This is a genomic window from Shewanella sp. SM69, assembly GCF_025653985.1.
GTDB classification, from domain to species: Bacteria; Pseudomonadota; Gammaproteobacteria; order Enterobacterales; family Shewanellaceae; genus Shewanella; species Shewanella oncorhynchi.
This window is the reverse complement of sequence record NZ_JAKKRV010000009.1, coordinates 1-57,671: the sequence shown is the minus strand read 5'-3', so window position 1 is coordinate 57,671 and position 57,671 is coordinate 1. Positions and strand designations below refer to the sequence as shown.

At 45.6% G+C, this 57,671-nt stretch carries 47 protein-coding genes and 2 rRNA genes; 31 read left to right on the top strand and 18 right to left on the bottom strand.

Features of this window, described 5'->3' with window-relative positions; translation table 11 throughout:
• Positions 1-44: 44 nt before the first annotated feature.
• Genes L5M37_RS13360 through L5M37_RS13345 form a run of 4 tightly spaced genes read left to right on the top strand, consistent with a single transcriptional unit; the run spans position 45 to position 5,650 of the window.
• The gene (locus L5M37_RS13360) at positions 45-1,268 is read left to right on the top strand and encodes a metal transporter (protein WP_219251444.1); all 1,224 of its coding nucleotides are present in this window, start codon (positions 45-47) and stop codon (positions 1,266-1,268) included.
• On the top strand, positions 1,265-2,293 hold the full coding sequence (locus L5M37_RS13355; protein ID WP_263141339.1) for a membrane fusion-like protein: 1,029 nt from the start codon (positions 1,265-1,267) through the stop codon (positions 2,291-2,293). The genes L5M37_RS13360 and L5M37_RS13355 overlap by 4 nt, the downstream gene beginning before the upstream one ends.
• Position 2,294: 1 nt before the next feature.
• Complete coding sequence (locus tag L5M37_RS13350) at positions 2,295-5,348, top strand: efflux RND transporter permease subunit (protein ID WP_263141338.1); 3,054 nt, start codon at positions 2,295-2,297, stop codon at positions 5,346-5,348.
• Complete coding sequence (locus L5M37_RS13345) at positions 5,345-5,650, top strand: DUF3240 family protein (protein ID WP_105250730.1); 306 nt, start codon at positions 5,345-5,347, stop codon at positions 5,648-5,650. The genes L5M37_RS13350 and L5M37_RS13345 overlap by 4 nt, the downstream gene beginning before the upstream one ends.
• Positions 5,651-5,723: 73 nt before the next feature.
• Here the strand turns inward: L5M37_RS13345 and L5M37_RS13340 are convergent, their stop codons facing one another.
• The 3 genes from L5M37_RS13340 to L5M37_RS13330 form a co-directional block, all read right to left on the bottom strand.
• Positions 5,724-6,359: a paraquat-inducible protein A gene (locus L5M37_RS13340; protein ID WP_263185133.1), complete on the bottom strand. Its 636-nt coding sequence runs from the start codon at positions 6,357-6,359 to the stop codon at positions 5,724-5,726.
• Positions 6,360-6,472: 113 nt separating this feature from the next.
• Positions 6,473-7,663, bottom strand: coding sequence for an HD-GYP domain-containing protein (locus tag L5M37_RS13335; protein ID WP_105250731.1), 1,191 nt, complete (start codon positions 7,661-7,663; stop codon positions 6,473-6,475).
• A 306-nt stretch (positions 7,664-7,969) separates the two neighbouring features.
• Positions 7,970-9,340 carry an ATP-binding cassette domain-containing protein gene (locus tag L5M37_RS13330; protein ID WP_263200781.1) on the bottom strand — a complete coding sequence of 457 codons (1,371 nt, stop codon included), beginning with the start codon at positions 9,338-9,340 and terminating at the stop codon, positions 7,970-7,972.
• Positions 9,341-9,855: 515 nt separating this feature from the next.
• Here L5M37_RS13330 and L5M37_RS13325 point away from each other — a divergent pair.
• Positions 9,856-11,214 carry an isochorismate synthase MenF gene (locus tag L5M37_RS13325; protein WP_263200779.1) on the top strand — a complete coding sequence of 453 codons (1,359 nt, stop codon included), beginning with the start codon at positions 9,856-9,858 and terminating at the stop codon, positions 11,212-11,214.
• 21 nt (positions 11,215-11,235) lie between these two features.
• Here L5M37_RS13325 and L5M37_RS13320 read toward each other — a convergent pair whose 3' ends face one another.
• The gene (locus tag L5M37_RS13320; protein ID WP_105250734.1) at positions 11,236-11,976 is read right to left on the bottom strand and encodes a transporter substrate-binding domain-containing protein; all 741 of its coding nucleotides are present in this window, start codon (positions 11,974-11,976) and stop codon (positions 11,236-11,238) included.
• A gap of 205 nt (positions 11,977-12,181) precedes the next feature.
• Here L5M37_RS13320 and L5M37_RS13315 point away from each other — a divergent pair, with 205 nt between their 5' ends.
• Positions 12,182-12,841: a 7-cyano-7-deazaguanine/7-aminomethyl-7-deazaguanine transporter gene (locus L5M37_RS13315; RefSeq protein WP_105250735.1), complete on the top strand. Its 660-nt coding sequence runs from the start codon at positions 12,182-12,184 to the stop codon at positions 12,839-12,841.
• Between the two features lie 100 nt (positions 12,842-12,941).
• A complete protein-coding gene (locus L5M37_RS13310) occupies positions 12,942-13,400 on the top strand; it encodes a GNAT family N-acetyltransferase (RefSeq protein WP_173497811.1) in 459 nt (152 codons plus the stop codon).
• 338 nt (positions 13,401-13,738) lie between these two features.
• Here L5M37_RS13310 and L5M37_RS13305 read toward each other — a convergent pair whose 3' ends face one another.
• Together L5M37_RS13305 and L5M37_RS13300 are read right to left on the bottom strand one after the other, a co-directional pair.
• The gene (locus L5M37_RS13305) at positions 13,739-15,892 is read right to left on the bottom strand and encodes a cache domain-containing protein (protein WP_105250737.1); all 2,154 of its coding nucleotides are present in this window, start codon (positions 15,890-15,892) and stop codon (positions 13,739-13,741) included.
• Between the two features lies 1 nt (position 15,893).
• The gene (locus L5M37_RS13300; RefSeq protein WP_105250738.1) at positions 15,894-17,276 is read right to left on the bottom strand and encodes a sigma-54-dependent transcriptional regulator; all 1,383 of its coding nucleotides are present in this window, start codon (positions 17,274-17,276) and stop codon (positions 15,894-15,896) included.
• Between the two features lie 284 nt (positions 17,277-17,560).
• Here L5M37_RS13300 and L5M37_RS13295 point away from each other — a divergent pair, with 284 nt between their 5' ends.
• The 8 genes from L5M37_RS13295 (at position 17,561) to mutM (ending at position 24,622) form a co-directional block, all read left to right on the top strand.
• Positions 17,561-18,385 carry a substrate-binding domain-containing protein gene (locus tag L5M37_RS13295; RefSeq protein WP_263200778.1) on the top strand — a complete coding sequence of 275 codons (825 nt, stop codon included), beginning with the start codon at positions 17,561-17,563 and terminating at the stop codon, positions 18,383-18,385.
• Positions 18,382-19,089 carry an ABC transporter permease gene (locus L5M37_RS13290; protein WP_105250740.1) on the top strand — a complete coding sequence of 236 codons (708 nt, stop codon included), beginning with the start codon at positions 18,382-18,384 and terminating at the stop codon, positions 19,087-19,089. The genes L5M37_RS13295 and L5M37_RS13290 overlap by 4 nt, the downstream gene beginning before the upstream one ends.
• 3 nt (positions 19,090-19,092) lie before the next feature.
• Entirely contained in the window at positions 19,093-19,803 is a 711-nt protein-coding gene (locus L5M37_RS13285) for an energy-coupling factor ABC transporter ATP-binding protein (RefSeq protein ID WP_263200776.1), read from the top strand.
• Complete coding sequence (mobA, locus tag L5M37_RS13280) at positions 19,787-20,377, top strand: molybdenum cofactor guanylyltransferase MobA (RefSeq protein ID WP_263200774.1); 591 nt, start codon at positions 19,787-19,789, stop codon at positions 20,375-20,377. The genes L5M37_RS13285 and mobA overlap by 17 nt, the downstream gene beginning before the upstream one ends.
• 36 nt (positions 20,378-20,413) lie before the next feature.
• Entirely contained in the window at positions 20,414-22,225 is a 1,812-nt protein-coding gene (locus L5M37_RS13275; RefSeq protein ID WP_263200773.1) for a bifunctional molybdopterin-guanine dinucleotide biosynthesis adaptor protein MobB/molybdopterin molybdotransferase MoeA, read from the top strand.
• 16 nt (positions 22,226-22,241) lie between these two features.
• The gene (gene moaA, locus L5M37_RS13270; RefSeq protein ID WP_263141314.1) at positions 22,242-23,225 is read left to right on the top strand and encodes a GTP 3',8-cyclase MoaA; all 984 of its coding nucleotides are present in this window, start codon (positions 22,242-22,244) and stop codon (positions 23,223-23,225) included.
• 90 nt (positions 23,226-23,315) lie between these two features.
• Positions 23,316-23,771, top strand: coding sequence for a hypothetical protein (locus L5M37_RS13265; protein ID WP_263200771.1), 456 nt, complete (start codon positions 23,316-23,318; stop codon positions 23,769-23,771).
• Positions 23,772-23,806: 35 nt separating this feature from the next.
• On the top strand, positions 23,807-24,622 hold the full coding sequence (mutM, locus tag L5M37_RS13260; protein WP_113940164.1) for a bifunctional DNA-formamidopyrimidine glycosylase/DNA-(apurinic or apyrimidinic site) lyase: 816 nt from the start codon (positions 23,807-23,809) through the stop codon (positions 24,620-24,622).
• Between the two features lie 72 nt (positions 24,623-24,694).
• Here the strand turns inward: mutM and L5M37_RS13255 are convergent, their stop codons facing one another.
• Together L5M37_RS13255 and coaD are read right to left on the bottom strand one after the other, a co-directional pair.
• Positions 24,695-26,170 carry a capsule assembly Wzi family protein gene (locus tag L5M37_RS13255; protein WP_263192730.1) on the bottom strand — a complete coding sequence of 492 codons (1,476 nt, stop codon included), beginning with the start codon at positions 26,168-26,170 and terminating at the stop codon, positions 24,695-24,697.
• A 90-nt stretch (positions 26,171-26,260) separates the two neighbouring features.
• Positions 26,261-26,752, bottom strand: a complete 492-nt coding sequence (gene coaD, locus L5M37_RS13250) for a pantetheine-phosphate adenylyltransferase (RefSeq protein WP_105250747.1) — start codon at positions 26,750-26,752, stop codon at positions 26,261-26,263.
• Between the two features lie 282 nt (positions 26,753-27,034).
• Here coaD and L5M37_RS13245 point away from each other — a divergent pair, with 282 nt between their 5' ends.
• Together L5M37_RS13245 and L5M37_RS13240 are read left to right on the top strand one after the other, a co-directional pair.
• Positions 27,035-28,105, top strand: a complete 1,071-nt coding sequence (locus L5M37_RS13245) for a glycosyltransferase (RefSeq protein ID WP_263200769.1) — start codon at positions 27,035-27,037, stop codon at positions 28,103-28,105.
• A gap of 356 nt (positions 28,106-28,461) precedes the next feature.
• Entirely contained in the window at positions 28,462-29,634 is a 1,173-nt protein-coding gene (locus L5M37_RS13240) for a glycosyltransferase family 4 protein (protein WP_263200767.1), read from the top strand.
• A gap of 48 nt (positions 29,635-29,682) precedes the next feature.
• On the opposite strand, the gene L5M37_RS13235 is transcribed toward L5M37_RS13240, so the two are convergent.
• The 3 genes from L5M37_RS13235 to L5M37_RS13225 all read right to left on the bottom strand — a co-directional run bounded on the left by L5M37_RS13235 (position 29,683) and on the right by L5M37_RS13225 (position 33,009).
• Positions 29,683-30,765 carry a CDP-glycerol glycerophosphotransferase family protein gene (locus L5M37_RS13235; protein WP_411569069.1) on the bottom strand — a complete coding sequence of 361 codons (1,083 nt, stop codon included), beginning with the start codon at positions 30,763-30,765 and terminating at the stop codon, positions 29,683-29,685.
• A 24-nt stretch (positions 30,766-30,789) separates the two neighbouring features.
• Positions 30,790-31,875, bottom strand: a complete 1,086-nt coding sequence (locus L5M37_RS13230; RefSeq protein WP_263200765.1) for a glycosyltransferase — start codon at positions 31,873-31,875, stop codon at positions 30,790-30,792.
• Between the two features lie 90 nt (positions 31,876-31,965).
• On the bottom strand, positions 31,966-33,009 hold the full coding sequence (locus L5M37_RS13225; RefSeq protein ID WP_263200764.1) for a glycosyltransferase family 9 protein: 1,044 nt from the start codon (positions 33,007-33,009) through the stop codon (positions 31,966-31,968).
• A gap of 98 nt (positions 33,010-33,107) precedes the next feature.
• On the opposite strand from L5M37_RS13225, the gene L5M37_RS13220 reads away from it, so the two are divergent.
• Complete coding sequence (locus tag L5M37_RS13220) at positions 33,108-33,863, top strand: 3-deoxy-D-manno-octulosonic acid kinase (protein ID WP_263200763.1); 756 nt, start codon at positions 33,108-33,110, stop codon at positions 33,861-33,863.
• Between the two features lie 26 nt (positions 33,864-33,889).
• On the opposite strand, the gene waaA is transcribed toward L5M37_RS13220, so the two are convergent.
• Positions 33,890-35,155, bottom strand: a complete 1,266-nt coding sequence (gene waaA / locus L5M37_RS13215) for a lipid IV(A) 3-deoxy-D-manno-octulosonic acid transferase (protein WP_263200762.1) — start codon at positions 35,153-35,155, stop codon at positions 33,890-33,892.
• 147 nt (positions 35,156-35,302) lie between these two features.
• Here waaA and L5M37_RS13210 point away from each other — a divergent pair, with 147 nt between their 5' ends.
• From L5M37_RS13210 to glpG, 5 genes are all read left to right on the top strand, one after another.
• Positions 35,303-35,950, top strand: coding sequence for a TetR/AcrR family transcriptional regulator (locus tag L5M37_RS13210; protein ID WP_113940155.1), 648 nt, complete (start codon positions 35,303-35,305; stop codon positions 35,948-35,950).
• A 286-nt stretch (positions 35,951-36,236) separates the two neighbouring features.
• A complete protein-coding gene (locus L5M37_RS13205; RefSeq protein ID WP_263200760.1) occupies positions 36,237-37,430 on the top strand; it encodes a glycine C-acetyltransferase in 1,194 nt (397 codons plus the stop codon).
• 22 nt (positions 37,431-37,452) lie between these two features.
• Positions 37,453-38,478: an L-threonine 3-dehydrogenase gene (tdh, locus tag L5M37_RS13200; RefSeq protein ID WP_012090660.1), complete on the top strand. Its 1,026-nt coding sequence runs from the start codon at positions 37,453-37,455 to the stop codon at positions 38,476-38,478.
• Between the two features lie 101 nt (positions 38,479-38,579).
• The gene (glpE, locus tag L5M37_RS13195) at positions 38,580-38,885 is read left to right on the top strand and encodes a thiosulfate sulfurtransferase GlpE (protein WP_006084745.1); all 306 of its coding nucleotides are present in this window, start codon (positions 38,580-38,582) and stop codon (positions 38,883-38,885) included.
• Entirely contained in the window at positions 38,882-39,727 is an 846-nt protein-coding gene (glpG, locus tag L5M37_RS13190) for a rhomboid family intramembrane serine protease GlpG (RefSeq protein WP_263179243.1), read from the top strand. Before glpE ends, glpG begins: the two co-directional genes overlap by 4 nt.
• Positions 39,728-39,815: 88 nt before the next feature.
• On the opposite strand, the gene elbB is transcribed toward glpG, so the two are convergent.
• The gene (gene elbB / locus L5M37_RS13185) at positions 39,816-40,478 is read right to left on the bottom strand and encodes an isoprenoid biosynthesis glyoxalase ElbB (RefSeq protein ID WP_263162665.1); all 663 of its coding nucleotides are present in this window, start codon (positions 40,476-40,478) and stop codon (positions 39,816-39,818) included.
• Positions 40,479-40,865: 387 nt separating this feature from the next.
• On the opposite strand from elbB, the gene polA reads away from it, so the two are divergent.
• The gene (gene polA, locus L5M37_RS13180) at positions 40,866-43,634 is read left to right on the top strand and encodes a DNA polymerase I (RefSeq protein WP_263162667.1); all 2,769 of its coding nucleotides are present in this window, start codon (positions 40,866-40,868) and stop codon (positions 43,632-43,634) included.
• 1,023 nt (positions 43,635-44,657) lie between these two features.
• Here polA and yihA read toward each other — a convergent pair.
• Positions 44,658-45,317: a ribosome biogenesis GTP-binding protein YihA/YsxC gene (gene yihA, locus L5M37_RS13175; protein WP_006079362.1), complete on the bottom strand. Its 660-nt coding sequence runs from the start codon at positions 45,315-45,317 to the stop codon at positions 44,658-44,660.
• 167 nt (positions 45,318-45,484) lie between these two features.
• On the opposite strand from yihA, the gene L5M37_RS13170 reads away from it, so the two are divergent.
• The 5 genes from L5M37_RS13170 (at position 45,485) to hemN (ending at position 50,393) form a co-directional block, all read left to right on the top strand.
• Positions 45,485-46,108, top strand: a complete 624-nt coding sequence (locus tag L5M37_RS13170) for a c-type cytochrome (protein WP_105250761.1) — start codon at positions 45,485-45,487, stop codon at positions 46,106-46,108.
• A gap of 816 nt (positions 46,109-46,924) precedes the next feature.
• The gene (locus L5M37_RS13165) at positions 46,925-47,563 is read left to right on the top strand and encodes a class I SAM-dependent methyltransferase (protein ID WP_263200759.1); all 639 of its coding nucleotides are present in this window, start codon (positions 46,925-46,927) and stop codon (positions 47,561-47,563) included.
• 90 nt (positions 47,564-47,653) lie between these two features.
• Positions 47,654-48,214 (top strand): Der GTPase-activating protein YihI, encoded by a 561-nt coding sequence (gene yihI / locus L5M37_RS13160; RefSeq protein ID WP_105250763.1) that lies wholly within the window; start codon positions 47,654-47,656, stop codon positions 48,212-48,214.
• 73 nt (positions 48,215-48,287) lie between these two features.
• Positions 48,288-48,755, top strand: coding sequence for a DUF2489 domain-containing protein (locus L5M37_RS13155; protein ID WP_263200756.1), 468 nt, complete (start codon positions 48,288-48,290; stop codon positions 48,753-48,755).
• Between the two features lie 261 nt (positions 48,756-49,016).
• Positions 49,017-50,393 (top strand): oxygen-independent coproporphyrinogen III oxidase, encoded by a 1,377-nt coding sequence (gene hemN, locus L5M37_RS13150; protein WP_263200754.1) that lies wholly within the window; start codon positions 49,017-49,019, stop codon positions 50,391-50,393.
• A 97-nt stretch (positions 50,394-50,490) separates the two neighbouring features.
• Here hemN and add read toward each other — a convergent pair whose 3' ends face one another.
• Positions 50,491-51,486, bottom strand: coding sequence for an adenosine deaminase (add, locus tag L5M37_RS13145; RefSeq protein ID WP_263200753.1), 996 nt, complete (start codon positions 51,484-51,486; stop codon positions 50,491-50,493).
• Positions 51,487-51,696: 210 nt separating this feature from the next.
• Between add and L5M37_RS13140 the strand changes: the two genes are divergently transcribed.
• Together L5M37_RS13140 and L5M37_RS13135 are read left to right on the top strand one after the other, a co-directional pair.
• On the top strand, positions 51,697-53,508 hold the full coding sequence (locus tag L5M37_RS13140) for a DUF885 domain-containing protein (RefSeq protein ID WP_263200751.1): 1,812 nt from the start codon (positions 51,697-51,699) through the stop codon (positions 53,506-53,508).
• A 95-nt stretch (positions 53,509-53,603) separates the two neighbouring features.
• A complete protein-coding gene (locus L5M37_RS13135; protein ID WP_263200750.1) occupies positions 53,604-54,587 on the top strand; it encodes an alpha/beta fold hydrolase in 984 nt (327 codons plus the stop codon).
• Here L5M37_RS13135 and L5M37_RS13130 read toward each other — a convergent pair.
• From L5M37_RS13130 to L5M37_RS13120, 3 genes are all read right to left on the bottom strand, one after another.
• On the bottom strand, positions 54,544-56,994 hold the full coding sequence (locus tag L5M37_RS13130; RefSeq protein ID WP_263200748.1) for a GGDEF domain-containing phosphodiesterase: 2,451 nt from the start codon (positions 56,992-56,994) through the stop codon (positions 54,544-54,546). The genes L5M37_RS13135 and L5M37_RS13130 overlap by 44 nt on opposite strands.
• 299 nt (positions 56,995-57,293) lie before the next feature.
• Positions 57,294-57,409, bottom strand: a 5S ribosomal RNA gene (gene rrf, locus L5M37_RS13125).
• A 139-nt stretch (positions 57,410-57,548) separates the two neighbouring features.
• Positions 57,549-57,671 (bottom strand): 23S ribosomal RNA (locus tag L5M37_RS13120); the annotation flags it as partial.

The following is a 57,671-nucleotide window of genomic DNA, read 5'->3' as shown; positions in this document are numbered from 1 at the left end:
AATCCCTACACTAACAGCACACTTTATTACCATAGAATCGTCCTATGTCTGTCAGTACGTCTTGTATCAAGTTATGTCTGTTGGCGACCTTAGTCAGCAGCAGTTTCCTGTGCCACGCCGCGCATTCCGAGCTATCTCAAGCACTCACCACCAGCCAAGCAAGATTACATTCTCTATCTCAATCAGGCGGTCAGTTACCGCAATCACAAATAAGCTTAAGCAGTTCATCTTGGCTCAATGGCCTGCCGAGCATTAGCTTGAGTCACTTAGGTAGCCTAGATAATGGTAACAGCTACGAGCAGGAACTCTCACTCAATTTGCCAATAAAATCCCCTGCTTTGCACAGCAGCGATAAGCAAATTAAACAACTCACCCAAGGCATTCAGGTGCAACAAGCCGCGCTGCAAGGCCTGTATTTATCGGGATTATTGCGACAAAGCCTGTGGGAACATCGTCTTGCTGCAGTGAAACTGGCCCAATTAGATCGCAAGAGCCAATTACTCGACAAGCTTCATAGTCAGCAAAAGCAACTCACAGATGCGGGCGAACTGCCGATTGCCCACATACTCTTGTTAGAACGCGAACTGGTGGATATTGCACTGGAGCGGGTCGATCTTAATCAGCAACAGGCCGAGGCGCGTGCCCTCTATCAACAACTCACCGGACAAGAGCAAATACCGCAGAACATAGCCGAAACCGCGCGGCCACTTTCTGCCAACAACCAACCCAATGACATGCTCGCGCAGCATCCATTATGGCAACTATTGAGCCTGCAGAAGCAGCAACAGCTGTTGATCATCCAGAGTCAGCAAGCAGGGAATAACGATCCTTGGGCTGTCTCACTCACGGCCAAAAATACCGCCGATAATCAAGTCGATGATCAACAACTTGGCATCGCCGTTTCTGTACCACTGACCTTAGGTTCTGCCCTATCACAAACCGAATTATCCCAATGGCAACAAGCCAATACCGAGCACACGCTCAACCTCGACCGTACCTATATCGAGCTAAAAACTCAGCTTAAAAAGCTAGAGCAACAGCAACAAAACTTACTCGACAAACAAACATTGCTAACCCAAGCCTTACACCTTAGCCGCACCATCACTGAAGAGCTGGCCAAGGTCAAAGACCAAAACCAAGTTAGCTACGAAGTCTGGCTGCGCCGCTATATGGATGCCCTCGATACCGAATCCCGCTTAGCACTGAACCAAGTCGCGCAGCAACAACTGCACTCCCAACAACTGCAAGCCTTAGGAATCTCATTATGATGGCCAAGTACGGCGCATGCCTTTTCTGTTTATCCGCCAGTGTTGCCACTTTAGTGCAGGCTGAATCCTTAACGATAAGCTCCCTCGGTAATTTAGACCTGAGCTACGTACAACCACAGAAAGTCGCCAGTTATGAGGGCAGCCCGTTGCCCGCGCAGGTTGAAATCCTCCCCGGTAACGATTATTGGATCAGCACGCCGGAGAATATCCAGCAGATCAGCTTCCTCGTCGGCCAAGGCCAGCTCGTCACTAAAGGCCAAGCAATAGTTAAACTGACTGGGCCAGAAGTGTTCCACTACCTCACACAAGTCGAAGCTGCTGGCAGCTTATATCAACTGGCAAAGAGCCGTTATGAGCGCAATAAACCCTTATTAAACAATGGCAGTATCAGCGCCGAAAAATGGCGCGAGATCAGCCAAGACTACTTCAGCACTCACCTCGAATACGAGCACATGCAGCATTTTATGGAGATAGTCAAAAGCACAGATGCCACCACAGACTCCCTAGTGGTAGGCACGCCAGTGGCGGGGATCGTTAAACTCAACCAAGTGAATGGGCCTTATATGGCGGGTTCACAGCTATTCTCACTGGTGCCCAGCGACAGCATTCGCGTCAAGGTCAGTGTGCCAATGAGTCAGTCGCACTCACTTTCGGCGGTGAATATCAATCAGTGCCATATCGCCATTGAGTCCGTGTCGGCCATCGCCGAAGGTGCCTTTGTGACCGCTTGGTCATCACCCTTGCCGCAGGAATGTAACTTACTGTTAGGACAACAGATCACTGTGATACCCGAGTATCAAAAGGCGGTGTATTTATTGCCTAAAAATAGCGTATTCAGTTGGGAGCAAGACAGCCAAGTCTTCACTAAAACCGCAGACACGCTCACCTCGATTACGATCGATATTCTCGGTTCAACCCCAGAGCAATATATCGTTGAAAGCGATCAAGAACTCAGCCAAATCCAAGTGTTATCCCAGTCGGTTGCTGCAGTCAAAGGCATAATGCTTGGCCTAGGAGGCGAATAAGATGCTGACCTCAGTCATCCGCTTTTCGCTTACGCAGCGCTTATTTGTGCTGATTGTGGCGCTGATCATCATGTTAGCGGGAGCGCGAGCCTGGTTTTCCATTCCTTTGGATGCCTTTCCCGATATTTCGCCCACCCAAGTGAAGATTATCCTCAAGGCACCCGGCATGACGCCGGAGGAAATCGAAGCGCAAATTACCGTGCCGATTGAAACCGAACTGCTAGGTATTCCCCATCAATCGATTCTGCGCTCAACCACTAAATACGCCATCAGCGATATCACCCTCGATTTTGACGAAGGCACAGATATCTATTGGGCGCGCCAGCAGGTGAGCGAACGCATCGCCGCCGTGTGGGACAGTTTTCCTGAAGGTGTGACGGGCGGCGTAGCGCCTATGAGTACGCCGCTCAGCGAAATCTTTATGTTTTCACTCGAAAATCCCAATCTTTCGCTGATGGAAAGACGGCAGTTGCTCGAATGGGAAATCCGTCCGCTACTGCGAACCGTTGCAGGTGTCGCCGATGTGAATATCCTCGGTGGCTATGCCAAAAGCTTTAGTGTGACCCCCAAACCTGCGGCTATGGCGGCCGCGGGCGTAAGTTTTGCGGCGCTGCAACAGGCGATAGTTGAGAATAATCACAACGAAGGTGCGGGCAAGCTCACGATTGGTACAGATACCATCATAGTACGCGCCGAAGGTCGCATCGATGATATCGACGAACTCAAACAATTGGTGATCAAGGCCGATGATGCCAGAGTGTATCGACTGCAGGATTTAGCCGATATTCAAATTGGCCACTTAGCCCGCTATGGCGCAGTCACGAAAGACGGCAATGAAACCGCCGAAGCCTTAATCATCGCCCTGAAAGACGCCAATACCGCACAAGTAGTCAAAAACATTAAAGAGAAACTCGATCAAATCAGCCTAACCTTGCCAGAAGGCAGCCAGATCAACACCTTTTACGACCGCGCGAATCTGATCAATACCGCGATTGATACTATCTCCAATGCCTTATTCGAAGCCGTAGTGTTGGTGATCATCTTGCTGGCGCTATTTTTAGGTAACGTGCGCGCCGCATTGGTCGTGTCACTCTCGCTGCCTCTTGCCGCGTTGATGACGTTTTTGATGATGGATTACTTCAATCTTTCTGCGAACTTAATGAGCCTAGGCGGACTAGTTATCGCCATCGGCATGTTAGTGGATTCATCTGTGGTCGTAGTCGAAAACATGGTGAATCTTATCGCTACTAAGCAGAGATTACCGCGGCTGCATTTGATTTTTCGCGCGACCAAGGACGTTGCCATTCCCGTAGTGTCGGGCACTGTGATCGTCATGATAGTGTTCTCGCCCTTACTGACCTTGAGCGGGCTCGAAGGCAAACTCTTTACCCCAGTTGCGGTCACTATCGTGTTTGCCATGCTGTCGGCGCTGGTGTTGTCGTTAACCGTTATTCCGGTTATCGCTTCTTATCTCGTCAACGAAAAAGCCGCCAAGGAACCTAAGGCGATTGAAAAGCTTAAACAGCTTTATCTGGCCAGCCTCAAGAGCACGTTTAGCCATCAAAAACGCTTTATGGTGATCGCCTTTAGCTTGCTTATCGTCAGCTTAGGCTTGTTCGGGTTAGTGGGAAAAACCTTTATGCCGACCTTAGATGAAGGCGACATTATCCTGCAGCTGGAGAAATCCCCGTCGATTTCACTCGAAGCTTCGATTGCCATCGACAAGCAAATTCAGCAAACCTTGCTGGCTAAAGTTCCTGAAATCAAACAAATGGTGGCGCGTACTGGCGCGGATGAAATCGGCTTAGATCCCATGGGGCTCAATGAAACCGATGTATTCTTAGAACTTCTGCCCCGCAGCGAATGGCGCTTTGCCAATAAAGAAGCGCTTATCGATGCGATCCGCACTGTGTTATTGGACTATCCCGGCGTTAATTTTAACTTCACTCAACCGATACAAATGCGCGTGTCCGAAATGCTCACTGGTAGTATTGGCGACGTGGCGATTAAGGTCTTTGGTAATGATATCGACACCTTAGGCCAGCTCACGAGCCAGATCCAACAGCTCGTTAATGCCACCAGCGGCAGCGTCGATGTGAAAATGGCGATGATCGAAGGCAGTCCTTTTATCAACCTCACCTTAGATAACGAGCTCGCCCGTAGCTTTGGCATGAGCACCATGGAGTTTGCTCGCTACCTGAAAAGCCAACTCGAAGGCGTGATAGTAACCGAAGTGCTGCAAGGTAAGAAGCGCACACCCGTACTGATGGCTAATAATCAGAGCCACTTAAGCAGCATTAATGAGCTTAAAAATCAGTTACTGGTGATGCCAGATCACTCCTTAAAACGCCTGAGTGATGTCGCCACCTTAAGCTATAAGCAAGGCCCCATCCTTATCGAGCGTGAGCAAGGGAATCGCTTTTCAGTGATCACCACCAACGTGCAGGGTCGCGATATTGTGAGTTTTGTAGAAGAGCTCAACGCTAAAATCGCAAAGGAAATCAAACTCCCGAGCGGTTATAGCGTGAGTTTTGGTGGCGAGTTTGAAAACCAGCAGCGAGCCACCAGCAATTTACTGTTAGTGATCCCCATTGCTATCGCACTGATCACTTTGATTTTATTCACCACATTTGGCTCACTGGCCAAAGCGGGCTTAATCCTCGCCAACGTTCCCTTCGCTATGATGGGCGGCATAGTTAGCCTGTATTTATCGGGGGAGTATTTGTCCGTGCCCGCCTCAGTTGGCTTTATCGCCCTGCTCGGCGTAGCTGTGCTCAATGGCGTGGTAATGGTCAGCTATTACGAACAAACCAAGCACATGTTCAGTAATCTGCGCGAACGGGTAGAACAAGGTGCGGCGCGGCGTTTACGCCCCATTTTGATGACGGCGACAACGGCCATGTTTGGTCTTATGCCGCTAGTGTTTGCCTCAGGTCCTGGGGCTGAAATTCAAAAACCTTTAGCGATTGTGGTGATTGGCGGTCTGCTCACTTCAACCATTACCACACTGTATTTACTGCCAATTCTGTATTTTTGGCTGGAGAAACGTAAATGAGCACAGAACAACTGTTAGTACTGATCGCCCAAAATGATATTAAGGACGACATAGTCGATACCTTGATAGAGTTAGAGTTTCTATCGGGTTTTAGCCTAGGGAATATTTGTGGTTTTAGCCGTGAACACAGCCATTTTAATATCAAGGAACAAGTGGAAGGTTATCGGGAGTTTTGCAAATTCGAAATCATGCACCCCGTTGCACAACAAGCCGCGCTGCTCGCGGCGCTAGCTTTGGTCTGCAAACATAATCCCTGTCGCTATTGGATTATGCCCATCTATCAAAATGGTACTCTGTCTTAATCTAGATTGATGTTGATCTCACTAAGCAAGGCATACTCACTTTGTCACTAAAGTCAGTATGCCTTTAAAATAGCTAAAGAATTGGCGTTGGACGACGCACTAAAAAACCACTCAGAATCGATAAAGTGCAGTAAGCGGTAAAGAAATAAAAACCGTTTTCAAATTGCGCCTGTGTTTTTAACATTTCCCCCATGCCACCTGAGGCGTTCCCCGCCATAAAGGTGATGATCAGCGCCACCACAAACACATCGGCCATCGACCACTTAGCGAGTGCATTGACGACGGCATTAATCCTCAGTTTCAGGCCAATCGAGCTAACACATTGCTGTGCCAGCATTAAACTCAACTTCAAGGCAGGCACCACCACGCTGAATAACATGACTAATCCCGCGACGAGTCCATTACCAGAGTGATAAAGCTCGGTCACTGTTCCCCAAATACTACGAGTCTTCTGCAGCACTTGGACTTCACCTTTAAGACTATTAAACCCAAGCAAGCCACTGACCATGCTTAACATACCGCGGGCACTGTCACGCCCAGAGTCCTCATCAAATCTTTGGGCAACTTGCTCTATGCCTTGTTCCGCCAGCTTGGCCTTATCGATACTGCCGCTGATACTCAAAATAGGTTGAGTCACCCCAGGGATTAACAAAGCCAAGGATAAGATAATGATAAAAATAGGAAATAGTGATTTCATAGCACTGTTCATAGCATTGCTCGACCAGAGAAATACTTTCAGTTTACGGTTTTTAGCGCAGGCTCTGCAATCATTCACACCAGCCATCGACTCAGATGACCGGCATTTAAGGTAGGATTTGAAGATTAATAGAAAGGAGTCGGATCGATATCTAATGTACTCGGTGACACACCGCGTTCAATATAAAGTTCAGATTTTAATAAATCCACCATAGCGACATCAGTGTAACGTTTTACTTTTAAAGAATAAAAACACTTTACGATTGGATGTAGCGCATCCCTATCTTTCGAGGCCCAAACAATACCAACACGACCATCCGACAATTCAACTAAGGAACCCACAGGGTAAACACCAATACAACGAATAAACTCATAGACCAATTCTTGATCCAAATGGAATGGCGTCAGACTGAGTAAAATTTTAAAGGCCGCGGCAGGGCTCATAGCCTCTTTATAACATCGCGTCGCTGTCAAAGCATCGAAGATATCAACGATACAACTCATACGGCCATGGCGGGGGATTTCATCACCCTTCAACCCCCTTGGATAACCTCTGCCATCTAATTTTTCGTGGTGCATCAAGCAGATATCTTTACTGATCTGCGAAAGACCAGTAGTTTCGTTCATAATTTCAAGCGCATACACTTGATGCAGCTTCATATGCTCGAACTCTTCCGGCGTCAGTTTGCCCGGCTTATGCAGCACTTTATTGTCGACTTTAATCTTGCCAATATCGTGCAAAATCCCGCCGACCGCCATTTCCCGTAGCATGACACGATCTAGCTTTAAGTATTTACCAAAGGTCACCAGCAGAAAGGCAACATTCACTGAATGTTCAAGTAGATAGGCATCTTTTGAACGGAGTGCAGACATACATTTAAGCGCATCAGCATCCAACATCACTGACTCTATCATGGTATCGGCCAACGCTTCGAAGGGGGCAACTTCGATGGCTTTACCTTCGAAGGTCTCAGATAAGACTTTACGAATGAGGTCTTTCGCTTCGGTAAGCATGACTTTAGCTTGAGCTTGTTGCTTATCTCGGCTAATGAGCGCTTTTTTATTGTCGGTTTGATTATCGTTAGTGATTTTTTTCTTTAACCCACAATGTTCAGCCGAACGATCAGCGTCTACCCAAACAAATTTAATACCGCTTTTAGCTAACTTTAAAATCGCATCCTTGTGTTTAATTTGTCCTGCATTTGCAATAGCAAGTTGACCTTTATCATTTTTGTCTATGGCACTGACAAACATACCCAATGTCAGCTGTGACACTGGTAATTTGATAAGTTCAACTGATTCTGCCGACTCACTCATATCTACAACCCCAAGGATGATGTGCCTGAATAAAATATCAACTTAACCATACGACATTAAAGCGACTTACGCTCAAATGTTCTGTTGTTATTTTTGATTATTATAGAACAGACGTGAGGGGCATTCTAAGACGAGGATTAGAAAATCACCATAGACTTTCTTGGTAAATAAAGGGTCCTAAACAAGATACGATGAAATCAGAGCTTAAGGCGTAGATTAGGCCCATTTCAATCTCTCATTATTTCAACAAATGCCTAAGGGCTAGGCATTCAAAACCAACGACCCTCACGCGCGAAAAGCTCACAACTACCCCACATAACGCTCAGCCATTTCAGTTGACTCTTCCACCAATAAACCATTACGTAAACTCAGTTGCCGTGACACTGCACTGTGTTCAATGCTTCTGTGAGTACTGAGCAAAATAGCGCAACCTTGGGAGCTTAACCGCTTTAGCAAGTACCACACTTTGCCGAAGTAATGCTTATCCATCCCCGCCAATGGATCGTCCAAAAGCAGCACCTTAGGGCGTAGGCAGGCGAGTGACGCTAAGGCAATCAAGTGCTGTTGGCCGTAAGATAATTTGTGGGGCGACAGATGGGCTAAGCTAAATAAATCCAACTCGTCCAACATTTGCACCGCTCGCTCTTTGGGGAGTTCAAAGCGCCTAAGGCTAAACTGCATTTCGGCTAGCACGTTAGACTCGAATAATTGTCGACTCGGCCTTTGCATCAACAGTCCCAATTCCGCGCCATAAATCCCCAATTTAGGTCTTCGCCCTAGCACTTTAAGGGGAAGACGCTGCCTTAAACTGTGCACGCCCGCTATAGTTTTCAATAGACTCGTTTTACCAGAGCCGTTGTCGCCCACTAAGGTCACTATCTCCCCCGCTTGCAATTGGAATCCTTGTGGACACGCAAATAACGTGGGACAAGCATCGAACCCAAAATCAAAGGCTTCGGCACTGACCAAGACTTTGCCTAAATGCTCAAATTTAGCTTGATGTCGCCACGCAGGCGCTTCAATTTGCGGCGCATCGCTCACTGTATAGATGCCTTCGGACAACTTGCCTGCCTCTAACTGCCAATAATGCTGAATAATCTCGGCGAATGCCGAGGCGTTATGCTCAACCAATACTAGCGCCATACCATCTTGGATAAGATTGCGAAGCACGACCAGCAGCTCACTCACACCGTGATCATCGAGTTGTGCCCAAGGTTCATCGAGCAGCAGTAAATGCGGCTCTGACACTAACTGGGCGGCGATCATTAAGCGATATTTTTGACCGAGGGAAAGCGTGCTGACTTGGGTATCGAGGCGCAGATACAAGCCCACGCGCCGTAGTGCTAATTGCACTTTAGGTAGCATTTGCTCAGCGGGAATACCGAGGTTTTCTAAGGCGAAAGCCACCTCGGCACCAACGGTTTGCCTTAGTAACTGAGTTTGTGGGTCTTGCATTACCAGACCCGTAACCAATTGAGGATAACGCCAGATGTCACCTTCATGCGGGCGATTTAACACGCCCGCCAGTAGATTTAGCAGACTCGATTTTCCTGAGCCCGTAGGACCGCTCACGCAATGGCATTGGCCAGTGCCAATCGCCAAGTTAATTTCCTGTAATACCGTCGGTAACTGGCTGCCATAGTTGAAGCTAACGCCTTCGAGATCTAAGAGTTTCATGCTATATCTGCCTATAAAGATCTAACGAACAGCCTATGACAAGGCTTCACCCTAGTCGTCTTTTCATTCCCACGGCGAGTCATACGTTAATAGACATCTAACTTGTCACGTAGAAAATTTAAGATGTGCCAGCTATTGTGGACCGCGATTATTCTGTCTCAACCGAAAAACGTTTAAAAACCAACCTAGATCGACTAATTACGACAAAGGGAAAGTACATTTAGCGACTAAGAGACAAAATGTCCACCGAGGGTGACTTGCCCGACAAAAAGACCCACTCAAGTCACATTTTTTATCAGCGTAAAATGAGACTATGGCGAAAGTCACACGATAGGGCCTTACATCTTGACACACTCGACCGTGGCCTTTAATTTGAGCGAAAGATTCTTATTTACAGACTAAAATCACTACAGGTAAATGGCTTGTAAAAGAGGACATTAACCTGAGTCGAATTTACTGACGCTGACAGAGTGACCTTCAGCTTTCGCCTTCATCCGTTATCTTTGGAGTTCTATTTGCCCGTTCATGCCCTGTCTGAAGACCTTAAGTCTCTCATCGACAAACTCATTCAATTAAAGCAAGTTCCACCGACGGAACCGATAGTGCAGTTGTCACTAAACACTGTCGCTATGCCTTTAATTTCATGGCTGGCATCCCAGGCTCATTACCCAAGGATCTACTGGCATGGGCGCGACAGAATCGAAGAAGTCGCGGCGATAGGGGCGTGCAAAGACTTTAGATTTGAAACCGGAATCAATGATCAGCAACTGGCCATGGCCTACCAAGAGCAGCGAGCCTTATCGACGAATCAGAATATTCGCTACTATGGCGGTGTTGCCTTCGATCGCACTATAGAGTCTTGGCCTGAGTTCGGTAATAGCCGCTTTATCCTGCCGCGCATTGAATTTAGACGCAGTGGTAACAAATTTAGCCTATTAGTGAATCTTAATTTTGCTGATAATGATCACCATAGCGAGATAGATAAGGCCATCGGCGCTATCGAAGCCGTCATGCCAGCTAAGCCACTCTCGCCACCTAAAAAGATCGTTCCACTTGGGCGCAGTGACAAACCTGATTTTGAACGTTGGAAGACATTAGTCGAGCAAGTGGTGGATCCTAAGTTCAATCAAGATACCCCAAAAGTCGTGTTATCCCGCTTAACACAACTTGAAGTCAACGAACCTATCGATCCTTGGATGGTACTGGCTTGCTGGCAGGGCCGTAATCCCAATAGTTTCCAGTTTGGCTTTCAATTTAGCCCAGATCGCACTTTTATCTCTTGCTCACCAGAGCGTTTATTCCGCCGCCGTCAGCAGGAGCTATTTACCGAGGCACTTGCTGGTACAACGGTACGCGGTCTCAATCAAGAAGAAGATATTGCGCTGGCGAACGCTTTATTAGAAGACAACAAAAATAGCGTTGAAAACCAACTTGTTCGTAGCCACATAGTGAATATGCTCACGCCGCTGAGCAATTATGTTGGCGCCGATGAATTAGCGACTATTTTTAAACTGAACCATATTCAACATTTACACCGTGCAATTCGAGCCGAATTGAAGCCGAGCGTGAATGATTTCCAACTGTTGCAAGCCCTGCATCCTACTCCTGCAGTTGGCGGCTTGCCGCGATATTCAGCGCTAAACTTTATTCGTCAACGTGAAGGTTATATTCGTGGTTGGTACGCCGGTGCCTGCGGCTATTTCAATAAATATGAGAGTGAGTTTTCGGTAGCGATCCGCAGTGCGCTGATCGAACCCGGTCGGATTAACCTATTTGCGGGTGCGGGAATTATTGCAGGTTCTGAGCCCGAAGCTGAGTGGCAAGAGCTTGAAAATAAACTCGCAACCATAATGTCGATTTTATTCGAAATGTAATAAGCCTAGTAAACATTAAGACTATTCAGCGCCGTCAGCCCTTCGTTTTTCAATCGTTTCAAGGTAAAGCCTGTCCTGTTCACCCGAATCGATTAAGCGCTTATGTGCAAGGTCAAAATGTTGTTTCAACATCTGGCCTTTCTCGGTGTTAGCGAAAACAAAATAGGTTTCGGCCTTGAGTACACCTTGAATAATCACAAAATTTTGTGGCGCCTTTAATTTAGGAACAAACGTAAGTAAATTAGGTTTGTAATCTAGCACGGCATCTATACGTCCAGCATTTAAGCTATTGAGCATAGTCAACATATCGCTACTTTCTTCGTAATACATAGGCACAGGTGTCAGCATATTGTATCTGTAGGCCAGCATGGCCTGAACCTTCTTGTGGGATAGGCTTTCAATACCAGTCCATCCTGCCGCCACCTCAGCAGTAACAGCCACATCGATAGAGTCCACTTCAACCATATTCTCTGTTAATAGCCCCTTTTTAATATCACCCTTGTAAACGCTGAGCGTGATATCGGTACGATTGTGCTCAACAAGATATAAACTGCGGGCAAAAGGCATAAACTGCACATTGAGTTGCCATTCTGGCTCAGGGAAAATCCGCTGAAGTAACTCGAAGTAGTAACCCGTTTTATCACGATTGGCAAATCCCTCCCAAGTTGACGTTGCTACATCGACCACTATCGGCTGAGCGGCGGAAACTGACACAGGTAACACAGCTAAAAATAAGCAAAAAGTAGCAAAAAATCGTCTCATGGCTATCCTCCTTCGACGTATTCAAAGTGTAGAAGAGTTTTCATTCTATGTGCACATTTAAACAGCAGACTTGCATCTTAAAACTCGACCACTATAATGGCGACCCGATTTCAGCACGCTGTCACCGGCAATAAAGTCGTAAACATAATAAATTGAATATTAGCGGGTTCCCTCACCCCGCCCTACACAACTAAAAAGGCCACATATGTTAATGTTAACCACAGCGCAGCTTCGCCGCGCTTTATTCCTATTAGTAGGATTTCACATACTGATTATTTGCGTCAGCAACTACTTAGTACAATTGCCATTTCAACTGTTTGGCTACCACACAACTTGGGGGGCATTCAGCTTTCCGTTCGTGTACTTAGCCACAGATCTCACTGTCCGTATTTTTGGCCAACAAGCCGCACGCAGCATCATACTCAAAGCTATGATTCCCGCTTTGATGATTTCCTACGTGATGGGAGTGATGTTCCATCAAGGCAGCTTTCAAGGTGCTGATTCACTTGCACAGTGGAATACCTTTGTGTTCCGAATTGCCTTTGCCAGCTTCGCGGCTTATTTGATTGGTCAGTTGATGGATATTAAGGTTTTTGCCCGTATTCGAGCCAGTCGCTCTTGGTGGGTCGCCCCAGCAGCCTCCACCTTAGTTGGAAATCTGGTCGATACTTTAGTCTTTTTCAGTATCGCCTTTTACGCCTCTTCCGATAGCTTTATGGCAGCCAATTGGCCCGAAATCGCTACAGTCGATTACGGCTTTAAGCTAATCGTGAGCTTAGGCCTTTTCCTACCGGCATACGGTGTTTTGCTAAAAGTCTTACAGGACAAGATTTTGCGAGCCAATCCGCAAGAATCAATTTCCTAATTAACCCAACTGGCCAGACCTGTTATAATTTAACCAGTTAATAGCTCAGCCCTGCTCCTGTTAACGCGCGAGTGGGGCTGATTTTTTATGAGAGTAAACTATGTATTCTATTGAAATTAAAGCAGAGTCAAGTTTGACTCCCGAGTTAGCCGCTCAGCTTATCGAACTTAGCCAACAAATCCCTGAGCTCGATCACCCACTCACAAACGAAGTGTTGGACCAGCGCTTACAGGGCAAGACATGTTTGATCTTAGTCGCATATGTAGAAGGTGAATTGGCAGGGTTTAAACTGGGTTACGAGCAAGAAGAAGCCATATTTTATAGCTGGTTAGGTGGCGTTGCATCCGACTTTAGACGTTTAGGCTTAGCGCAGAGTCTACTCGAATATCAAGAAACTTGGGCGCGCCGCCAAGGATATAATCATATTCAAGTGAAGACGCTGAACCGCTTCCCTGCGATGCTTAATTTATTGATCAGTAATCAATATTTAATTACTGAACTGACAGCCGATCCTAAAAGCTTAGTCGATCATAAACTGTATCTGTGCAAGTCGATCTAAACCGTTAATGGATGAGAGCAAAACGATATTTGTAAAGATGTGCACTTTTTGCAATAAATAGCTTGCAAACACAATTGAGAATGATTATCGTTAACGTGCGTTCCAAAACTCATCTTTAACAACGATGACTGGTAATCGACGTTGTTATGGAGCTCCTGAGTTTGCAAGCACGACATTGCTCACACACACTCTTTGTGGCCGGACTCATCATCCGGCTTTTTTTTGCCTAAAAATCAGTAATGCAAAGCCACATAATACAAAGCTAGCAATCGCTCGACATATTTTAATTCAAACCTAATCAGCCAAATACAATACACTGCCTATCTAACGGGATAAGACTAATCTGCAGACATATCGCTGTAGTTGCCCGCAAAGTGTAAGCCATCGTAGGGATTATTTTGCTGATCTTCCTTCGCTTCATGATACAAACCTATGGTAAATAAAGACCCTTTACCCAAAGTTGAACTCACTTCTATCGTGCCACCAATCCGCTTGATAATGCCGTAACTGAGCGAAAGACCTAAACCAGTGCCATCCTTACGTGTGGTATAAAAAGGGTCGAAAATCCGTCCCAGCTGCTCTGGCGCTATCCCTGAGCCTTCATCTTCCACTTCGATTTTGACGCCAATCGGCATATCCTGCTGCACCCAGTCATAGGTTCGCACCCAAATACGTCCTTTACCGTCCATCGCATGCGCCGCATTCACTACAAGATTAATCAAGACTTGCAGCAACTGCGGACGATTAACCTGTACTGGACAACTGGCGTTTAACTCAGTGATCAGCACGACTTCTTGTTTTTGAATCGAATGTCGCACCAACACCAACATTTCTTCGATAATAGGAGTCATCGGATGCATTTCTAGTGGTGCGTTGAATTCGCCAGGTCGGCTGTATTGCAACAGGCTACGGATGATAGTGCTGATCCGCCCAACCTGTTGAATGACTAGATCAATTTCTTCTTTCACTACTTCTGCATTGTCGCCAAGCTCGTAGCGCAGTAACTCCATATTGCCGAGGATTACGGCAGTCGGATTATTGATTTCATGGGCGATACCTGCGGTCAATTCGCCAAGAGCAGTGAGCTTCTCGTTAGTGACGAGCTGTTGACGCGTTTCGTTTAGTAATGCCACGTTACGTTGCAGCTCTAAGGTTTTATCCTGCAGGCTACGAGTACGCTCTTCAACCTTCATTTCAAGCTGTTCTGCCGCCGCTTGAATTTGGGCATTTCGACGCTGTAGCAAGTCAAGCATACTGTCAAACTGCTCGGCTAAGTTCGATAACTCGTTATCCCGATCTAATCCTAAGGCACCGATACGAATATTGCGCCCCGACTGCACAGCTTGTACAACATGGTGAATACGTTCAATTGGCTGCAATAAACTATAAGCACCGCGATAAACCAGCAGGCCAGAGACCAACAGCACTAACATTAGAATCGTGCCTAGCTCTATGATATTGAGTAAATAATTATGGATAAATGGCGATTCAGAAAAGCCGGTATAGATCATACCGACACGTTGGCCGCGAACATCTTCCAAGGGGGCATAAGCGGAAATAAACCAATCGTTAAATACGAAAGCGCGATCGACCCACTGCTCGCCTTGAGTTAACACTTTGTCTTTCACCTCCTCCGATACTAAACTGCCAAGCGCGCGGCCCAGCGTCTCATTACCTGTGGGATAAAAATGCAGCGGCACGTTGGTGGAAATACGGATGTTATCTAAGAAGATGGTCACAGTACCAATGGAACGCTCGGGCAAGGTGCCTTTGTCGTATACCAGATCACGAATGTGGTCGACAATTCGAGTATCGCGATTAAACAAGATCCCACCATCGAGATACCAAGCCACTTTGCCTTCCATATCAGGGACGGGCAATAGGCTACGGCTCAATAAACCACGTTCTTCAACGGTTTTAACGGGGCTCTGCGCCCGCAAGGTTGCAACTATCGGAATGCTCGCAGTGATAGCCAATTCGGGATCGATACGTGCTAAACGCTCGGGCGGCAGCACCATCAAGCCGGAGTAAGGTAATAAACCGTCTAACTTAGGAAGGATTTGGCGTAAATCGGGGTCTGCGGCCGCTTCGGCAACACTGACTAAACGCAGATAATCGAGATTTAGCTGTTTTTTCTGTTCAAGAAGAAAAGCATCAATACTGGCTCGGTAGCTGACTTCGCCACTTAATTCTTTACCACTGAAAAGTGGCCTAAAGTCATTTTGAAAGGTCCAAGACGTCACCACACGTTCAAGTTGTTTTTCTTGGCGTACTTGCACTTGCTGCAAAGTGTTTTCGGCAACAGATAAGTCAGCTTTAACCTTCATAAACAGCTGCTTACCTGTATAACTGATGTTCCAGTAAATTGTGATAAACACTAAACTCACCAGTGTCAGCAAAATAGGCAGTAATGTCAGGATTAATATGCGATAGCGCACCTTGGCCTGCATTTGCTGCCAACTGACACCAAAAAAGTGAGTGAAGAATGACACTCTATGACTCCTGTTCGCCACTAAAATCAAACCACTCTTTATACTTGCGATCTAAGGTCTTACGCGATACGCCTAAATCCCTCGCCGCGGCAGACTTATTGCCAGAATGTAAGTCCACAACACTGGTCACATGGTGTTTTTCCACGTCTTTCAATGGCCAATCCAATGGATAACCCGATGTGGATAAAGACTCACTCTTCAGCTGTTGCTTCCAATATTCCGCAGGCGGTTTACCCAGCAAAATACAACGCTCAATCATGTTGCGCAGTTCACGAATGTTACCAGGCCACTCGTGTTGCTGTAGTTTCACCATATCTTCATGGCTCCACACGACTTCTCTTACCCCTAATTCAGCGGCAAGTTGGCGAGTGAAATGATGGGTTAACTCCACGACATCTTCGGGTCTATCACGTAATGGCGGGATTAAAATATCGAGCACATTCAGCCGATAATATAAGTCTCGACGGAAATTCCCTGCATCCACTTCATCAATCAGAGTACGGTTAGTGGCCGCGATCACTCGCACATCGATGTTAACTTCTTTCTCGCTGCCCACAGGACGAATCGCTTTTTGCTCTAATACTCTGAGCAATGCCGTTTGCATTTTCAGTGGCATTTCGCCAATTTCATCGAGAAAAATCGTCCCGCCAGAAGCAAAACTGAATAAACCTTCACGATTGCCTTTCGCACCCGTAAAGGCACCGGCGGTATGGCCAAACAATTCACTTTCGAGCAGTTCAGGGGCGATAGAGCCACAGTTAACTGGGACAAAAGGTCCCTGACGTCCACTAAGCAAATGTAATTGCCGTGCGACTAATTCCTTACCCGTGCCCGACTCACCTTGGATCAAGACGACGGCATTGGTCGGCGCCACACGTTCGATGATATGTTTCACCGACTTCATGGCTTCACTGCTGCCAATAATGGTCGATGAATAACCGATTGAAACCTCACGACGCAGCATCAAGTTTTCACGTTTAAGCAAGCGACGTTCGATACAGCGATCGACCGCAGTCATCATCTGTTCGAGATGGAAAGGTTTCATGATGAAGTCAGAAGCACCCGCGCGTAGCGCGGTAATCGCCACTTCCATGTCGGCATAGCCAGTCATAAATATGATGTCCGAACGACGCCCCTGCTCATCCAACGCTTCATGCCATTCGATACCCGAACGACCAGGCAGACGAATGTCGACGATAAGCAAATCGAAATGGCAACGGCTACGCAGCTGCTCCGCATCTTCGATACTGCCCGCCGTTTCGACTAAGGCAAATTTCTTCGAGAGTGCCTTATTTAAAAAACTCCGCATTCCGGGTTCATCATCAACAATCAGTACCGATACTGCCGATGGAAGAGGCTTGAGGTTATTATCTATCTGGCTCATATTGTCTGCTTCTGGACATTTTGACTCATTTGCGACCAATTCTAGCACTGAAAATAGATGAATAGGTCACTATGAACCATCAGAAGTTTGTCCTGAGACAATTTGTCTGTAGAGTATTTGTTAAGCTTGGGATCAAGCTCACAAATTAGGTTAAGCTGTGAAGAAAATGACCGCATTCTCAGCTTGGCATCTAACTTGCTTTCAACCGAACGTATTACAATTTACGAGACCTTCCACTCAGTAGGCATTTGAGTTGGAATCCTATTTTCCGCCAAGGAGTACCCATGCTAAACATGAAATCTCATATGAAGTCATTACTGGGACTGGTTGTTGCAGCCAGTATGTTCACTGTTTTACCCGCTCACTCGACTGAAATTATCAAGTTAGCCACCACCACCAGCACAGAAAACTCAGGTCTATTGAAAGAACTGTTACCTAAGTTCGAAAGTGAATCAGGCTACAAGGTTCAAGTCATCGCCACTGGTACAGGTAAAGCCCTGAAACTAGGTGAGCAAGGTGACGTGGATTTAGTCATGACTCACGCGCCTAGCGCCGAAGCTAAATTCGTCGCCGATGGTTTTGGTGTTGAGCCCCGCGGCATTATGGAAAATGATTTCGTAGTACTTGGCCCTAAAAACGACCCAGCAAAAATCCGTGACAGCAAAACGGCCGAAGAAGCCTTCGTTAAAATGGCAAAATCAGGCGTACCTTTTATCTCTCGTGGTGACAACTCAGGCACTCACATCAAAGAGTTAGAAGTATGGAAAGCGGCAAATGTTACTCCTAACTTCAAAGGTTATACTTCAGTCGGTCAAGGCATGGGTAAAACCCTGCTGATGGCAAACGAAATGCAAGGTTACACTCTGTCTGACCGTGGTACTTTCGTGGCTTATAAAACTAAACTCGATCTTGCCGTTGATTTCGATGGTGGCAAAACCTTAGCCAACCCATACCAAGTCATTCTCATCAACCCTGCTAAATACCCAGATCTGAACCACAAAGGCGCTAAAGTATTCAGCGACTGGTTGATCAGCAAAGAAGGTCAAAGCATGATCAACAGCTTCAAAGTTGAAGGCGAGCAATTGTTCAAGGCAACTTATAGCGAATGAACGACGGCTGGCTAGCACTATTACAGCAGGCGTTAAGCCTGCTGTTTTCTTTAGACCCTGACGTTTGGTCCATCATTTCGATCTCGTTTTCGGTTTCTTTCGCGGCACTGCTGATCACGCTTGTTCCTTCCATGGTGCTCGGCTTTGTGTTGGCGTTTGCGCCATTTCGCGGCAAATGGATAGTCACTAACTTAGTTCAAACTCTGCAATCAATCCCGACAGTGGTTATCGGTCTACTCGTGTATTTACTGCTAACACGCAACGGTCCTCTGGGCGATCTAAAATGGTTATTTACCCAAGAAGGTATGATTCTCGGGCAAATGTTCATCTGTGCCCCCGTGCTAATTGCAATGAGCCAAGCCGCATTCACTAGCGTTGATCGCAGAGCTTGGGAAACCTCACGCACCTTAGGTGCCTCTTGGTGCCGTGCAGTGTGGACAGTATGCCGAGAACTGCGCATGCCCTTACTGCTGGCGATTGTCGCGGCGTTTAGTCGCATTCTGACCGAAGTCGGCTGCTCTATGATGGTCGGCGGCAATATATTAAACGTGACCCGTAATATTCCTACCGCAATCGCACTCGAAACCAGCAAAGGTGACTTCGCCCAAGCTATCGCCCTCGGGCTAGTGCTGCTAATCTTGGCCTTGATCCTCAACTTTGCCTTAGGTAGTTTACGCGGCAAAGCCATGCCAAGGAGCCATTAAGCAATGACTAAGGTCAAACTGATCGCCCGTGACGTAGAAATGTCCTTTGGCGCGCGCCTGTTATTCAAAGCCGACGTATTATCGCTCTGCCAAGGAGATGTGATTTATCTGCAAGGCGACAATGGCACAGGCAAATCAACCTTGATGAAAATTCTGGCGGGCTTAATGCCACCAACCAAAGGTCATATTGAGGCTGTCGGTTTTGCCAAAAATGCTTGGTGGCGACGCAATCCATTGTTAGGTAAGGCTGTTTATCTGCACCAACATCCTTATTTGTTCGACGGCACAGTGGAATATAATCTCACCTATGGGCTGAATTTCAGCTCAGAAACAAAAGCCAAAGCGAAACAGCGGATTACTCAAGCGATTGAGATGGCGCAGCTAGAGTCGCTGCTACACGCAAGGGCCAGTAATCTCTCTGGCGGCGAAAGACAGCGCCTCGCGATTGCGCGCGCTTGGATCCTACAACCTAAACTATTAATGCTCGATGAACCCACCTCCAATATGGACAAGGATTCCCAAGAGCTAGTATTAAAAATGATCCAACAACTCAAACACGAAGGCACAGGAATGTTACTGAGTAGCCATCAGAATTGCGCGCTAACCGCCATCTGCGAACAACAGTGGCACATAGAAGGTGAGCGCGTGATGACCTCTTATCAACAGCCTGAATCTTTGCCAGCACAGGAGCCTTTGTATGTCATCGCAAATTGATGCCGTTATTCTCGCCGGTGGTATGGCCCGTCGCATGGGTGGCGACGATAAAGGTCTCGTCGAATTAAACGGCGAAGCCATGATTAAGCACACAATAGATAGAATAAAACCTCAGGTTAAGGAGATCCTGATCAACGCAAATCGTAACCAAACACGTTATGCTGAGTTCGGTTTTAAGGTGATAAGTGACGAGCATAGTGGTTTTCTCGGACCTTTAGCGGGTATGATCACTGCTATGGGCCAAACAGATGCAGACTACTTATTAGTAGTGCCCTGCGACTGCCCACTCCTGCCACTCGACCTTGTTCCGCGTATGTTGGCAGCAATTGAAGCAGAAAAAGCCGAGATTGCTGTTGCCAGTGACGGTGAGTATGAACAACCCGTTGTTTTACTCTTAAAACCTAGCTTACGTGACTCAATGAGAGCGTTTCTTGAGGCGGGTGAGCGTAAAGTGGACTTTTGGTATATCAAACATCACTTCGTCGTAGCGTCATTCGCCGACCAGCCCAATGCTTTTGTGAATGTGAATACGCCAGAACAAAAACAACGACTAGCGATAGAAATCACCCAATAGCTAAAAAGGCTCCAATAACCCAAATTAGAGGTGCAAATGAGTAACCCCTTCGTCAATCCGCTCGCTATTCCCGTTCTCGGATTTTGTGCCTACAGTGGCACGGGGAAAACCACCTTACTCAAGCAATTGATCCCCGAATTAAATCAACGTGGCCTGCGCTTAGCCGTAATCAAACATGCCCACCATAATTTCGACGTAGATATTCCCGGCAAAGACAGTTACGAAATGCGCAAGGCTGGCGCGCGACAAATGCTGGTCGCCTCCCATATACGCTGGGCGCTGATGACAGAAGATGCGCGCGATGGCGATCCTGAGTTAGTCCATTTACTCAAGCAAATCGAAGCCGACAAAGTCGATATTGTCCTCGTCGAAGGCTTTAAAAAGCTCGCATTACCTAAAATTGAATTGCACCGCGCCGCCCACGGCAAACCTTTTATCTACACTCAAGATGAGAATATCCTCGCCATCGCCTGTTGCGACGATACTCAATTGCCCAGCGACGCACTTCCTAGTGAGCTGCGCCGACTCGATCTCAACAATGTCTGCCAGATTGCCGATTTTGTGATGGAGTACACCCAAAACTGGGAAGCGCCACTCCAATACCCCATTTCGGCCGTGGATACCTGCGCCATAGGCGACAACAAAAACCTTACCGTCAGCCAAGGTTTAGCGCAGATTTTATCCCATGTATCACCTGTGGCAGAGATTGAAGACATTGAGTTAGATGCCTTAGATAACCGCGTACTAGCCAGCGACAGCATTTCTCCCGTCAACGTGCCACAACAAACCAATTCGGCGATGGATGGCTACGCCTTTGTCTATCAAGACCCCATGCCTACCACCTTAAAATTGGTGGGAGAGGTTCTTGCCGGTCATCAATATTCGGCCACGCTTAAAGTCGGCGAAACCGTGCGTATCATGACGGGCGCAACAGTGCCTGCAGGTGCTGATACAGTGCAGCCCCGAGAGCTTGCCAAGGAAGTCGATGGCATTGTTAGCTTTGAAGGCCGCATTCTTTCTGGCCAACACGTTCGCCTCGCAGGAGAAGATATTGCTCAAGGCCAAGTCGCACTTGCAAAAGCCACTCGCCTAAGCGCCGCCGAACAAGGTTTACTGGCCTCACTAGGGCTCAATCACCTGAGTGTATATCGCCGCCCAACTGTTGCAGTATTCTCTACCGGCGATGAAGTGAGCCAGCCTGGCGAAGTACTCAAAGCTAACTGCATCTATGACTCAAACCGCTTTACCATCAAAGCGATGGCAAAACGTCTCGGTTGTGACGTTATCGATTTAGGCATTATCGAAGATTCTGAAGCCGCCCTTGAAGCAACTCTCGCTAAAGCCGCCAACCTTGCCGATGTCGTCATTAGCTCTGGTGGTGTGTCTGTCGGCGATGCGGACTACATCAAAACCGTGCTTGCACGCCTCGGAAAAATTGATTTCTGGCGGATTAGCATGCGTCCGGGTCGGCCACTCGCCTTTGGTAAAGTGAATGACAGCTTATTCTTCGGGCTACCTGGCAACCCAGTCGCAGTCATGGTGTCTTTCCTGCAATTTGTGCAGCCCGCTTTACGAAAATTAGCAGGTGAAGTGAACTGGCAAGCGCAGCTATTCCCTGCAATAAGTGATGAAACACTAAGAAGCCGCCAGGGCCGCACCGAATTTATTCGCGGGATTTATCAGCTTGGTAAAGATGGACGCCTGCACGTGAGTAGCACGGGCAACCAAGGTTCTGGGATGTTAAGTTCAATGGTTAAAGGGAATTGCCTCATCATCATAGGGGATGATGCAGAAGCCGTGAATGCAGGTGAAACTGTATTTATTCAACCCTTTGCGGATCTGCTTTAGGATCCAGTGAGTTTTTATGAGTCTAATTGTGGATTCCTTTGGCCGTAAGGTCGAATATTTACGGCTCTCGGTCACCGACCGCTGCGACTTTCGCTGTGTTTATTGCATGACGGAAGATCCCTGTTTTCTGCCAAAGGACCACGTACTCCACCTCGAAGAATTAGCTTGGATTGCCCAAGCCTTTACCGAGCTTGGTGTGACTAAAATTCGCCTGACCGGCGGTGAGCCCTTAGTTCGCAACGATTGCGACCAGCTAGTGGGTCTGCTTGGTAAGCTGCCTGGGCTGACGGATTTATCCATGACCACTAATGGTTCAAGGCTGACAAAATTCGCTAAACCCATGTTTGATGCAGGATTAAAGCGCCTCAATATCAGCCTAGATACCTTAAACCCCACACTGTTTACTCAGCTAACGCGTAACGGCAAATTAGACAGAGTCATCGATGGTATTGATGCGGCTATTGCGGCGGGATTTGAACGTATCAAGATTAATGCGGTGATTTTAAAACAGCAGAACGATAATGAAGTTATTGATTTAGTTGATTTCTGCCGTGGCCGTAACTTAGACATCGCCTTTATCGAAGAAATGCCACTTGGCGAAATGGATGAGCGGAAACGCGCCCGTCATTGCAGCAGCGATGAAGTAAAAGCCATCATCAATAGTCACTATCCGCTACAGCTTTCCAACAAACGTACCGGCGGCCCAGCACGTTATTACACTATGGCCGACAGCCCAATCCATATCGGCTTTATCTCGCCCCACAGTCACAACTTCTGCCACGAATGTAATCGCGTGCGCGTCACAGTCGAAGGCCAATTACTGCTGTGTTTAGGCAATGAACATGCCGTTGATCTCAAAAGCATAGTTCGGGAATTTCCGGCTGATATTGAAAGATTAAAAGTCGCTATTCTCGCGGGAATTAATCTCAAGCCTAAGCAGCACGACTTTGGCAATAATCAGGTACAAATCCTACGCTTTATGAATGCCACAGGCGGTTAAGCATCACCACTCCATCGCTTAAGGGCTAGCATCTCAATTTGGCCGTGATAAACTCGAAGCATCACCCTATACTTAGCGTTACACATTTCTATGGCATTAACTCGTAAGCAATGGAATAACATCATCATAGTCGCCTGCGCCTTTATGGTCGCCGTGCTGACGTTTATGGATAACAAAACCAATAATGTTCCGAGTGATGCTCAGCGACTGTTTGACGATAATGCACCGCTTTCACAGCTGCAACTCGACGGGTTATGGCTGCACAAGCAAACATCACAATGGGAGTGCGACACTACAGTCCTCAACTGTGATGAGTGGGCAAAGGCGTGGCAAACCATACGGGTATCCCCATTAACCGCCGCGCCAAAAACCACAGATAATCCGCAAGAATTAGTTATACAGATTGCAGATATCCGCGATGCTCAACTGTGGATCTATTTTCCCAATGAAGGCGCCTTAAAGTCTCCCGCAGGTAATTGGTATTTAGTACCACCGAGTTTAAGAGCTAAACTGCAACCGATCCTCGATGCGAAACCCGCAACTTAATGTCACCCCATTTTACTTAAGATAAGAAAGAATCCATGCCGGAATTACCAGAAGTTGAAGTCACCCGTCAGGGTATTGCCCCCTACCTTGTCGAGCAAACCGTAATAGATCTTGTGATCCGCAATGGCTCGTTGCGCTGGCCTGTGCCTGACATAGCCAAACAGATTATCGGTCAAGTTATACGCCAAGTGCGACGCCGTGCTAAGTATCTGTTAATCGACACTGACGCGGGTACTAGCATAGTGCATTTGGGTATGTCAGGGAGTTTACGGATTTTGCCCCACGATACCCCAGTGGAAAAGCATGACCATATCGACTTAGTGCTCGCCAACGGCCGTATTTTACGTTTTAACGATCCGAGACGATTCGGTGCTTGGCTATGGTGTGAACTCCCAGAAGAAGCGCATCCATTACTCGCCAAATTAGGGCCAGAACCACTGACCCATGCCTTTAATGTCGCACAATTAGCGGCAGCTTTAGCGGGCAAGAAAAAAGCGATCAAGCTCTGCCTGATGGATAATCATATCGTGGTGGGAGTGGGCAACATTTACGCCAATGAAGCCCTGTTTGCGGCGGGCATTCACCCAGAGGCCGAAGCAGGTAAAATCGATATCGAGCGTTTGACCGTTTTAGTTGCAGAAGTGAAGCAAATCTTAGCCCACGCCATTAAACAGGGTGGCACCACGCTGAAAGACTTCACCAATGCCGATGGTAAGCCTGGCTACTTCGCCCAGAAACTGCATGTCTATGGTCGCGGCGGTGAAACCTGCACAAGCTGCGGTAACTTACTAAGTGAAATCCGTTTAGGCCAACGCACCACAGTATTTTGTGGCATTTGCCAAACACGCTAATATTGCGTTATTTATAAGCCAAAATGCCAAGCAAGTGCTTGGCATTTTTCGTTATTTAATCAATTACAGCTGTCAAAAACGATACTCAAAACTGCTAAATAGCGTGGCATTGGTATCATTTTCTTGAACTTCAAACTCCGATCTCGATACTGTTCCACCTAAGCTCCACATGCCTTTCCACACAGGCATACGGTAAGAAAGCTCCAGCATCAATAAATCTTCTTTTGGCGGTTGTGGTGCCCAAGTGTTCGCCACATTGGAGCCATCTTTATTCAGCTTCGCATAACGCAGCAACGAGGTAAAACCACGGCTGTTATTAAACTGGCCAACTAATCCAACCACGAACACTTGTGCATCGCTATCATAGGTAGAACCCAAAGCACGACCATAGTAGCGAGCACCACTCAGATAGACAGGATCCTCATAGAAACAATTGGCACTATCACCATCGCATTTTACATAGGTGTCCGAATATTCCATGAACAACTTAAACTGCTTACCCGATGTGCCAAAATGGGTATCAATACCCCAAAGTGAGCCGCAGTCACTACCATTTTCACAACTATGTTCGAGATATAATCCAACGGGAATATCCTGCAAAGTATCGGCATAACGCATATCAATACTTTGAGTTCTATGGCCTGCATCGCGGCGCTCATTCGGCGCACAATCATTTGTACCATCGATACAAACAGCATTACTCGCAACCGAATCCCACCAAGAGTCAAAGTTACAATCTTGGCCCTCACCACAAAATAAGGTCGACCAAGACAATCCCACTTCTAACTGTTTAATCGGTCTTGCACTTAAGCGCATATCCCACTCAGCCGTCTTAGGCACAGCACGATCCACTTCAGTTAAGCTAAATCCGGTTTTAAAGGTCCAAGGACCAATCCAAGATAACCAAGGTGTTTCAAAGGCCGCGGCATTGTTACGGCTCAAGGTTAACGATGACATAGGGCGGGCGTTATTAGAACGATGTAGAGCCGAGTCAAACCCCGGTCCCCACCACTGCTCAACCGCGCCTAAGGTTGCGATCCAATTACCAAAAATGATGGCAAAATAAGACTCATCAAGGCGGAAATTTTTATTATCTTGCGGATCATAGGTTTCTGCCACAGTCGCCTTATAAGCAACACGCGATCCTAAATACTCGTAGGAGCCCAGCACTTCACCTTTCTCGCGATAGTCAGAACCATAATGTTGAAAGCGAGCAGGATCAGATGCTGCCGATACTTTTATCCGTGCATTACCACGATTATCGACAGCATTTTGATAATAAAAATTAACCCGTGCAAAGGCTTGTACTAAAGAGGGAGAAAGCAGCTCAGGCTCAATTTTCGCTAAATCACCACCAATGCCTGACCACATCAATGGATAAGTATTCACTGGCACAGTGATCACACCCGCATCAGCAAGTGCTTGAATGTCAGCTCTAAGATAAATATCAGAGGCATCGACCCAAGGTGCAGCAGCAAGCATTGAAGAAAAAAACAGGCCAGAGGCAATGCTAGTAGCAAGGATCGTGGGGGAAAAAAAAGCCTTCATAACATCCTTTTAAGTATCATCACAAGGCAACAATGCCTCAAAGTTAACACAAAACTCCTACGTAAAAACTATCTAGTTCGCAGGTAAAATCTAAGGTTTAACCAACTTAAGCTTTGCCGCCAATGCAGCCGTTACTTCAGGGTGAACAAACTGGCTCACATCGCCACCATGCAGGGCGACTTCCTTTACTAAGGTGGAAGATATAAAAGAATTCTCCTCAGCGGGCGTTAAAAATACGCTTTCCAGATCTGGGCTCAATCTGCGATTCATATTTGCTAATTGGAATTCATATTCAAAGTCGGATACCGCGCGTAACCCACGCACAAGTACACTGGCCTTTTGCTCCTTGGCAAAATCCACTAGCAACCCCGAAAACCCCACCACCTCGACATTATCCAAATGAGCAGTTACCCGATTGACCAATTCAACTCGCTCTTCAAGGGTGAATCTAGGCTGCTTGGAAGGATTAGCCGCAATGCCAATCACCACATGTTTAAACAGTTTAGCCGCACGCTCAATCAAGTCGGCATGACCATTGGTGATAGGATCAAATGTCCCTGGGTAAATTGCTCTTGTATGCACTTTGCTGACTCAACTCACATGGATGCCAAAAATCATTGCTCGCCAGTCTACTCGTTTTAGCCAAGCGAGTGAATAATCGCAGCAAAAACGGCTTTAAATACCGATAAAAAGCTTAAAAATAAGCAAGAACGCTATTGATTAAGCCCATGTAAAGGCACGAACAGGTATAATGTTGCACGAAATTAAAACCGACCACATACAATGTTGCTCCCCTATTTAACGATATACACTGAGCAGTGTTAGGTTTAAAAACGACGTTTGAAGACACGCAGAAGAGCATATATGAAGAAAATCGCGATTTTTTGCCATAACTTTTTCTCCAACGGCACAGTGAAAGTCGCCTTGTCGCAGGCAGAAGTGTTACAGGAAGCAGGACAAGATGTGCATTTGTTTGTGTTTCACAAGGAAGGCGATTTTATACCTCCGCAAAATGTGACCATTCATTATCTGTTTGAAGCGGGTCAAAAACCTTCGCTACAGGAGCAGATACAACAACTCAAAGCTAAAGTGAGCGCCGCCGAAAAAACGGGCAAGTTTTCACTCTTTCTAAGTAATTCAACTGACTGCGATGTTGTTGTTTCCGGCTGTCATTTCGATCCTTGCTACTACTTCTGTCATTGTGCGTTAAAACAAGAGTTATTGATGGAGTTAAAACGCGGTCCAGTACACTTCTGGCGCAGATGGAAAAAAGCCAAGGCTCTGATCGGCAAAAAAATCATCACAGTCTCAAATGGTATTGCCGACGAACTCAGAACCACTTCTTGGTTAAAACCCCAGAGCGTGCAAACCATCTACAACCCTTTTCGCTTAGAAGAAATAAAAATTAAGACTCAAGAAGTTATCGCCGAAATTCCCAATGAGCCTTATATGATCCATGTAGGTAGAGTCACTCGTCAAAAGCGCCATGACATTCTCTTCAAAGCATTGAGGGATATGCCGACAGCACCTAAACTCGTGCTTCTCTGTAATCGACCAAATAAAGCGCGTAAATTAGCCCAAAAATACGGTGTTGAGCACCGAATTATCACACCCGGTTTTCAACATAATCCCTATGCTTGGATTGCCAGCGCAGAATTAATGCTACTGAGCTCAGATTTTGAAGGCTTGCCAACGGTAGTCATTGAGTCATTGGCCTGTGGCACCCCCGTCGTAAGCACTGACTGCCCTCACGGCCCGAATGAAATCCTTACCGGACATTTAGCTAAATATTTGGTTCCCGTTCGCCAACCTGCATTGTTGGCACAAAAGGCTCTGGAATGTCTGGCATCGCCTCCATCGCTTGAAGACCTTGCTATTCTTAAAGCTGTAGATAGTCAAAATATTGCAAAGCAATATTTGAACTTAGCCGAATAAATATCTTTATACGGTAAAAAGTAGAAACTCTATTGAATATAAGTAGAGTTTCTACTTAACCTCCAACACTTGTTACACTCTGATACAGTATGACGGCTCATTTGAATTAGCACCCGAAAACACAATGCATTAACAAATGCATCAAACAAAGAGTGATAACACACAGAAATACAATACATTTAGCCTGTATAATTACTATTATTGAACATCGATAAAACAGTTTATTATAAGGTTAACCATTCTGTATTTATGAATAAATAAATTCATTGATAGTCTATTTGAAAAATATCAAAATACTTCCCATCAAATAATTCTGCCTAAGTAGAATTAGCAATAAATGATTTTTTGGGGTAGTAATGAGTAAGCTTAAAGTGGCTTTATTAGTTGATGAGTACTTTGGTGGTACTGGCACAGTGTATGGTGGATACGGTTTTCTAGCACGCCACTTAATCGCCAAACACTTACCCAACGAAAATATTGAAGTAGAAGTGCTGATAAAAAAAGACTGCAGCAAGCAAAGATTAATACCTCGTCGCTATATGATCGATGGCATTAAAGTTTATCGCTTAGCGGCTAAGTTTATGGATTTCCTTAATATTAGGTTTCTAAAAAAGAAGAATTACGATATATTTCTGTCAATAGAAATGACAACCCACTCATATCGTATTCTAAAAACCATTCCCAATATTGATAAAAAACTCCTATTTTGGGTTCAAGATCCAAGACCTGATTATGAATGGGATGAAATAAATACCGTAAAACTTTTCCCTGAGAAAAGTTATTGGGACAGTAATATTTATCAGTTTGTTCATGACCTTTGGGCGGCAGGGAAAGTCTCATTTATTTCTCAGGCACGCTTTTTAGATCGTAAAGCCAGAGATCTCTACAATCTCGATGATAAAACAGAAATCAAATATTTACCCAATCCTATCGAGATCGATCATAATTTCGATGTAGAAGCACACCCGAAGAAAAATCACATTATCTTTCTGGGACGAATTGAGTCAGTCAAACGTGGTTGGTTGTTTTGCGAGATAGCTAAACTGATGCCTGAATATGAATTTTTCATGCTAGGTCAGTCATTTAGGCAGTCAAAGAAAAATCAGTCCATCATGAATGACTACCTAAATATTCCCAACCTACATTTTGTAGGGCATGTAGAAGGCGATCGAAAAAACCAGCTAATCAAAGATGCTAAAATTTTAGTCAACACTTCAATTCACGAAGCTCTACCTATTTCTTTTTTAGAAGCGTTATCTTATGGCACCCTTCTCGTCAGTTGCCGTGACCCCGACGAGCTGACGAGTCAATTTGGCGTATTTACAGGTACAGTGCTCGGAGATGGTTTTGATAAAGTCGATTTATTTGTCAATGGTATACGCCATCTGATGGAAAACGAACAACTAAGACAAGAACTCGCGGTTAAGGCAGTTGACTACATCAAAGCCAACCACAGTATTGAAGATTTCCAGAAAAATATGCAAGAAATCATCTTTAAACTGGTTGAAGAAACGAAACTGCAAGGCTAACAAAATGGGCCGATATTGAAATATCGGCCCATAAGTAACGACAACTAGCTAAAACAACTTCCAATAACCTAGCTTGCGCCGCATCTTAAAATGGCGCAACAAGTTCAATGGTTTAGGTTTTAGCCAATCAGTGCCTTTATCAATCAAAGCATCTGTTGCGGCTAAAACTCGCTGGCTAGATTGACCATCGCCCGTAGGGTGAATTTGATTGCAATAATCATGGATGTGCGCCATCAAATCATCAGGACGACTCAGTGCTCGCGTTAATGCAGATTCAATATCCTCAACCCGACTGATATCGATTAAATGATCTTTCGGTGACTGATTTTTAAAGGTCACCACTGGTTTTCGCTGCATTAAAAACATCAACAGAATCGATGAAGTGTCACACAACATCACATCCCCCGACTGCAGCAAAGGGATCACATTATCAGTTTCAACAAACTGTAAATTCTCGTTTTCTAAAGCCTTGTACTGCTCAACAATCTTAGGATTCATCTTTGGATGAAATTGCACTAACCAGCGCCATTGGCTCTTTTGCGACAGGGCTTTAATCTGCTCAAATACTACAGGTGCGCAGGTCAAACTTGGGGAAAATGTTGAGCAAAAGAGTACTACTGGCCTTGGGTCATCAGCTTTGATATAGGGATTATCTTTATTCTCAAGAAATAGGGGGTCGAGCGCAGGCCATCCCGTTTCAACGACAGTAAAAGTACCAAACTTTTTCTCTAGTTTCAGAAAGGGCAGAGTCGTCGCAGGGCCTTGGGTACAATACAAATCAAAACAATCTCTGATTTCGAAGTGATCTTCTCGGCCCTTATGATTCATTTTACCCGCATTAAATCCATGGAATACGCCCACTTTAACCCCAGGAATAAAACGAGGGACAACGTTCCCAGGGACGAATACCGCATCTGGTTTCCACGCTTTCACAGCATCGATGCTCTGCAAGCGCAGTTCATCGGTTTTTAAAAACTTAGGATCGACCTCATTTCCCTCTAAGAACCAGCTAACCTCATCACCTCTTTCCAAAATGACTTGTTGAAGTGGCCTTAACATCGCATAGGAATAGTTTTGCGCTATGTAAAATAAATAACGTCTTTTGGCTTGTTTGGCTTCTTCCACAAGCATGCTCCTAAAACACAAACGAATAAATTATTTTGCCAACGCTAAATATTGTTCGGCAATTAAGGTCGCATCGACTTTGGCCAAAATCTCAACCTGCTCGAGGGATGGCGGCAAGCTAACAACCTCGTCTATCATTTTAGCTAACGCTTTGGGATCACGACGCGGCACGAGATAAGGCACTAAATTTCCGGTTAAAATTTCACTAGGTCCATGTGGGCAATCAGTGCTCACAACAGGAGTCCCACAAGCTAAAGATTCAATCAAGACTGTCGGTAAACCTTCAAAATCAGAGCTGAGCACTAATGCCTTAGCCTGCTTAATCCATGGAAAAGGATTACTTTGAAAACCGGGAATAATTAATCGCTTTTCAATACCAAACTTTTTCGCTGCTTTTATTGCTTTTTTGTGGTTATGACACAAGAGCACGACAGGAAGTTGATTTTGCGTGAGCTTGAGGGCTTCAAACAACACATCATGGCGCTTTTGCTTAGCAAAGCGACCGACATGAATAAGATAATCTCCCTGAGGGATTTGCGGATTATCTTGCTGTGATTGAGATGTGATTTCGTTAAATTCAAATGGATTATAGATAGTTTGCATAGATGCTGGATGCAAACGACCTTTATCTTTAATCTCCTTTGCTATGCCATTTGAGACAGTAATCAAATGCTGGCCATTGAGCGCTTTTTTGGATTTTAGCTTCTTGAAATAAGCAAACGGTCCCAGTTTAAATTGGCGGCTCAACTCTTCTTCTACAGAAGAATGGACTATGACATAAAGCGGTGAAACACCGGTTTTGGTCATCATCAAATTGGTTTTATCTAAATTTGATAAAAACAAATCAAACTTGCCCACTTGAGATTCAATTTCCGCGATTTTTGCGCTGAGTTTGTTAACCGAAGCATTCAATCGCCCAAAATGGTCGAAATCTTTATCCTTAGGGGCAAAACATTGATGAATGGGTAAGTCCTCTGGGATTTCATAATAGCGATTATCTTCCATGACTAAAAAATGCGGCTCATGCCCTAAGCGAATAAATTGCTTGGCTAAGGTAATCATGACCTTTTCGGCTCCGCCACCCGCTAAACTGTCAATGGCAATGGCTATCCGCATGATTTATCTCCTAAACGATATTCTGAATACAAACCGCTAACGCAGCGATACATCAAGAGTGCTGAACAAGAATGCTGATACTAACAAGCCTTAACTGAGTGCCTGCTGAACCACCAGATCAAACTTCTCAATCACAGCTTCAACACTGATCAAAGCCATCAAATGCTCGCCTTTGGCGCGAGTGCCCCACTTAACTTCGCCACTATGTTGGGATGCTATTGCCTCATCATAGGCGCTCACCACATATTGCTGCGATAGATAAGGACCTGTGCGCCCAGGATTGGAGTGGGCATATAAACCAATGACTGGGGTACCTTGGGTAACCGCCATATGCGCAGGGCCAGTATCCGGTGCTAACACTAAGCTTGCGCGTTTGAGCAGGGCCAATAATTGAGTCAGACTGGTTTTGCCCACTAAATTATCGATTTTAGAGGGACACGCCTGCAAAATTTGCTCTGCTAAATCCTTCTCAAGCTGAGTTGGGCCACCGCAAAGCATGACTCTAAATCCTTTCGCAATCGCATGGCTCGCAACGGCGGCATAACGCTCTGGTAACCAGTTACGTTCAGCCTTACTGGCTGCAGCGCAAATGATAAAGACTTTTTCATTGTCTTTAATCTGCGTCTGGGCAAATTCAGTATCCGCAATTGGCACAGGAATATGCCATTGAGGAGTGAGATCGTTAACGCCAATCGCCTTAGCAAATCCCATAAATCCTTCGAGCACATGGGGATTTGCCAAGGGCTCCACCCTGTGATTTGTCACTAGCCACTGACCTTCTTTAGCGCGGGCACGATCAAAACCTATGCGCACCTTTGCCGAAATGGCTAATGAAGCCAAGGTTGCACGTAGCGCAACCTGCATATGCAGCAGCACGTCAAAACGTCGGCCTTTTAACGCCTTACGCAAATTAAAATAGCTGCGCCATCCTTGAGATTTATCGAAAATAACAAACTCAATGCCGGGTAAATGCTTCAACAATTGATATTCGAGTTTACCGATCACCCATGTGATTTTGAGCTCGGGGTATTGCCGCTGAATCGCCTGCACCATAGCCACGGCATGACAGACGTCACCGATAGCGGATAAGCGAAGCAAACAAAGAGAATTCATGGTATTGGGATTTAAACTCATTGGGATTGAAGCTAAAAGCTCTTAAGGTTATTTGGCGCAAGCTAAGGATCTTAATGTAGAATGGCCCTAGGTGCCACGCTTAAGTCAACAAATCTCCGATGAATGCTCAGATACAGCTCATAAAAACCGCCCAAGGTCACATGGCAGTTTGCCAAGATACGCCAACAGATATCGATCCCGCGTGGTTCTCGGTGGATTTTTGGCGGGCGAAAAATGCTGTCGTTGGTTCATCCAAAGGCCGCTACACCACTTGGTTTGTGGCATTTGAGCACAGTCATTGGGTGTTACGCCATTATTGGCGTGGTGGCTTAATGGAGAAATTCAGCAAAGATGCTTATGTTTATACTGGCCTCGAAAATACCCGCGCCATGGGTGAATTACGCTTATTAGACGTTTTGTATCGCGAAGATTTTGCTGTACCTAAACCGATTGCTGCCAACATAGTGCGCGATGGATTATTTTACCGCGCCGATATCATTATCGAACGGGTCGAAGGTGCCGAAGATTTAGTCGCTAAACTCGGCAAAGGGGTCATGAGCACAGAGCAATGGCAGGCATTAGGGGCTTGCATCGCCCAATTCCACCAGCGTGGTGTGTACCACGCCGACCTCAATGCCAAGAATATTCTGTTCCAGCCCGCACAAACTGAACCCTTAACGCCAGAGCGGTTTTATCTTATCGATTTCGACCGTGGTGAGTTAAAAACACCGAGCCCGCAATGGCAGCAATCGAATCTAGACAGACTGTTACGTTCCTTTAATAAAGAACAAGCCAAGCTACCAAACCTTGCCTTCACCGCTGATAACTGGTCATCACTGATGCAGGGCTATCAAGCGGCGATGCAAAGCGCCTGAACCACTAAAAAAATTATCCAGTTAAATTAAACGGTTATTAAATATTGCGCGAGAAGAAATTGTCGTTGCAAGGCACCACGATTAGCCTCAACCACAGCCAATCCCGCGTTCACCGCCTGCAGGCGTAACTCAGGTTTAGCAAAATACTCAATCAAGTTAGCGGCAAGTTCATCCGCCGAAGCGACAACCCTTAACCCACCAGCATCCGCCAACATCTGCGTAATCTGGGCAAAGTCCCAATGGTTTGGCCCCACCATAACAGGCACGCCCATAGCAACAGGCTCCAAGGGATTATGGCCACCATTATTGATCAGCGTGCCACCGACAAAAGCTTGATCAGCGGCGCCATAAAAGGTCAGAAGTTCACCCATGGTATCGCCCACTAGCACTTGAGTCGTGGCCGCCACAGGAAAATTACCGCTGCGGCGAACAGATTCAAAACCTTGGCTGGCGACAAACTCAGCAACAGCAGAAAACTGCTCAGGATGACGCGGTGCAATAATCAGCAAGGCATCGGGCCACTGAGCCAATAATTGCCTATGGGCGGTGAGCATGGCGTCAAATTCTCCAGGATGCACACTGCCTGCGACCCAAATCGGCGAGGTTTCACGCCCCCAAGCCTGACGCAACAGCTTGGCATTGGCTAAACGCTCAGGCGTAATACTGAGATCAAACTTCAAGCTACCGCATACTGTCACTCTATCTGGCGATACACCTAACTCGATAAAACGCTGCGCTTCTACTCGAGTCTGCACCGCAATAACATCGAGTCGTTGCAACATAGGTCGACTGAGTTTAGGACGCTTAGCATATTGCGCCGCCGACTTGGCCGACAGACGTGCATTGGCCAACATCAAGCGCACACCTCGCTTAGCCGCTATGGCAACCAAGTTAGGCCACAGTTCAGTTTCCATAATGATGCAAGATTTAGGTGAGACTTGGCGCAAGAAACGCCCCACACACCAAGGTAAGTCAAAGGGTAAATAACAATGTTGCACTGAGTCACCAAAGGCTTTGCGCACCTGCGCAGATCCTGTTGGGCTGGTTGTGGTAACCGTAATGCTTAACTCAGGGTGTGATTGCATAATCAAACGGATCAATGGGATTGCCGCGAGCGTTTCACCCATAGACACAGAATGGACCAGTACATCCGTCGATTTAAGTCGGGTTAATCCAAAACGTTCCCCCCAACGACCGCGGTAATCAGGGCTTTTAATAGCACGAAATGCTAAATAGACGATTAGCAAAGGGGATAATAAATATAAGATCGTGGAATAGAGAAAACGATTCATTAAAAACGTGCTTATGAGTTTTGCCTGATGAATAGCGGCAATGTTAGCATATGCACCAAATTAGGGATAATTTACCAGCAGTTCGGCGGTCGTTGGTTAGCTTTCTTTGATCAATTATGTGGCGTTCACTAGCAATTTGGATAACTTATGAAAACCCGCGACAAAATAATCTATGCCAGTCTTGAACTGTTCAACGAGCATGGCGAAAGAAACATCACCACCAATCACATTGCCGCTCACTTAAATATGAGTCCCGGGAATCTTTATTACCATTTTCGCAATAAAGAAGACATTATCCGCTGTATTTTCAGTCTCTATGAGAATCATCTCGAATCGGGTTTCCAACCCTATGAAGATAAGCAAGTGGATGTAGAACTGTTAATCGGCTACTTCGATGCTATGTTCTATACCTTGTGGCAATTCCGCTTCATGTACGCCAATCTTGCGGATATTCTCGCTCGCGATGAAGAACTAAAAAAACGCTATTTGCACGCACAGCAGCAAGTCTTAACGCGTTCAAGCCATGTGCTGCATAAACTCACACAAGACGGATTTCTGTGTGTCGATGCTGACAAAATCACGCCACTGGCGGATACCATTAAGATGATCGTCAGCTTTTGGATTGGTTATCAACTCACACAATCCAGCACGTCCACCATTACTAAAGCGACACTTTATGAAGGCGTTTTAAGGGTGCTGATGATTTTCAAAGCCTATGCAACCCCGACTTCCGTTGCGACTTTTACTCGCCTAGAGCAACATTACCACGCGCTAGCGAGTCAAGAATCCCTATAACATCATCCCAAACGCCTATGTTGGGAACTCGCATTCGGAACTAAACTCAAAGCAATTATAGTACTGAGTGCGAACCCGTTTTCGCTCTACAACGCTTAAAAGAATACTCAGTCAAACAGTGGCAAACTTATGTTGCACATTAGTTTTTATAATGTAAAAACCACTTTAGCCCTAAACTAGTTTATCTTGCGAACCTGCATGAAAAAAAGGCTGTAGGCCGATTAGGTTTAGAGTTAGAATGCCGCCACTCCCAAAATCAGAATAAAGTTAACTAAGGAGATATCAGGTGGCCTCTACCTCATTCTACGCACAGATTAATCAACAGCTTGCAGACATCAAAGCCGAAGGCTTATATAAAAGCGAGCGTGTTATTGCCTCACCGCAACAAACTGCCATTCAAGTTAATCACCAAGAAGTTGTTAACTTTTGCGCGAATAATTACCTAGGCCTAGCGAATCACCCAGAGCTAATCAAAGCCGCCCAACAGGGCTTAGACAGCCACGGCTTTGGTATGGCATCAGTACGTTTTATTTGCGGTACCCAAGACATACATAAAAAGCTAGAAGCTAGCCTGAGCGAATTCCTCGGCACTGAAGACTCCATTCTTTACTCTTCATGTTTTGATGCGAACGCAGGTCTATTCGAAACCTTGTTAGATGCAGAAGACGCCATCATTTCTGATGCGTTAAACCATGCTTCTATCATCGACGGTGTACGTTTATGTAAAGCAAAGCGTTTCCGTTATGCCAACAACGATATGGTCGATTTAGAAACTCAGTTGATCGCCGCGAAAGAAGCGGGCGCCCGTAATATCTTGATCGCCACCGATGGCGTATTCTCGATGGACGGCGTGATTGCTAACCTGCAAGGCGTATGTGATTTAGCCGATAAATACAGCGCACTGGTGATGGTCGATGACTCTCACGCGGTAGGCTTTATTGGCGCAAACGGCCGTGGAACCCACGAATATTGCAATGTGATGGACAGAGTGGACATCATCACCGGCACCTTAGGCAAAGCCTTAGGCGGCGCATCGGGCGGTTTCACTTCGGGTAAAAAAGAAGTCATCGACTGGTTACGCCAGCGTTCACGTCCTTACCTGTTCTCTAACTCATTAGCGCCGTCAATCGTGACTGCATCTATCCATGTGTTAGAAATGCTCAAATCAGGCCAAGCCCTGCGCGAAGCCGTATGGGAAAACAGCCGTTATTTCCGTGAGCAAATGTCAGCAGCAGGCTTTACTTTGGGCGGCGCCGACCACGCGATTATCCCAGTGATGATTGGTGATGCGAAACTGGCGGGCGACTTTGCTAACCGCTTATTAGCAGAACATATTTATGTTATTGGCTTCTCGTTCCCAGTAGTTCCTAAGGGACAAGCCCGTATCCGTACGCAAATGTCAGCGGCACATACCCGTGAGCAACTCGACAAAGCGATCGCCGCCTTTACCCGTATTGCCAAAGAAATGGGCATTATTTAACCCCTATTTAGGACTTGAGACAATGAAAGCACTAAGCAAGTTAAAAGCCGAAAAAGGTATTTGGTTAGTCGATGCGCCTAAGCCAGTGATGGGCCACAACGATCTGCTGATCAAAATTAAAAAAACTGCGATTTGTGGCACCGACATGCACATCTACAACTGGGACGAATGGTCACAAAAAACCATTCCAGTCCCCATGGTTGTTGGTCATGAATATGTAGGCGAAGTGGTTGATATCGGTCAAGAAGTTCGTGGTTTTAAGATAGGCGACCGCGTGTCTGGCGAAGGCCATATCACCTGCGGCCACTGCCGTAACTGCCGCGCAGGCCGCACCCATTTATGCCGTAACACCTCTGGCGTGGGTGTCAATCGTGAAGGTTCATTTGCGGAATACTTAGTTATCCCCGCCTTTAACGCCTTTAAAATCCCTGATGATATCAGCGATGATTTAGCCTCAATCTTTGACCCCTTTGGTAACGCTGTGCACACAGCATTATCCTTCGATTTAGTCGGTGAAGACGTGTTGATCACAGGCGCAGGTCCCATCGGCATAATGGCGGCTGCAGTATGTCGTCACGTAGGTGCTCGCCATGTGGTGATCACTGACGTCAACGAATACCGCTTAGAGCTGGCCCGTAAAATGGGCGCCACGCGCGCTGTGAACGTGTCAAAAGAAAACCTAAAAGACGTGATGAAAGAACTGGGCATGACCGAAGGTTTCGACGTTGGATTAGAAATGTCTGGCGTCCCCTCAGCCTTCCACGCCATGTTAGATACCATGAACCACGGCGGCAAAGTCGCTATGCTCGGTATTCCAAGTGGTGAAATGGCCATCGACTGGAGCAAAGTGATCTTCAAAGGTTTGGTCATTAAAGGCATCTACGGCCGTGAAATGTTCGAAACTTGGTACAAGATGGCCAGTCTTATCCAATCAGGCTTAGATATTTCACCTATCATCACTCACCACTTCAAGATTGATGATTTCCAACAAGGTTTCGACGCTATGGGCTCGGGCCAATCGGGTAAAGTGATCCTCAGCTGGGATTAATCCTGCAGAGCATTACCTAGATAGGGGCTGTACACTCGCAGCCCCTTGTTGCACACTTATCCCATCTTGATTTCCATCTCTTAGCTTTGTCAGGTTTTATTATGTCTTCCTTTAAACACTTAAGCGTTAATCAATTGCTGCAAATGACCGAAGCACAGCCAGTGCAAATCGTCGATATCCGCGATGGCAATAGCTTCACCAACGGCCATATTGCAGGTGCAACTAACCTGAATAACGAAAACCTAGCGCAATTTATTAGCCAAGCCGATATGGATAGCCCACTCGTGGTGGTTTGTTACCACGGCATGAGCAGCCAAAATGCGGCGCAATATTTATGCGAACAAGGTTTTGATGACGTTTACAGCCTAGACGGCGGCTATAGCGCCTGGCATGAGGCGAATGCATGATAGAAATTGGCAGACTCCCCAACAGCAGAGCCGCGCAGGCATTTGTCGATTACCTCAAAGGGGAAGACATTGACTGCCAAATTGAGCCGCTGGTTCAGGGTGTTGCCATTCTGGTTATCCATGACAAAAATGTGGAGCAAGCACGCAAAGAGTTTGCCCACTTTATTGCTCACCCTTACGACAATAAATATCTGCAAGCCTCATGGGAACACGGCGATACCCAAACCAAACTCGATTATGGTGCCCCTTCGCTGCAGTTGTTCACCCAATTTATTACCGGCGCAGGCCCAGTCACGCTGATCGTATTTGCGGTTTGCGTACTCATTTTTGCGGCGATGAACTTAGGATTCGCCAACCAAACCTACGAAGCACTGTCCTATTTTGGGGCAGTACCTCATTCAGAGTTCAGCCAGTTCTGGCGTGTTTTTACACCGAGCCTGCTGCATTTTTCAGCCATGCACGTCATCTTTAATTTGCTCTGGTGGTGGTATTTAGGCGGTAAAATCGAAACCCGTATAGGTACTGCACCATTACTCATTTTGCTGTTTGTCGCAGGAACGCTGCCAAACGTTATCCAATATTATGTCGGTGGACCTAACTTTGGCGGGCTGTCCGGCGTTGTGTATGCAGTGGTGGGTTACACTTGGATCATGGGTATACGTAAACCCGCAGCTGGAATAGATTTCCCACCATCATATATGGGCTTTATGATGATATGGTTGGCATTGGGATTCACAGATATTCTAGGGGTTTCGGTTGCTAATGGTGCCCACATTGGCGGCTTACTCATAGGTTTAGCCCAAGGTTTATTTGATAGCCGCAAATCCTCGAGCTCAATCTAATAACTCAATCTAATATTGTGAACCAAGATAAATCCTGAAATTTATCTTGGTTCAATGACTCGCTTCACTCCTCTACAAACAGCTCAAACTAACTCTGATCAGTCATTTCTAGTAGCTTAACGACTAGCTTCTCGATGCCTGAATGCGCCTCAGCAATATTACCAGCCAACATATAAGCGGGAGTGCTGACAATGCGATTCGCTTCATCCACGACTATCTCATGTACTGTCGCAACTTGATGCTCACCGCCCATCAAATTAAACGCTGCGACAGTATCGCTATCATTACCGATAGTGCCTTTTACACCCTGGGGATATAAACGCGGGATCATCATAGGAGCAATACAGATAAAACCAACGGGCTTTTTCGCCAGAATGAACTCATTGATAAAATCAGTCACCAGCGGTTCCACTTCACACTCACTGCCATTCGTCGCAAAGTTACACAGATTTTTCGCCGCACCAAAGCCACCGGGAATGATCAAGGCATCAAATTCGGCGATATCTAATTCTGTGGTCGCTTTGACTTCGCCACGGGCGATACGCGCCGACTCCACCAGCACGTTACGACTTGCAGCAGCATCGACCTCGCCAGTGAAATGATCTACCACATGCATCTGTTTGATATCAGGTGCAAAACACTGGTAGTGAGCCCCTGATCGGGATAAGCATAAAAGCGTTAAAACCGATTCATGTATCTCAGTTCCATCGAAAACACCACATCCACTCAGTAACACTGCGACTTTTTTCATTAAAAATATCCTTCTTATGTCATTAAGTTTTAACAAACCATAAACAAACTAGTTGATCTGATTAAAAATCGTGCTAACTTAATTCGTCGAATCTGACGAGTGCCGAAAATTAAGCCAATCCTTAGATGTATTTTACGGTGTCAATAAAAAATCCACAAATTGGGAAGATTTTTTAAGAAACAGTATTGAACTCACACAAATCTTTTATAAACATAAAAAACAACAACTTAAAAAAATCGCACTAAGCCGTAATCATCGCCATTATTCTCAGTTGACTTTTTCACTCACAGACTTATCCACAGGCTGAGAGTCATTTTGCCATGGCTGAAATAGTGCTTCTGTGGCATGCTTAGCGCCATCTAAGTCATCGATAAACGAAAAATACCTATGCCAACCGTCGCTAAAAACCCACTTGTGCTTGTGGATGGATCTTCTTATTTGTATCGCGCCTATTATGCGCCTCCTCACCTGACAAACTCAAAGGGCGAAGCAACGGGTGCCGTTTATGGCGTAGTGAATATGTTACGCAGCTTGTTGACCCGTTATCAACCAAGCCATATCGCAGTCGTGTTCGATGCCAAGGGAAAAACCTTCCGCAATGACATGTACAGCGAATACAAAGCACAGCGCCCACCTATGCCTGATGATCTACGTTCGCAAATCGAACCCTTGCATCGCATTATTCGCGCGCTAGGTTTACCACTGATTTCAATTTCCGGCGTCGAAGCCGATGACGTGATCGGTACAATTGCCCGCCAAGCCAGCTTAGAAAACCGTGCCGTGCTTATCAGCACAGGCGATAAAGACATGGCGCAATTAGTGGATGAAAACGTTACGCTCATCAACACCATGACAGACACCATAATGGGCCCAGAAGAAGTCGTCACCAAATTTGGTGTCGGTCCAGACCGTATCATAGATTTACTCGCGCTGATGGGCGACAAGGCCGACAACATTCCCGGCTTACCCGGCGTAGGTGAGAAAACGGCGCTCGCTATGCTCACGGGAGCCGGCAGTGTGAGTAACTTATTAGCGGAACCCGAAAAAGTCGCCGAGCTCGGCTTTAGAGGTTCTAAAACCATGGCGGCAAAGATCATTGAGAATGCCGACATGCTCAAGCTTTCTTACGAACTCGCCACCATCAAAACCGATGTCGAACTTGAGCAAGATTGGCACGAACTCACTCTCATGCCAGCAGACAAAGATGAACTGATCAAATGCTACGGCGAGATGGAGTTTAAACGTTGGTTAGCTGAAGTCTTAGATAATAAAATGACGGCAAATACCTCAATTGATGCGGCATCCACAGAAACGCAAGAAGACTCATCTCCAGTCGAAGCGATTGAAACACAGTACGACTGCATTCTCACCGAAGCCGAATTAGACACTTGGATTGCTAAGCTTAAACAAGCCGACTTAATGGCAATCGATACTGAGACCACCAGCTTAGATTACATGGTGGCCGAATTAGTCGGGATTTCCTTCGCCGTTGAGACAGGAAAAGCCGCTTATCTTCCTTTAACCCACGATTACGTTGGTGCACCGACTCAAATCGATAAAACGGTCGCGTTAGAAAAACTGCGTCCGCTGCTTGAGGATCCAAAGATCAAGAAAGTCGGTCAAAATCTTAAGTACGACATCAGTATCTTAGCCAATGCAGGGATCAAACTACAGGGCGTCGCTTTCGACACTATGCTCGAATCCTATGTTTTCAACTCAGTGGCTTCGCGCCATGATATGGATGGTTTAGCGCTCAAGTACTTAGGCCATAAGAATATCAGCTTTGAAGAAATCGCCGGTAAAGGTGCAAAACAGCTGACCTTCAACCAAATTCCACTGGAAACGGCTGCGCCTTATGCGGCCGAAGATGCCGACATCACACTGCGTTTACACCAACATTTATGGCCAAGACTCGAGAAAGAAGCCGAACTTGCCGCCATGTTTACCGGAGTCGAATTACCGCTAATCCAAGTATTGTCGGACATTGAACGTCAAGGGGTATTAATCGACAGTATGTTACTCGGCCAACAGAGCGATGAACTGGCGCGTAAAATCGATACCTTAGAAGAAAAAGCCTACGACATTGCTGGTGAAAAATTCAATCTTGGTTCACCTAAGCAGCTGCAAGTCTTGTTTTATGAAAAGCTAGGTTATCCGATCACCAAAAAGACCCCAAAGGGTGCGCCATCGACCGCGGAAGAAGTATTAGTCGAATTAGCCTTAGATTTCCCACTGCCAAAGGTGATCCTCGAGCATCGAAGCCTATCTAAGTTAAAGAGCACTTACACCGATAAGCTGCCACTGATGGTCAACGCCAAAACGGGTCGCGTACACACTAGCTATCATCAAGCTAATGCGGCAACAGGTCGCTTATCGTCAAGCGAACCTAACCTGCAAAATATTCCGATTCGCACCGAAGAAGGTCGCCGTATTCGCCAAGCCTTTATCGCCCCAGCAGGCCGTAAAATTTTGGCCGCCGACTACTCGCAAATCGAACTACGGATCATGGCCCATTTATCCCAAGATGCAGGCTTACTCAAAGCCTTCGCCGAGGGCAAAGACATTCATAGAGCCACTGCTGCAGAAGTATTTGGTACCGACTTTGATGAAGTAACCACAGAACAACGCCGCCGTGCCAAAGCGGTTAACTTCGGCTTAATTTATGGCATGTCAGCCTTTGGTTTGGCGCGTCAGCTTGATATCCCACGCCATGAAGCACAAACCTATATCGATACCTACTTTGCCCGTTATCCTGGCGTATTACGTTATATGGAAGAAACGCGCGCGGGTGCTGCTGACTTAGGTTATGTGTCGACTCTGTTTGGTCGTCGCCTCTACTTGCCCGAAATCCGTGATCGTAATGCGATGCGCCGCCAAGGTGCTGAACGTGCTGCGATTAACGCGCCAATGCAAGGTACGGCTGCTGACATCATCAAAAAGGCCATGATCAATATTGCCCAGTGGATCAAAACAGAAACCCAAGGCGAAATCACTATGATCATGCAGGTTCACGATGAATTAGTGTTTGAAGTCGATGCGGATAAAGCAGAGGCACTTAAAAAGACAATCTGCACCTTGATGGCGCAAGCAGCTAATCTCGATGTTGAACTGCTTGCCGAAGCAGGCATTGGTGATAACTGGGATGAAGCCCACTAATCTCAGTAATATCCAGAAGAACACTATCAATATGATTTAACTGAAAATAAAGCTAATCTGACTTCAATATTTTGAGCTCAGATTAGCTCTCTCCCGTCTTAATCGCCTCTAAGAACATCAATACAGAGTCCTTTTCATCACTCAGCATAAATAACCCTTTCACAATACAAATTAGCTCGTTAAGTTAGACAAACTTCATCGGCAGAAAATGATTCACTCACAGCCAAACAATCTTTACCTGATACATTTGGCAGTAGAGTTCATCGATACACTGCCACAGCAGATGGATATTAAAAGGTGTGATTTACTCGAATTGAAACTGCATTCAAGTCAGCCATATATGCTCAAGAATGCCATAACGGTTGTTCTCTCACGCGTACACCAAAATCTTAGGTCAGGATTAGAGTAAAAAAATCAAATCTCAAATATTGATCACTTTTGTATATAAATTTCGAGTTTTCTCTTTAAATCAGCCAATTAACCATTTTCACTGAAATTTTAGGATCAATTTGAGATGCTTTTTCACTCACAACCTGAGATCAAGCGCACATAATTACCTCTTTTTTGAAAAAACTGTTTTCCATTTAAAGATAAATAGAGTAATATTCTCTGCGTAGGGTACAGAGGTTAAGATGTTCTATCTTTCAGACCTTTATTTCACTTATAGTGATGAGCCAAATTCTGGCGCCTCAGCAACTTGTTTGCTGAGGCTTTTTTTTGCTCTTTTTTCAGACTTTAAGTAAATTTTAGAGTATTTACTTTAATAAGGGATGAATTGGCTGTATGCTAGTTTCATTGAGAACCATTGAAGCTAATTTGATGGTGCTTGAGTCTTGTTGAATTTAGCTTCTCCCCAAAAGAGCTAATATTTTTGGCCGATGATAATATCATCGGCTATTTTTTTGCCTGAGATTAACGAATAACCGATGGGAATGAGACTGAACAAAAGAGAAAAAATTGCAGTAAAAACAAAGAGGAGGTATACACAGTCAAATTCTACCATGTACACCAAAACAGGCAATATTATTCGGCGTTGTTCGCCGCATCTAACTCATCAGTCAACCATTGCGGATGACACCATTCATTTAGAATAGCCAACACTTTAGGCTTACCGGTTCCTTTAAGCGATGAGAAAGGCTCAACTTGTACCCAGTCGCCAAACTCACTCAACGCCAGACGCACTTCATTTACGGTTTTCATCTTAGCGCTTTGAGCTAATTTGTCTGACTTGGTCAGCAAAGCTAACACAGGGATTTCACTGGCAACCGCCCACTCGATCATCTGCATATCGAGATCTTTTAGTGGATGACGTATATCCATCAAGACAACCACGCCACTTAAACAAGCGCGTTTTTGCAAATATTCACCTAATGCCTGCTGCCATTTATTTTTCAACGCAAGCGGGACTTGTGCAAAACCATAGCCAGGTAAGTCAACTAAACGACGCTGAGCATCTAACTCAAATACGTTAATTAATTGAGTTCGGCCAGGGGTTTTACTGGTTCTTGCTAAACTTTTTTGCTCAGTTAATGCATTGAGTGCACTAGACTTTCCAGCATTAGAGCGGCCAGCAAATGCAATCTCAACTCCAACATCGCCGGGCAGATATTGATCCAAATGTGCAATGTCAGGTGCACTGATTAAAAACTTTGCCCTACGAAAATCTATACGAGATTCAGTCACTATTTACTCCGAAATTTTTCTACGCAATACCATAATTTATGAAGAATTACTTACTTTCCCACGTTTTCGTGTAAAATATTACTCCGATCACATTAATCATATTTTACCACGCTTGCGGGTCACCCTAGTAAGCTCAGGATAATAATTTAACCAGAAGTTGGAACGCCATGAAAAAGCTAGCTCTTGCGCTGTCTGTTGTAATTGCCGCCATATCTTCACCTGCGATTGCTGAAGGTAATGCTGAAGCGGGAAAAACGAAAATCATTGTCTGTTCGGCCTGTCACGGTATGGACGGTAACAGTATGATCGATATGTACCCCAAAATTGCGGGCCAACACGCCACTTACCTCCAAAAGCAACTACATGATTTCCGTAGCGCAGCACAAACTGGCGGTAAAGATGGGCGTATGGATCCTATCATGAGTGGCATGGCAATGCCTCTAAGCGATCAGGATATTCTCGACATTAGCGCATATTTTTCTAGCCAAGCAATCCAAGTGGCTGAAGCAAAAGATGTTCCTGAGTTAGGTGCTAAACTTTACAAGGGTGGTGATGTTTCTCGTGGCATTACCGCTTGTATGGCATGTCATGGCCCAGATGGTAAAGGCGCTGAGCTTGCAGGTTTTCCAACGCTGGCAGGCCAACACGCAAACTACATCAAGATCCAGCTGACAAAATTCCGTGAAGCGGGCCGCCATAATGACTTGAATGGCATGATGCAAGATGTGGCTAAAAAACTAAATGATAGCGATATCGACGCGCTATCAAAGTATCTTTCTAGCCTGAAGTAATCTTCGCGAGTGAAAAGAAGGGTGTATTGTCACCCTTTTTTTACACCACAAAGTTGACGTGGACGTAAACTGCTAAGATTCGTGCTTGACATAGATCACAGATTTCGGTTTAATAAGCCCCGTACCGAGATAAACCCATCTGTTTGTACAAAAAAATTAATAATAACTTACAGGTTTCGGTATAATTAACGTTCAAGATATAAGAATAAAGATACTCAATAACAATAATATACTTAAGACCACTCTCTAATAATAACAAGAGTCGTGATTTCCACTTGAAATCCAGGTCAGCACAATTTTGTAAGGGATGGCCGATAACGCCAATTTGCTTCTAGCAAAACACCTTACACTCAGGGTAACTTGCCCCATCAGGACATAGTTTACATGATGTAAACTGTAGCAAAGGAAGCGATAAGCTTAGGATGCACTGGCTGGATGCTTGTTATCACAGGAAGGTACTTAAGTAACATGGATGGTTAACTCGACGTCAATGATGACGATGCTTTAAAAGATGTGTCGCGAGACCATCTACGGAAACTGTAGTCAGGATGGCGACAGAAAAAAATAAAGTGTCTGGAAGACCATTAACAAAAATAATGCAGGGAAAGCAGTAAAAAAAAGAAGGATACCGACCGGGAAAGTCGCATAGCAAGTATGGATACTTGGAATCAGGATAAGGTGCTAAAGCACCCTTTGTAAGGCGGCAGTTTAACTGCCGCCTTTTTTCTTTTGTAACACCCCATTAGTGTCTAAAATGTGCACTCAACCAATATAATTGGTACAATCAAAGCCTTAATAACCACTTCAGCAGACTCAATGCCCAGATGCCCTCTTTGTCATAACAGTCAGACACGACTCCTTCATCAAGATAAAAAGCGGAGTTTTTATGTTTGCAAGACATGTGAGTTAACCTTTGCGGATGCGAATAGCCATTTACCCCCCGCGGCAGAGAGGCAAAGATACGGTCGTTCACGCATAGCGTCGAAGCAAAAACAGTTATCGCAATTTATTTTGCCGCTGTTAGCGCAATTAGAACAGCAACAAGCGGGCAGTTTATTAGGATTGAATTTTGGTCGCATACTCGATGATGAGAGCCTGACGACCATAGAAAATGCGGGCCACAAGTTAAATCAATATGATCCCTTTTTTGCCCCTAATCATGACGTGTTAAAGCTAGAGTATGATTTTATCTGCTGTTATCGGGTATTTGAGCATTTTCAAAACCCTATAAAAGAGTGGACTTTGCTCTCTCGGCTACTGCATTCTGGTGGTTGGTTAGCGATAAGCACACCATTACTGACTGAATTAGATGGTTTTGCTAAGTGGCATTATAAGAACAACCTCACCCATGTGAGCTTTTATCAGCGACAAACCTTCGAGTACCTCGCAAACAATAGCGATTTTGAACTATTATTTGCCGCAAAGGACCTCGTTTTGATGCAAAAAACATCATAATCTGGTATAACACTCGGCCTAATTTCGCACCTTGTAGACAAGCTCACCCTTAGTCTGCAAGGCCATACGTTGTAAATAATTGAGAAGACCATGTCTCGTAGCAAGAAAACACGCAAGGGCGGCGAGAACAGCCCTAAGTTACAGCCAAGAGTGAAGAAGCAAGATCGCGCTGTAGCGACTGGCAAACGTAAAGATTCTGGCAATAAATCAGGTAGTCGTCATAACGAAAGCTTAATTTTAGCGCAAGCGCCGCAACAGCAGGCAGCTAAGAAAAAAGACCCGCGTCATGGCAGTAAAAAGCCTGTGGCTTTAGCAATTCCTGCGGCAGTGGTAACAGATAAAGCCGCTCAGCCAAAAGTGAAACAAGCTAAGCTGACTGACGAGCAAAAATTGCTGAAATTGGAAGAAGATCCAAGACTAAATCAGCTGTTAGATATGCTTGAAGAAGGCCGCGACCTCAACGAGGTTGACCAAAAGTGGTTAGATCAACAGCTAAATAAAATTGAAGCTCTGATGATTAAACTGGGCATTAGCGACGATATGGATGATGACACACCTTCATCACCTGCTAAGTCTTTATCTGACGATGAGTTGTTCGACAAATTCGAATCAGGCGCTGACTTACTAAAAGATTATCAAGACAAGTTCTAACCTCTCAGTGCTAAGGCATAGGGAACTCAGTTTTTAGCTGTGGCTCCTTATGCCATTCATATAAGGAGTCTTTGTGTCTACGACTATCATTATTCTCGGTTTTATCATCATAGTAGCGCTAAGTAGCTACGCCACCTTCTTAATCCTAAAACTCAAGCAGCAAAAAAAGCGTCAGCAGGCTGAACAAGCCGAGCGCGAAGTGACTGCGAACGCAAAACGTGCCCAAGTTTTAGATGATATCCGCTATATCGCCACTGCCATGATTGAAGACCGCTGTGAGATCTCTGAAGGCGTGGTCAGGATTGGGCGATTATTTGAAATCCTGTCATTAAGTGAGCGCGTGGCTCCTGATTACCCTTCATTATTCAAACACTTTGAGCTAATTAAAGATCATCCCATCATGGATGCTCGCCAAGCCTTGCCTAAGCAAGAAAGAATGAAGTTAGATTTGATCAGAATGAAGTCTGAAGCCGCATTAGAACAAGGCATCAGTGATGATGCGAAAAAACTGTCGGATTACCAAGCCAAAGCGATGCATTAAACCAGCCCATTGCTATACCTCAAGACCACTTATATTGTGGTTTTGAGGTCATCTCGATAAAACCCATACTAATCTTACCCTCCTTACTCCCGTGAGCCTGCGCACAAAACCGCCAAATATCGACAGACAAGCGTACTTTTTTGATAGATATTGCGTAACTTCTAAAATGACAGACGTCATTTTTACAACCTAGATCAAGGTTATTTACTTAAGAACCTTGCATACTTCGCTTGTTGCTAATTTACCCACGGAGGACACGCCTTGAAGCAGCCCACTCAGATTAGCTGGGATCAGTCGATGATCGAAAAATATAACTACAGCGGTCCCCGTTATACCTCTTACCCAACGGCATTGGAGTTCGATGACACATTCACCGAACAAAACCTGCTGACGGCCATTGAAAATAGCAAAAGCGATAAACTGTCGCTGTATATTCATATCCCGTTCTGCGCCAAGCTTTGTTATTACTGCGGCTGTAATAAAGTCATCACCCGCCACCAACACAAAGCCGATCAGTACATTGAATATTTAAGCCAAGAAATTATTAAACGTGCGCCCCTGTTCAAACATTACAGTGTGACCCAAATGCATTGGGGCGGCGGTACACCCACGTTCTTAAATCCAGAGCAGATTCTTAAACTTACGTCATTGATTAAAGCTAACTTTAACTTTGCGGAAGAAGGCGAGTACTCAATTGAAGTCGATCCTCGCGAGATAGAACTGTCAATGCTCGACACGTTGAAAGAAGCGGGCTTTAACCGGATCTCCATCGGTGTACAAGATTTCAATAAAGAAGTGCAAATTGCCGTTAATCGCGAACAAGATGAGCAATTTATCTTCGACTTAATGGCTAAAGCGAAAGCCATGGGTTTTGTGTCGACCAACATAGATTTAATCTATGGTTTGCCACACCAAACGCCAGAAACCTTTGCCGTCACTATGCAGCGCGTTTTAGATTTATCGCCTGACCGTCTGTCGGTATTTAACTATGCTCACTTACCTGCGCGCTTTGCCGCTCAACGTAAGATCAAAGACGAGCATTTACCTTCGCCAAAACAAAAACTCGAAATGCTGCACCAAACTATCGAGACCTTAACTGGCGCAGGCTACCAATATATCGGTATGGACCACTTTGCTAAACCCGATGACGAGTTAGCCAAGTTACAGCGCGAAGGCAGACTGCACCGCAACTTCCAAGGTTATACAACCCAAGAAGAATGTGATTTGTTAGGTCTTGGCGTATCGTCTATCAGTCAGATTGGCGACTGCTATGCGCAAAACCAGAAAGATATCCGCCCTTACTATGAGGCCATAGATAAAGAAGGCCATGCTTTGTGGAAAGGTTGCAGCCTAAACCGTGACGATGAAGTCCGCCGCGTCGTGATTAAACAGCTGATTTGCCACTTCGAACTGGATATGGCGAAAATTGATGAGAAACTGGGGATTAACTTCGAAACCTATTTCGCGGAAGACCTTAAGTTAATGCAGACATTTATCGATGATAAGTTAGTTGAAATCGTCGACAGACAGATCACTATCAGCCCTACTGGCCGTTTATTGATCCGCAATATCTGTATGTGCTTCGATCTTTACTATCGTCAAAAAGCGCGTCAGCAACAGTTCTCTCGCGTGATCTAAAACGCTTATTGCTGCACTCGCAAACGCTCACAAAAAATCCGACTCTAGAGTCGGATTTTTTATTTATAGCTATTTTTATTAATGACTCAAAATCAACTTATACCTTAGCGGCATACAGTACTTTGCGCTCACTGTCCGATAAAAACGCCATTTCAACGCCGTTGCGTTGCACCTGCGCTAACTCAGCATCGGTTAACTTGAGTTCAGATTTGGCGATACGATACTCATGATTAATATCGATAGCGCTCACACCGGGATCATCGGTATTTAGGCTTATCAACACGCCTGCATCCATAAAGGTTCTGAATGGATGCTCAGCGTAAGAAGCCACAGTAGAAGTATGCAAATTACTGGTTGGGCAAGATTCGATGCCAATACGGTGCTTAGCAAGATATTCCATCAGCTTAGGATCGTGAATCGCGTTCACCCCATGACCAATTCGAGTTGCGCCAAGTTCTTGAATCGCTTGCCACATACTTTGTGAACCCGCAGCTTCACCGGCGTGAGCCGTAATCGCAAGGCCAGCATCACGAACACGTTTAAAGTGATCGTTAAATAACTCGCCAGGGAAGCCTAATTCATCACCGGCTAAGTCCATAGCCACGAGATGTTGTTTATGGGCGAGTAAGCCTTCAAGTTCTTGAGTACAAGCAACTTGACCAAATGAACGTGACATAATGCCAATCAAATTGATTTTCACGTTATAGTCTTTTAAGCCCGCTTTAACGCCGTCAACTACCGCCTCAACTACGCCTTCAATCGGTAACTTATGGTTCATCGCCATATAGTAAGGACTAAAACGTAACTCAGCGTAATCTAAGCCAGATAACGCCGCATCGGCAACGTTTTCATAGGCGACGCGTTTAACCGCATCCAAATCTGCGAGTACGGCAACCATCCAATCGAGCTTCTTTAAGAAGGCGACTAAGCTAGTTTCTTTCCCCTGAATTTGCACAAAAGGTGTGAGCGTCTCTAAAGAATCGGCAGGTAGCGCAATGCCGTGTTGGTGTCCTAGTTCCCAAATGGTATTTACCCGCACATTACCGTCTAGGTGACGATGCAGATCCACCAATGGAATGGATGTATCAATCATATTTAACCCCTATTTGAACTACCCAGCCAATGCTTTTGTTATTTGGTCGCGGGCGGACACTAAGTTTAACACGCATTTTCGGGGGCATTTATGCGCCAAACGCATTTAAATTCACATTCAGTCACAATTCTGCTTAATATCCATACAAGGAACGGCCGCATTCATCAGGCATAATGACTTCAATAACAACGAAAATATCAGAGATCTAACATGCATAAACTCTTAACCCCCAGTTTATTGATATGCGCATTAGGCGCCTGCAGTGCCACTCAAACCACAAAAAATATTCAAACCCCATCGTCACAGGCAATATCAGCAGCACAATCACAAGTTGAGCCAATCGCCCCAGCGCTGCAAGCGATTATCGACCAAAGCTGGCAATTACAGCTCAGTGCGAGTCCTGAAATGGCTTACAGCATGGGCTATGCCAGTGCCGCAGGAAAGTTAACGGATCTCTCGCCAGCCGCGCTCGCTAAGCTTAATCAAGGTCAAATCGCAGTACTAGCGCAGCTCAAAGCACTCGACCGCGGCAGCTTGAGTAAAGAAGATAAGATTAACGCTCAAATACTGGAAGATCAGATCCAAAACGATGTCGACCTATATCGTTTCAAGGATTATTACCTGCCCATTACGGCGGAAAGCGGCTTCCACGCTTATATCACGTCAATCGCACAGGGAAGATTCAACACCCTTGAGGATTACCGCAACTATATTGCCAAACTCAATGCACTCCCGACCTATTTCGCCCAGCAAACCCACTGGCTAAAACAAGGATTAGCCGAGGGAATAACGCCGCCAAAAGTGACACTCAATGGCTTTGAAGACAGTATCAGTGCTTATATCGTCCCTGTTGAAAAGAGCAGTTATTTCAAACCTTTTACTCAATATCCCAGCTATTTCACTGAGGCACAAAAAACTCAGCTGACCCAAGAAGGCCACGCTTTAGTTGAGCAAAAAGTTCTACCTCTGTACCAAAACTTCTATGATTTTATGACTAAAGAGTACATTCCCAATGCACGGGAAAATATCGCGGCCAGTAGCTTACCTAACGGTGCTGAATTTTATGAGAATCGGGTACGTTACTATACGACCTTGAATATGACATCAGCAGAAGTGCATGAACTGGGCTTAAAGGAAGTTAAGCGTATCCGCCAAGAAATGGAACAAATCATCGCGTCAGTAGGTTTTAAAGGCAACTTTGCCGACTTCTTACATTTCCTGCGGACCGATCCTCAGTTCTACACCACCAGTGCCGATCAGTTACTCAAAGAAGCGGCATTTATTGCCAAAAAAGCCGATGCCATGCTGCCTAAATACTTCGGCAAGCTCCCACGCCAGCCCTATGGTATAGCGCCAGTGCCCGCCGAAATTGCACCGAAATATACCACTGGACGATATTCAGGATCGAACGGCGATGATGAACCCGGTTACTACTGGGTCAACACTTATGCATTGGATAAGCGCCCACTCTACGAGCTAGAAGCTTTAACTTTGCACGAAGCCGTACCCGGCCATCATCTGCAAATTTCACTCAACTCAGAGCTAACGTCACTCCCAGATTTTCGTCGTTATGGCTATATCTCTGCCTTTGGTGAAGGATGGGGGTTATATTGCGAATATTTAGGTTTAGAAGCGGGTTTCTACCAAGATCCATACAGTAACTTTGGTCGCTTAACCTATGAAATGTGGCGCGCGGCCCGTTTAGTCGTAGATACTGGCATGCACGCCCAAGGATGGAGTCGTCAACAAGCCATCGACTTTATGGCCAGCAATACCGCACTATCACTGCACAACGTCACTACCGAAATTGACCGCTATATTTCGTGGCCAGGACAAGCCTTGTCCTACAAAATTGGTGAGTTAACAATCAAACGATTACGTGCCAAGGCAGAACAGGAACTCGGCGACAAATTTGATATTCGTGCCTTCCACGATGCAGTGCTCGAAAATGGCTCTGTGCCTATGTCGATCCTCGAACAGCAAATCAATGATTTTATTGAAGCGAAAAAGGCGACACGCTAAGTTAATAAAATTCATGGGAGTCGGTATTTTCAGACTCCCATGGTTGTCTGTTACACTCTAACAAACCATTCAAGCCAAATGATTTGCGACTGAGTATGAGCCAAGCCAAAGCGACATTTTCGACTGAACACGATTTAAATACCTCAGAGCAGCAAGCCTTCTGGCAAAGCGTTGTTCAAGACACACTGATCACAGCCGATGGCATCACGCTGGCTTATATGATGGTCAAACATCCCCAAGCGCATACCGCAATCGTTCTCAGTAGTGGCCGAGTTGAATCCTATTTAAAGTATCAAGAATTAGTCTTCGACTTGTACCAACAGGGTTACTCAGTTTATGCCATAGATCACCGTGGCCAAGGGCTATCGGATCGTATGACAATCAATCCACACATGGGCCATGTGCGAAGATTCAATGATTATATTGATGATTTTGCACTATTTATGCAGAAGATAGTGTTACCACAAAACGACAAACAACTCATGCTACTTGGCCATTCAATGGGTGGCGCGATTGGCACTTTGTATCTCAAACAGCATCCCGATATTTTTACCGCCGCGGCATTTTCCGCACCCATGTATGGCATTAAATTACCTATGCCAAAAGCGTTCGTACGCTGGTTAGCCAGTAAACTCGATACCACACTCAATGGCGGCGAGCCTAATTATGTACTTGCAGGACAAAACTATAAACCTGTTCCATTCAAAGGGAATGAGCTAACTCACAGCCAAAGCCGATACCAAGCCTACCGAGAATTGTATGATGCTGCTCCTAAGTTACAACTCGGTTCACCCACTAACCGTTGGTTGACTGAATCTTTAGATGCGGCAGATACTTGCGTACTGGCAACGGCACAAATTCGCACTCCGATACTGATACTGCAAGCGAGTGAAGATAAGATTGTTGATAATGCGGCCCAGAATCTCGCCGTGAGTACCCATTGCCAATTGAAAGTAATCGCTGGGGCTGCCCATGAGATTTTTATGGAAAAAGACGCCTGCCGAAACCAAGCCTTAAACTATGCTCTCGACTTCTTTAAACGCTACGCAATAAAGGACGAGGACAAACAAGCTGGATAAAGTCCGCTTGGTTTAAGGCTCGACTGAATAAATAGCCCTGATAGCCATCACAGCCAAGTTCAAAAAAAGCTTGATATTGTTGGGATGATTCGACACCTTTGGCGACAACGCTCAAATTGAATTGCCGCGCAGAGGTAATAAGTACATTCACTTTTGTTGGCATTGTGGTTAATGAATCAATACAACTCATATCCAATTTAACCGCAACTAATGGCTGATTCGCTAAGCAGCTCAAGGCACTCGAGCCCGAACCGAAATGATCGAGGATGATGCCTACACCTGCTTCAACTAACTTAGAGACACGCTCATCCACAAACTGTGGTTGCATTAAAAATGCGGCCTCATTGAGCTCAATACCCAGTTGATTAGCACCAATACCATGCTCCTTAACCAACCCAACGAATGTATCAACAAAATCTGCCTGACCAAATGAGAATGCACTGATATTGAGAGTCAAAGGAGGCAAACTCCTTCCTTGAGCCCGCGATTTCTGAATAAACAGACACACCCGCTTAGCCACCCAAAGATCAAGCTCAGCAATAATTCCCCCTTGTTCTGCTAACGCCACAAATTCAGCTGGCGGAATAAACTCTCCATCAGCACGATACCAACGCGTGAGCACTTCAGCCGAGACAAGTTCACTGGTCGCATTGATCACAGGCTGGAACATTAACGTTAAGCTATCTTGTTGTAATGCGGTTTGTAATTCCTGTTGCAACAGCTCATCACGGCTCTGGCGAAAGTCCATTTCAGCATGGTAAAAAGCGCACCCAGCTTGACCTGCTTGCTTAGATCTTAACGTTGCTAACTCGGCACGACGCATCACTAAAGCGGGATCTAAGGTTTCTATACTATCGAGTAAACAGATTCCCACACACGCGCTCAGCTCAAAGTGATGATGACCGTAATGGAATGGTCGAGCAATCACTTGCCTTAACTCACTCGCAAGGGCTAAAGCACGACGAGCAGCGGCTGACGCATCTGCCGCTAAATCTTTAGCAAGCAAAACGAAATTACCAGACCCTAATCGACCGACCGTTATATTTTCAGTGAAATAACTCGATAAACGGGCCGCGATTTGCGTTAACAAGCGCTCTAATTCATGGGAATTTAAAGTGGCGACCAATCCTAAGCGATCCACCTCAACGAGCAGCAATGCTCCCCATTGCCCCGAACTATTACCTTGGGTTAAAAATTGCGATAAACGCCCCATAAAGACATCGGGCAACATCTTGCGACCGACAACAGATTGATCCACAAGCTCAGTAATTGCAGCATGGTTCTTCGCGCTTTCTGACACATCCATATGAATGCCTATCATGCGAGTCGGGCGGCCTTGGGGATCCCAATCAACTAACATACCGCGGTCTAACACCCACACATAATGGCCATCTCTATGCCGTAAGCGGTGAACACTTTCAAATTCTTTACTCTTTCCGCTAACGTATTCCTGCAAAGCATCTAACACAATCTGCTTATCATCGGGATGTAGCCGCGTCTCCCATGTCTGGAATACTCCAGCCAATTCATCAGGCGCATAACCAATCATCTCTTTCCAGCGATCAGAAAGAAAAACCTCCCCCGTACTGATGTCCCAATCCCAAATACCGTTACGCGAACCTTCCACAGCAAATAACCAACGCAATTCACTGTCATTCAGCTGTTTAACTGCCCGACTTAAACGCTCATGTGCCTGCTGCAAACTGGCTTGCAAAGATAAAACTTCAGATGAACTCCAAGGTATCGATGTCGAAAAGGAAGAAGTACCTACCTGCTTAGCTGCCTCGCTCAACATTTGGAATGGGCGGATCAGCAGGAAATATAAAATAAAGGTAAAGCCAATCAGCAATAATCCGCCAAGGCCCCAAACCCGCATAAAACGTTGCTGCAACTTAGCAGAAGCTTCGGCAACTAAAGGGGCTAAATCGGCTTCAAGATAAATCAAATCAACAGCCCCACCATACTGGGGAAGAACGGGATAATATGCTTGAATAGTTAAACGGTCGAGATTAACGAGGATCTGCGGAAGAAAAGCTTGAACCACAGAGCGGTGAAGATCTACATCATAACCATCGATGACTTGAGTCGCATTGCTATCACGCCACACAGTATGATTAGCAAAACGAATACGGCTTTCAGCATCAACCAAGATATACACCATAGTGCCCATATCCAGCGCAGCTAAGGAAACCTCCTGCTCAATCCGCTCTACATCCTGTAAAGCTTGCGCCGATTGAACCACATTCTGCATGCGGAACAACTGTTGCTTTATCAAAGCCGATTGTCGCTGCGCAAGTTCAGCCCTAACTTGGTCACTTTCGAACAGGTACTCGCCTATGACCAACACTAAATATAGGGTCAGCATACAAAGAGGAAGCAGTACCGTGAGCGAAAGCTTACGAAGCATAGGCAACAGATGGCCGTTAACAAAAAAATTAATATTTTTGTATGCTAACGGGAAACTAACCACTAAGCAAAAGGACTTATCAAACTAAGCGAGATCTTCATGTAAATAATCAACTTAGAGTATAAAAGTCTGAAATAAAGGAAGGAAAAAATGTAAAGAACTAGCAGAAGAACCAAAACTAAAATGAATAGAATAATGCTATATAGCATTGGTCTTTAAATGACGATTTTACAAATTGCAGACGCAAAAAAGACAGCTTATTCAGCTGGCTTGGTTACATCTCAATGAGATAATTAGGCGCTTGGCGATGACCTACTCTMACATGGGGAGACCCCACACTACCATCGGCGCGTTTGCGTTTCACTTCTGAGTTCGGGATGGGATCAGGTGGTTCCACAAGGCTATTGTCACCAAGCAAATTCTGTTTATTACCGTGTCCATCKCTGGCTCACGCTAATAATAATTCGGAAAGCTGATTTGCTTTGTTTGAGTTCAAACTTTATCAAGTATCTGTATTCTGTCTAAGGTCGCTTAGCAAAACCCATCTGGGTTGTATGGTTAAGCCTCTCGAGTCATTAGTACATGTTAGCTCAACGCCTCACAACGCTTACACACCATGCCTATCAACGTCCTAGTCTCGAACGGCTCTTTAGAGGAATTAAATTCCTAGGGATGAC

What these genes read in the sequence shown, in the direction of transcription:
- L5M37_RS13210 (WP_113940155.1), top strand. Translation starts at nt 35,303, where the DNA reads ATGAAAACCCGCGACAAAATAATCTATGCCAGTCTTGAACTGTTCAAC.
- L5M37_RS13300 (WP_105250738.1), bottom strand. Translation starts at nt 17,276, where the DNA reads ATGAGCCAGATAGATAATAACCTCAAGCCTCTTCCATCGGCAGTATCG.
- L5M37_RS13285 (WP_263200776.1), top strand. Translation starts at nt 19,093, where the DNA reads ATGACTAAGGTCAAACTGATCGCCCGTGACGTAGAAATGTCCTTTGGC.
- L5M37_RS13340 (WP_263185133.1), bottom strand. Translation starts at nt 6,359, where the DNA reads ATGAACAGTGCTATGAAATCACTATTTCCTATTTTTATCATTATCTTA.
- L5M37_RS13330 (WP_263200781.1), bottom strand. Translation starts at nt 9,340, where the DNA reads ATGAAACTCTTAGATCTCGAAGGCGTTAGCTTCAACTATGGCAGCCAG.
- glpE (WP_006084745.1), top strand. Translation starts at nt 38,580, where the DNA reads ATGTCTTCCTTTAAACACTTAAGCGTTAATCAATTGCTGCAAATGACC.
- L5M37_RS13130 (WP_263200748.1), bottom strand. Translation starts at nt 56,994, where the DNA reads ATGCTTCGTAAGCTTTCGCTCACGGTACTGCTTCCTCTTTGTATGCTG.
- mutM (WP_113940164.1), top strand. Translation starts at nt 23,807, where the DNA reads ATGCCGGAATTACCAGAAGTTGAAGTCACCCGTCAGGGTATTGCCCCC.
- waaA (WP_263200762.1), bottom strand. Translation starts at nt 35,155, where the DNA reads ATGAATCGTTTTCTCTATTCCACGATCTTATATTTATTATCCCCTTTG.
- L5M37_RS13350 (WP_263141338.1), top strand. Translation starts at nt 2,295, where the DNA reads ATGCTGACCTCAGTCATCCGCTTTTCGCTTACGCAGCGCTTATTTGTG.
- L5M37_RS13255 (WP_263192730.1), bottom strand. Translation starts at nt 26,170, where the DNA reads ATGAAGGCTTTTTTTTCCCCCACGATCCTTGCTACTAGCATTGCCTCT.
- elbB (WP_263162665.1), bottom strand. Translation starts at nt 40,478, where the DNA reads ATGAAAAAAGTCGCAGTGTTACTGAGTGGATGTGGTGTTTTCGATGGA.
- L5M37_RS13355 (WP_263141339.1), top strand. Translation starts at nt 1,265, where the DNA reads ATGATGGCCAAGTACGGCGCATGCCTTTTCTGTTTATCCGCCAGTGTT.
- L5M37_RS13170 (WP_105250761.1), top strand. Translation starts at nt 45,485, where the DNA reads ATGAAAAAGCTAGCTCTTGCGCTGTCTGTTGTAATTGCCGCCATATCT.
- L5M37_RS13335 (WP_105250731.1), bottom strand. Translation starts at nt 7,663, where the DNA reads ATGAGTGAGTCGGCAGAATCAGTTGAACTTATCAAATTACCAGTGTCA.
- L5M37_RS13165 (WP_263200759.1), top strand. Translation starts at nt 46,925, where the DNA reads ATGCCCAGATGCCCTCTTTGTCATAACAGTCAGACACGACTCCTTCAT.
- L5M37_RS13220 (WP_263200763.1), top strand. Translation starts at nt 33,108, where the DNA reads ATGAATGCTCAGATACAGCTCATAAAAACCGCCCAAGGTCACATGGCA.
- L5M37_RS13290 (WP_105250740.1), top strand. Translation starts at nt 18,382, where the DNA reads ATGAACGACGGCTGGCTAGCACTATTACAGCAGGCGTTAAGCCTGCTG.
- L5M37_RS13235 (WP_411569069.1), bottom strand. Translation starts at nt 30,765, where the DNA reads ATGCTTGTGGAAGAAGCCAAACAAGCCAAAAGACGTTATTTATTTTAC.
- L5M37_RS13310 (WP_173497811.1), top strand. Translation starts at nt 12,942, where the DNA reads ATGTATTCTATTGAAATTAAAGCAGAGTCAAGTTTGACTCCCGAGTTA.
- L5M37_RS13245 (WP_263200769.1), top strand. Translation starts at nt 27,035, where the DNA reads ATGAAGAAAATCGCGATTTTTTGCCATAACTTTTTCTCCAACGGCACA.
- L5M37_RS13265 (WP_263200771.1), top strand. Translation starts at nt 23,316, where the DNA reads ATGGCATTAACTCGTAAGCAATGGAATAACATCATCATAGTCGCCTGC.
- add (WP_263200753.1), bottom strand. Translation starts at nt 51,486, where the DNA reads ATGATTGATACATCCATTCCATTGGTGGATCTGCATCGTCACCTAGAC.
- L5M37_RS13225 (WP_263200764.1), bottom strand. Translation starts at nt 33,009, where the DNA reads ATGAGTTTAAATCCCAATACCATGAATTCTCTTTGTTTGCTTCGCTTA.
- yihI (WP_105250763.1), top strand. Translation starts at nt 47,654, where the DNA reads ATGTCTCGTAGCAAGAAAACACGCAAGGGCGGCGAGAACAGCCCTAAG.
- moaA (WP_263141314.1), top strand. Translation starts at nt 22,242, where the DNA reads ATGAGTCTAATTGTGGATTCCTTTGGCCGTAAGGTCGAATATTTACGG.
- mobA (WP_263200774.1), top strand. Translation starts at nt 19,787, where the DNA reads ATGTCATCGCAAATTGATGCCGTTATTCTCGCCGGTGGTATGGCCCGT.
- tdh (WP_012090660.1), top strand. Translation starts at nt 37,453, where the DNA reads ATGAAAGCACTAAGCAAGTTAAAAGCCGAAAAAGGTATTTGGTTAGTC.
- L5M37_RS13320 (WP_105250734.1), bottom strand. Translation starts at nt 11,976, where the DNA reads ATGAGACGATTTTTTGCTACTTTTTGCTTATTTTTAGCTGTGTTACCT.
- L5M37_RS13345 (WP_105250730.1), top strand. Translation starts at nt 5,345, where the DNA reads ATGAGCACAGAACAACTGTTAGTACTGATCGCCCAAAATGATATTAAG.
- L5M37_RS13140 (WP_263200751.1), top strand. Translation starts at nt 51,697, where the DNA reads ATGCATAAACTCTTAACCCCCAGTTTATTGATATGCGCATTAGGCGCC.
- L5M37_RS13315 (WP_105250735.1), top strand. Translation starts at nt 12,182, where the DNA reads ATGTTAATGTTAACCACAGCGCAGCTTCGCCGCGCTTTATTCCTATTA.
- glpG (WP_263179243.1), top strand. Translation starts at nt 38,882, where the DNA reads ATGATAGAAATTGGCAGACTCCCCAACAGCAGAGCCGCGCAGGCATTT.
- L5M37_RS13275 (WP_263200773.1), top strand. Translation starts at nt 20,414, where the DNA reads ATGAGTAACCCCTTCGTCAATCCGCTCGCTATTCCCGTTCTCGGATTT.
- L5M37_RS13135 (WP_263200750.1), top strand. Translation starts at nt 53,604, where the DNA reads ATGAGCCAAGCCAAAGCGACATTTTCGACTGAACACGATTTAAATACC.
- L5M37_RS13240 (WP_263200767.1), top strand. Translation starts at nt 28,462, where the DNA reads ATGAGTAAGCTTAAAGTGGCTTTATTAGTTGATGAGTACTTTGGTGGT.
- L5M37_RS13360 (WP_219251444.1), top strand. Translation starts at nt 45, where the DNA reads ATGTCTGTCAGTACGTCTTGTATCAAGTTATGTCTGTTGGCGACCTTA.
- polA (WP_263162667.1), top strand. Translation starts at nt 40,866, where the DNA reads ATGCCAACCGTCGCTAAAAACCCACTTGTGCTTGTGGATGGATCTTCT.
- L5M37_RS13295 (WP_263200778.1), top strand. Translation starts at nt 17,561, where the DNA reads ATGCTAAACATGAAATCTCATATGAAGTCATTACTGGGACTGGTTGTT.
- L5M37_RS13230 (WP_263200765.1), bottom strand. Translation starts at nt 31,875, where the DNA reads ATGCGGATAGCCATTGCCATTGACAGTTTAGCGGGTGGCGGAGCCGAA.